At 39.3% G+C, this 57,671-nt stretch carries 40 protein-coding genes and 1 pseudogene (2 of these 41 cut by a window edge); 17 read left to right on the top strand and 24 right to left on the bottom strand.

Going from position 1 to position 57,671, the window contains the following annotated elements:
* Both ABIB30_RS14185 and ABIB30_RS14190 read right to left on the bottom strand, forming a co-directional pair.
* A pseudogene (locus ABIB30_RS14185) lies at positions 1–465 on the bottom strand (DNA gyrase/topoisomerase IV subunit A); its annotated part reaches 2,214 nt to the left of the window's first position; the annotation flags it as partial.
* Between the two features lie 106 nt (positions 466–571).
* Positions 572–1,060, bottom strand: coding sequence for a cytidine deaminase (locus tag ABIB30_RS14190; protein ID WP_354303060.1), 489 nt, complete (start codon positions 1,058–1,060; stop codon positions 572–574).
* A 205-nt stretch (positions 1,061–1,265) separates the two neighbouring features.
* Here ABIB30_RS14190 and ABIB30_RS14195 point away from each other — a divergent pair, with 205 nt between their 5' ends.
* From ABIB30_RS14195 to ABIB30_RS14210, 4 genes are all read left to right on the top strand, one after another.
* Positions 1,266–2,444: a PD-(D/E)XK nuclease family transposase gene (locus ABIB30_RS14195; protein ID WP_354303063.1), complete on the top strand. Its 1,179-nt coding sequence runs from the start codon at positions 1,266–1,268 to the stop codon at positions 2,442–2,444.
* Between the two features lie 168 nt (positions 2,445–2,612).
* A complete protein-coding gene (locus ABIB30_RS14200; protein ID WP_354303065.1) occupies positions 2,613–7,631 on the top strand; it encodes a translocation/assembly module TamB domain-containing protein in 5,019 nt (1,672 codons plus the stop codon).
* Positions 7,632–7,697: 66 nt separating this feature from the next.
* Positions 7,698–9,989, top strand: coding sequence for a translocation and assembly module lipoprotein TamL (tamL, locus tag ABIB30_RS14205; protein WP_354303067.1), 2,292 nt, complete (start codon positions 7,698–7,700; stop codon positions 9,987–9,989).
* A 29-nt stretch (positions 9,990–10,018) separates the two neighbouring features.
* On the top strand, positions 10,019–11,032 hold the full coding sequence (locus ABIB30_RS14210) for a YihY/virulence factor BrkB family protein (RefSeq protein ID WP_354303069.1): 1,014 nt from the start codon (positions 10,019–10,021) through the stop codon (positions 11,030–11,032).
* On the opposite strand, the gene ABIB30_RS14215 is transcribed toward ABIB30_RS14210, so the two are convergent.
* Positions 11,029–12,948 (bottom strand): DNA topoisomerase IV subunit B, encoded by a 1,920-nt coding sequence (locus ABIB30_RS14215; RefSeq protein WP_354303071.1) that lies wholly within the window; start codon positions 12,946–12,948, stop codon positions 11,029–11,031. The genes ABIB30_RS14210 and ABIB30_RS14215 overlap by 4 nt on opposite strands.
* 108 nt (positions 12,949–13,056) lie before the next feature.
* On the opposite strand from ABIB30_RS14215, the gene ABIB30_RS14220 reads away from it, so the two are divergent.
* The 5 genes from ABIB30_RS14220 to ABIB30_RS14240 all read left to right on the top strand — a co-directional run bounded on the left by ABIB30_RS14220 (position 13,057) and on the right by ABIB30_RS14240 (position 20,038).
* The gene (locus tag ABIB30_RS14220) at positions 13,057–14,433 is read left to right on the top strand and encodes an APC family permease (RefSeq protein WP_354303073.1); all 1,377 of its coding nucleotides are present in this window, start codon (positions 13,057–13,059) and stop codon (positions 14,431–14,433) included.
* Positions 14,405–15,742, top strand: coding sequence for an MFS transporter (locus ABIB30_RS14225; RefSeq protein ID WP_354303075.1), 1,338 nt, complete (start codon positions 14,405–14,407; stop codon positions 15,740–15,742). Before ABIB30_RS14220 ends, ABIB30_RS14225 begins: the two co-directional genes overlap by 29 nt.
* A 128-nt stretch (positions 15,743–15,870) precedes the next feature.
* On the top strand, positions 15,871–17,196 hold the full coding sequence (locus ABIB30_RS14230) for a DEAD/DEAH box helicase (RefSeq protein WP_183868643.1): 1,326 nt from the start codon (positions 15,871–15,873) through the stop codon (positions 17,194–17,196).
* 222 nt (positions 17,197–17,418) lie between these two features.
* Positions 17,419–19,017: a phospholipase effector Tle1 domain-containing protein gene (locus ABIB30_RS14235; protein ID WP_354303078.1), complete on the top strand. Its 1,599-nt coding sequence runs from the start codon at positions 17,419–17,421 to the stop codon at positions 19,015–19,017.
* 1 nt (position 19,018) lies between these two features.
* On the top strand, positions 19,019–20,038 hold the full coding sequence (locus tag ABIB30_RS14240) for a DUF2931 family protein (protein ID WP_354303080.1): 1,020 nt from the start codon (positions 19,019–19,021) through the stop codon (positions 20,036–20,038).
* A gap of 3 nt (positions 20,039–20,041) precedes the next feature.
* Here the strand turns inward: ABIB30_RS14240 and ABIB30_RS14245 are convergent, their stop codons facing one another.
* From ABIB30_RS14245 to ABIB30_RS14255, 3 genes are all read right to left on the bottom strand, one after another.
* A complete protein-coding gene (locus ABIB30_RS14245; RefSeq protein ID WP_354303082.1) occupies positions 20,042–22,711 on the bottom strand; it encodes an outer membrane beta-barrel protein in 2,670 nt (889 codons plus the stop codon).
* A gap of 40 nt (positions 22,712–22,751) precedes the next feature.
* A complete protein-coding gene (locus ABIB30_RS14250) occupies positions 22,752–23,480 on the bottom strand; it encodes an acyl-CoA desaturase (protein WP_354303084.1) in 729 nt (242 codons plus the stop codon).
* Between the two features lie 190 nt (positions 23,481–23,670).
* Positions 23,671–24,168: a cupin domain-containing protein gene (locus tag ABIB30_RS14255; RefSeq protein ID WP_183868633.1), complete on the bottom strand. Its 498-nt coding sequence runs from the start codon at positions 24,166–24,168 to the stop codon at positions 23,671–23,673.
* 397 nt (positions 24,169–24,565) lie between these two features.
* On the opposite strand from ABIB30_RS14255, the gene fabF reads away from it, so the two are divergent.
* Positions 24,566–25,810: a beta-ketoacyl-ACP synthase II gene (gene fabF / locus ABIB30_RS14260; protein ID WP_084359458.1), complete on the top strand. Its 1,245-nt coding sequence runs from the start codon at positions 24,566–24,568 to the stop codon at positions 25,808–25,810.
* A gap of 68 nt (positions 25,811–25,878) precedes the next feature.
* Here fabF and ABIB30_RS14265 read toward each other — a convergent pair whose 3' ends face one another.
* A complete protein-coding gene (locus tag ABIB30_RS14265; protein WP_354303086.1) occupies positions 25,879–26,481 on the bottom strand; it encodes a TetR/AcrR family transcriptional regulator in 603 nt (200 codons plus the stop codon).
* A gap of 200 nt (positions 26,482–26,681) precedes the next feature.
* Here ABIB30_RS14265 and ABIB30_RS14270 point away from each other — a divergent pair, with 200 nt between their 5' ends.
* A complete protein-coding gene (locus tag ABIB30_RS14270) occupies positions 26,682–28,370 on the top strand; it encodes a sodium:solute symporter family transporter (protein ID WP_354303088.1) in 1,689 nt (562 codons plus the stop codon).
* Between the two features lie 289 nt (positions 28,371–28,659).
* Here ABIB30_RS14270 and ABIB30_RS14275 read toward each other — a convergent pair whose 3' ends face one another.
* Genes ABIB30_RS14275 through ABIB30_RS14295 form a run of 5 tightly spaced genes read right to left on the bottom strand, consistent with a single transcriptional unit; the run spans position 28,660 to position 34,624 of the window.
* The gene (locus ABIB30_RS14275; RefSeq protein ID WP_354303090.1) at positions 28,660–29,406 is read right to left on the bottom strand and encodes a succinate dehydrogenase/fumarate reductase iron-sulfur subunit; all 747 of its coding nucleotides are present in this window, start codon (positions 29,404–29,406) and stop codon (positions 28,660–28,662) included.
* Between the two features lie 5 nt (positions 29,407–29,411).
* Positions 29,412–31,328, bottom strand: coding sequence for a fumarate reductase/succinate dehydrogenase flavoprotein subunit (locus ABIB30_RS14280; protein WP_354303092.1), 1,917 nt, complete (start codon positions 31,326–31,328; stop codon positions 29,412–29,414).
* Entirely contained in the window at positions 31,319–32,002 is a 684-nt protein-coding gene (locus tag ABIB30_RS14285) for a succinate dehydrogenase cytochrome b subunit (RefSeq protein ID WP_354303094.1), read from the bottom strand. Before ABIB30_RS14285 ends, ABIB30_RS14280 begins: the two co-directional genes overlap by 10 nt.
* 10 nt (positions 32,003–32,012) lie before the next feature.
* Positions 32,013–33,482 carry an anion permease gene (locus tag ABIB30_RS14290; RefSeq protein WP_354303096.1) on the bottom strand — a complete coding sequence of 490 codons (1,470 nt, stop codon included), beginning with the start codon at positions 33,480–33,482 and terminating at the stop codon, positions 32,013–32,015.
* A gap of 14 nt (positions 33,483–33,496) precedes the next feature.
* A complete protein-coding gene (locus tag ABIB30_RS14295) occupies positions 33,497–34,624 on the bottom strand; it encodes a porin (protein ID WP_354303098.1) in 1,128 nt (375 codons plus the stop codon).
* A 583-nt stretch (positions 34,625–35,207) separates the two neighbouring features.
* On the opposite strand from ABIB30_RS14295, the gene ABIB30_RS14300 reads away from it, so the two are divergent.
* Together ABIB30_RS14300 and ABIB30_RS14305 are read left to right on the top strand one after the other, a co-directional pair.
* A complete protein-coding gene (locus ABIB30_RS14300; RefSeq protein WP_354303100.1) occupies positions 35,208–36,440 on the top strand; it encodes a PepSY-associated TM helix domain-containing protein in 1,233 nt (410 codons plus the stop codon).
* 494 nt (positions 36,441–36,934) lie between these two features.
* Positions 36,935–37,126 carry a pinensin family lanthipeptide gene (locus ABIB30_RS14305; RefSeq protein ID WP_041882676.1) on the top strand — a complete coding sequence of 64 codons (192 nt, stop codon included), beginning with the start codon at positions 36,935–36,937 and terminating at the stop codon, positions 37,124–37,126.
* Between the two features lie 57 nt (positions 37,127–37,183).
* Here the strand turns inward: ABIB30_RS14305 and ABIB30_RS14310 are convergent, their stop codons facing one another.
* The 4 genes from ABIB30_RS14310 to ABIB30_RS14325 are packed head-to-tail and all read right to left on the bottom strand — an operon-like array spanning position 37,184 to position 45,027.
* A complete protein-coding gene (locus ABIB30_RS14310; RefSeq protein ID WP_354303102.1) occupies positions 37,184–39,136 on the bottom strand; it encodes a lanthionine synthetase LanC family protein in 1,953 nt (650 codons plus the stop codon).
* An 11-nt stretch (positions 39,137–39,147) separates the two neighbouring features.
* Complete coding sequence (locus tag ABIB30_RS14315; RefSeq protein WP_354303104.1) at positions 39,148–40,083, bottom strand: thiopeptide-type bacteriocin biosynthesis protein; 936 nt, start codon at positions 40,081–40,083, stop codon at positions 39,148–39,150.
* A 2-nt stretch (positions 40,084–40,085) separates the two neighbouring features.
* Positions 40,086–42,806 (bottom strand): lantibiotic dehydratase, encoded by a 2,721-nt coding sequence (locus ABIB30_RS14320; RefSeq protein ID WP_354303106.1) that lies wholly within the window; start codon positions 42,804–42,806, stop codon positions 40,086–40,088.
* Between the two features lie 16 nt (positions 42,807–42,822).
* Positions 42,823–45,027 carry a peptidase domain-containing ABC transporter gene (locus ABIB30_RS14325; RefSeq protein ID WP_354303108.1) on the bottom strand — a complete coding sequence of 735 codons (2,205 nt, stop codon included), beginning with the start codon at positions 45,025–45,027 and terminating at the stop codon, positions 42,823–42,825.
* A gap of 79 nt (positions 45,028–45,106) precedes the next feature.
* On the opposite strand from ABIB30_RS14325, the gene ABIB30_RS14330 reads away from it, so the two are divergent.
* The 4 genes from ABIB30_RS14330 to ABIB30_RS14345 are packed head-to-tail and all read left to right on the top strand — an operon-like array spanning position 45,107 to position 50,904.
* Positions 45,107–46,534 (top strand): ABC transporter permease subunit, encoded by a 1,428-nt coding sequence (locus ABIB30_RS14330; protein WP_354303109.1) that lies wholly within the window; start codon positions 45,107–45,109, stop codon positions 46,532–46,534.
* Positions 46,535–46,536: 2 nt separating this feature from the next.
* Positions 46,537–47,985: a DUF3526 domain-containing protein gene (locus tag ABIB30_RS14335; protein ID WP_354303111.1), complete on the top strand. Its 1,449-nt coding sequence runs from the start codon at positions 46,537–46,539 to the stop codon at positions 47,983–47,985.
* Between the two features lie 24 nt (positions 47,986–48,009).
* Positions 48,010–50,196: a TonB-dependent siderophore receptor gene (locus ABIB30_RS14340; RefSeq protein WP_354303113.1), complete on the top strand. Its 2,187-nt coding sequence runs from the start codon at positions 48,010–48,012 to the stop codon at positions 50,194–50,196.
* A 12-nt stretch (positions 50,197–50,208) separates the two neighbouring features.
* Positions 50,209–50,904, top strand: a complete 696-nt coding sequence (locus ABIB30_RS14345) for an ABC transporter ATP-binding protein (protein ID WP_354303115.1) — start codon at positions 50,209–50,211, stop codon at positions 50,902–50,904.
* 21 nt (positions 50,905–50,925) lie between these two features.
* Here the strand turns inward: ABIB30_RS14345 and ABIB30_RS14350 are convergent, their stop codons facing one another.
* The 8 genes from ABIB30_RS14350 to ABIB30_RS14385 all read right to left on the bottom strand — a co-directional run.
* Complete coding sequence (locus ABIB30_RS14350; RefSeq protein WP_354303117.1) at positions 50,926–52,161, bottom strand: MFS transporter; 1,236 nt, start codon at positions 52,159–52,161, stop codon at positions 50,926–50,928.
* A gap of 1 nt (position 52,162) precedes the next feature.
* Positions 52,163–52,990 carry a glutaminyl-peptide cyclotransferase gene (locus ABIB30_RS14355; RefSeq protein ID WP_354303119.1) on the bottom strand — a complete coding sequence of 276 codons (828 nt, stop codon included), beginning with the start codon at positions 52,988–52,990 and terminating at the stop codon, positions 52,163–52,165.
* Between the two features lie 107 nt (positions 52,991–53,097).
* Entirely contained in the window at positions 53,098–53,322 is a 225-nt protein-coding gene (locus tag ABIB30_RS14360) for a hypothetical protein (RefSeq protein WP_354303120.1), read from the bottom strand.
* Positions 53,323–53,424: 102 nt separating this feature from the next.
* Positions 53,425–54,741 (bottom strand): Na+/H+ antiporter NhaA, encoded by a 1,317-nt coding sequence (gene nhaA / locus ABIB30_RS14365; RefSeq protein WP_354303122.1) that lies wholly within the window; start codon positions 54,739–54,741, stop codon positions 53,425–53,427.
* Between the two features lie 36 nt (positions 54,742–54,777).
* On the bottom strand, positions 54,778–55,530 hold the full coding sequence (locus ABIB30_RS14370; protein WP_354303124.1) for a class I SAM-dependent methyltransferase: 753 nt from the start codon (positions 55,528–55,530) through the stop codon (positions 54,778–54,780).
* Positions 55,520–55,996 (bottom strand): VOC family protein, encoded by a 477-nt coding sequence (locus ABIB30_RS14375; protein WP_354303126.1) that lies wholly within the window; start codon positions 55,994–55,996, stop codon positions 55,520–55,522. The genes ABIB30_RS14370 and ABIB30_RS14375 overlap by 11 nt, the downstream gene beginning before the upstream one ends.
* A gap of 272 nt (positions 55,997–56,268) precedes the next feature.
* A complete protein-coding gene (locus ABIB30_RS14380) occupies positions 56,269–56,856 on the bottom strand; it encodes a hypothetical protein (protein WP_354303127.1) in 588 nt (195 codons plus the stop codon).
* Positions 56,857–56,949: 93 nt separating this feature from the next.
* Positions 56,950–57,671: the end of a PAS domain-containing sensor histidine kinase gene (locus ABIB30_RS14385; RefSeq protein ID WP_354303129.1), read on the bottom strand. Its footprint extends 1,090 nt past the window's final position; only the last 722 of its 1,812 coding nucleotides appear in the window; its start codon lies beyond the right edge, outside the window — the gene reads right to left on this strand; the stop codon is at positions 56,950–56,952.

Below are 57,671 nucleotides of genomic sequence, written 5' to 3' on the forward strand. Positions count from 1 at the left end.
AAGTGGTTCATTGTTCCGCCCGTCATAACTTAATTGCCAGATGGTTGTGTCTGCATTAAAAACAACCTCTGTGGCGAATTTTGACAGACGTGCTTCAATATAACGCGGCGCAGCTGCACTATCTCCGGTAATCGGATCTCCCCAGTTACCCTGACAGTCAATCAGCAGGTCCTTCTGACCAATCTGCACCATAGCATCTCCAATTGAAGCGTCTCCATGCGGGTGATACTTCATCGTATTTCCAATCACATTGGCTGCCTTATTGAAACGTCCGTCGTCCATCTCTTTCAACGAATGCATAATTCTACGCTGAACGGGCTTCAGTCCATCATTAATATGGGGTACTGCCCGGTCTAAAATTACATAAGAGGCATAATCGAGGAACCAGTTCTCGTAAAGGCCATTAATAGGTATTACGGTATGTTTTGTCTCTTCGTTTACGTTATTATCTAATTCGTCGCTCATCAAGAAAGGGGTTTGGATGCCGTAAAGATAAGGCATCCGCTCAAATTTTGAGAACACAATTTCCCAACAGTTTTAAAAAAACTGATGTAGTGCTTAGATTTCGAAATTATTCAGCCAGACGATCTTCTACAAATACAAAAGGCAGCAAACTTTTGATCCCCTTTACTTTGAGAACCTTACCATCAAGACAGTAGAAAAGTACTTCTATTTCTTTATTTTGTTTTCTTTCAAATTCAGCCATAACTTGTAAACAGGCACCACAGCAAGTAATAGGCTGTTCAATTTTAAAGTTATCGGTATGGGCGGTAATCGCCATCGTTTCTATAATTGCATCAGGATAAGTAGCACCAATTGTAAAAAGGGCCACACGTTCTGCACAAAGTCCTGACGGGTAGGCCAGATTCTCCTGGTTACTGCCGGAAACAATCACACCATCATTTAACCTTACCGCAGTAGCCACTTTAAAATTGGAGTACGGAGAGTAAGAGGTCTTTAATGCTTCCTTTGCTTGCATACATAAGGATTGATCGGCTGCATTCAGTTCTTCTAACTGATCGTAGGATTCATAAGCAATGGAAATATTTAGTTTATTCATATAAGTTTAAAAATTAAAATACAGCAGACATCATTATTGATGGTTCATGCCTGGTAAAAATAGGGCTTACAATATACGTTGTTAATTTGAACAGATCCTAAATAACATAAATGAATGTAATAATAAAACATATTGTTTCCAATATAGATAAATATTACCAACTATAGAGAAATTCAGGGTAAGTTGGGCACAAATCAATCGAATTATGTCAGAAAAAATGAACAAGTATATTGATCCTTTGTCAGATTTCGGTTTTAAGCATCTTTTCGGCGGTGAGCCAAATAAGGATATTATGATCGGATTTTTGAATGCAGTATTTGAGGGGCAGAAATACATTACCGATATTACCTATAGTCCAACGGAATATGGAGGTGATGAGCAAGATTACAGAAAAGTTTCTTTTGATTTATTATGTACGGGAACGCAGGGTGAGCAGTTTATTGTGGAAATGCAACGGCTTGCACATTCAAATTTTGGCGACCGGTGTATTTTTTACTTAAGCCGGCTGATTCACCAGCAAAAATTACTGGGTAAAGGAAACTGGAACTTCAAACTGAAAGAGGTCTTTCTGATCGCTATACTGGATTTTAAAATGAAAAGCAGCACAAACGATCATTATCTGCAAAGTATTTCACTGGTTAACACCGGTACCGGTGAAATATTCCACAATGGACTGGGATTTAAGTTTTTGGAACTACCTAAATTTGATAAAAAAGAAGATGAACTGGAGAGTGAACTGGACAAATGGGTTTATGTGCTTAAACACATGCAAAGTCTGGGCAAAATCCCGGAGTATCTTGACAAACGTATTTTTCAAAAAATATTTAATGTATCTGAAATGAGCAGACTAACACCCGAACAACGGTTTATACACGATTTAGATCAACAGAAAAAATGGGAATATCAATGTGTTCTTGATGAGATCCTCAAAATAGGACTGGAAAGAGGTCTCGCAAAAGGACTGAATGATGAAATGCTGCATGGAATTGAGGAAGGTATTGAACAAGAGTTCAGGAAAGGCGTATTGGAGGGGCTTGAAAAAGGCATTAAAAAAGGAAAACTCCAGGGAATCGAACAGGGCCTTGAAAAAGGAATACAAGAAGGTATTGAGAAAGGACTTGAACAAGGCCTTGAAAAAGGAATACAGCAAGGAATTGAAAAAGGACTTGAACAGGGCCTTGAAAAAGGAATACAGCAAGGAATTGAAAAAGGACTTGAACAGGGCCTTGAAAAAGGAATACAGCAAGGAATTGAAAAAGGATTTGAACAGGGAAAACTTGAGATTTCTCTCGAACTCGCAAGAAAAATGAAAAATGAAAATTTTGATACACTTAAAATCATCCAGTTCACGAAGCTCCCTATTGAAGTCATTGATAATTTATAGCTATTCTTTTATATACATAAAGACCCGGATCCAAGGTCTTTATGTATAAATTGTCATATTTATTTAAACAAAGTTTTGGTTTATTTGTAGTATACTGTAGGTTAAAACGGTCTAATGGCATAGTTTTTATACCTTGGTTAGTCATAAATCTCTCAAAATCTACTTGAATTGAATAAATACGTACGTAAAAGTTTAAAGGTTGTTCTATGGATTATTGCCACAATCATTTTATTAGTGGTTGCAGTGGCTATATCTTTAAATATCCCCGCCGTTCAGAACTTCGTTAAAGGCAAAGCTATTGCCTACCTTAAAAATAAAACCCACACAGAAGTAAGTCTGGAAAGTATTAAAATCGCCTTGCCCAAAGATATTGTGCTCAACAAATTCTACATGGAAGATAAAAAAGGCGACACTTTATTGTATGCACAGAAATTAGCAGTCGATATCAGTCTTTTCAAACTATTAAATAATAAAATAGAAATTAACAATATTGAACTGGAGAAAATCCGGGCAAATGTGACCCGTATTAATCCGGATACAACATTTAATTTTTCTTTCCTTCTGGATGCTTTTATGTCCGAACAGAAAAAACCAGAAGACCAGGTGAAAAAGGATACCACGTCTACCATGAAATTTTCCATCAGTAAAATAAGCTTAAAAGATATAGGTATTGTTTATCGTGATGATGTTGCAGGTAATGATGTGAGTGTAAATCTGGGAGAATTTAAGACAAATATTAAAGACTTTGATCTGGATAATCAACACTATGTGATCAAAGACCTGGTTCTGAAAAACACTTACCTGAAATATTTGCAGCAAAAACCACTTACCCAGCTGGCAGCCCACCTGGAAAAGAGTATCGATACTGCTAAAACAGCTTCCGGAAAACTTCCTTTAGTAGAAATACAGGATGTTGCTTTTAATAATGTTAAGATCAACTTTAATGATATGCTTTCAGACATGCGTGCTGATTTAAATATCAATGAACTTAATCTGAAAAAACTCTTTGCTGACCTGACTAAAAGTGATTTTAAATTGGATGAGGCCACACTGAACAAATCTAATATACTCTTTGCTTTTAAACCACTTTCTGTTGCTTCAGGAACGAAACCGGCGGATAGTACTGCTGCAAAACCTTCTACATTAGCTGTACTGGTAAGCAAATTAAACCTTGCAGAAAACAATATACAGTATGATAATCTGGCTGTAAAACCTACTCCAAAAGGATTGGATTATAACCACTTAAAGATCAACGGACTTGGTTTGGCAGCAGAAGAACTTTCTTACAGCCAGGCCGGGATCAAAGTGAATGTTAAAAGTGGTGTATTCAAAGAAAGAAGTGGTTTTGAACTTTCAAAATTACAAGGTGATGTAGTCTATAGTGACAAAATGGTTAAACTCACCAACCTTATCTTTAAAACGCCCAACACTAACATTGAGAATAATACCACGCTGAACTATACTTCACTGGATGATTTAACCAAACATCCCGAGAAAGTAAAAATAAATCTGACCTTAAAAAACTCGGTACTTGGCTTGAAAGATGCAACCTATTTTAGTGATGCAATTCCAGCAGACTACCGCAATGAAAAGATTAAAATAACTGCGCGTGCCAATGGATATATGAGTAATCTTTCAATCCCTCAATTGCAGATTAGCGGATTGAAAAGCACAAATATAGAGGTGAATGGTACTGTCAAAGGTTTACCAGATATCAACAAAACATTCCTGGATCTTAACATTAAGCGCTTCTCTTTAACAAAGAGAGATCTTTTGGTCATTATTCCTAAAAAATCTCTGCCTGCTAATATTGAATTGCCTAACACGATTGTAGCGAACGGAAAATTTAAAGGGTCTATGACCAATTTCAATACGGACTTCAATATCAATACAGATATGGGGGCAGCCAAATTGCTGGCTGGCATGAAAGGGCCTAAAGGAAAAGAGAGTTATACTGCAAATATCAACTTGAATAACTTTAATGTTGGCCGTTTGTTAAAAATGCAGCCCCAGTTAGGTAAAATCAGCGTTAAAGCGACCGTAAATGGAACAGGTTTAGATGCAAAAACAGCTAATGCAAAGATCAATGCGCAATTATTAAGTGCTTATTATAATAAATACACCTATAAAAATTTATTGCTGAGTGGTACTTATTCAGGTCAGAAAATGAATATCAAAAGTGAAATGGCAGATACCAATGCTAATTTCAATTTAACTGCTTTTGTAAATATGGCTGGTAAATACCCTGCAGTTAAAGCAGACCTTAACTTAAAACAAGTTGATCTGCAAAAATTAAATTTCAGTGCGACTGAATTAAGGATGGCAGGTATTGTTAAAGCAGACATTAAAACTGCCGATCCGAATTACCTGAACGGTGATGTGAGCATCAGGGGTTTACAACTTGTTAAAGATGGACAAAGGTTTAATGTAGACACTATTGATGCACATGCTGAAGCAACAGCCAATCATACCTTATTGACTTTAAAATCAGAGTTGCTAAGTGCACGCGTTGATGGACAATATCAACTCACCAACCTGGCTGCTGCCATGATCAACCAGATTAATAAATATTATGCATTTGGTGAGGTGACAAAGATACCGGATCAGCGTTTCAGGTTTAATATGAACATTTATAACCCGAAGTTCATTAAAAACTTTGTTCCTGAACTGACCACCTTCTCTCCTTCCAGAATCAATGGTTTACTGGATACGAAAAAAGACAGTTTAATAATGAATGCCTGGATTCCACAAGTTGTTTATGGAGATTATCAGGTAGACAGTACGCGTCTTACTGTAGACAATGCCAATCAAAAACTGAACTATAAGTTATTGGTGAAGCATGTACAAAGCAAATCAATAGCTTTGTACAATACAGAACTAAGTGGTGAAGCTGCTAATAATATATTGGGCGTTAACATCTTCCTTAGAGATAGTAAACTGAAAGATAAATATGTACTTGGAGGTACATTTAAATCAATTAATAAAAACTTCCAATTCAGTTTCGATCCGCAGAAGTTACTTCTGAATTATGATAAGTGGGCAGTTTCCCCAGAAAACTTCATCCAGTTTGGAGCTTCAGGTATCCTGGCCAATCAGTTTAACCTGAGCAAAGGCGGACAGTTATTGAGTATAAATAGTTTGAATTCAACACCGGGTTCACCACTAAAAGTAGAATTCAAGAATTTTCAGATAGAAACACTGACTAAGTTTGCAGAACAGGACAGTTCTTTAGTAGGCGGAGCAATTAACGGGACGGTGGATGTAAAAGAATTAACGGGCAGCCCAAAATTCGAAGCTAACCTGACCATAGAACGTCTTCGTTATCAAAAAGATCAGCTGGGAACACTGCGTGTCGCTGTAAATAACAATACGGAAAACGCATTTGAAACGAATATCGCTTTAACAGGTGTACATGAATTAAGGGTAAACGGATTCTATTATACGAAAGCAGAGAATGCTTTGGATCTCACCTTAAATATTGATAAGATAGACCTTAAAGCCTTAGAAAGTGTTTCGATGGGGCAAATCAAACAAGGGTCTGGAACGATAACAGGGCAGCTTTCAATTAAAGGGGCGATTGCTTCACCGAAAGTATTGGGAGACCTTAAATTTAACCAGGCGGCATTCAATGCCACTTATGTAAATTCGTATTTCAGAATGCCGAACGAAACAATCAGCTTTACTGAAGAAGGAGTTAAATTCAATAATTTCACCATCATTGATTCTCTGAATAAACAAGCGACAATAAATGGTGGAATCCTGACGAAAGACTACAGGAACTTCAAGTTTAATATGGATATCAAAACTGATAATTTCAGAGCGCTGCATTCTACAGCGGCAGACAATGAAATGATCTACGGAACGGTTTTCTTAACGAGTCTGATCAAGGTAAGAGGCGATTTAAACCAGCCGGATGTCAATATGAACGTTCAGGTAGAGAAAGGAACCAAGTTCTTTTTCGCATTACCTCCTGATGATCCATCAGTGATCAGCCAGGAAGGAATTGTACAGTTTATTGATGCAGACGCAGCGCCATTTAATGGCCAGAAAGCGCTGAAAGCAGACAGTATCAGCAAATCGCCAATTAAAGGAATCAATCTGAGTGCCAATATTAAAATTGACCCGGATGCAGAATTAAATGTGGTAGTTGACCCGGCAAATGGTGATGCATTGAAAGTAAAAGGAACCGCTAATCTGATTGCTACGATGGATCCTAGTGGTAAAACTAGTTTAACAGGCCGTTATGACCTGACTGAAGGTTCTTATAACCTATCTATCGGTGGCTTAGCTAAAAGATCCTTTAAACTGGTTAAAGGAAGCAGTATCGTTTGGACGGGAGAACCTACAGAAGCGAATGTAGACCTGACTGCATTGTACGAAGTTAGTGCAGCGCCAATTGACCTGCTGAATCAACCTGATCTTGTTCAGGCTAAAACAAAACTACCTTTCCAGGTATATCTGTACATGAAAGATCAGCTGATGAAACCAACCATATCCTTTAAGCTGGATATGCCTGTAAACGAACAAGGTGCTTTGGGTGGACAGGTTTATACTAAAATACAAAATGTAAACAGAGACGAAGGACAGTTGAATAAACAGGTATTTGCTCTATTAGCGTTAGGACGTTTCATTGCGGACAATCCATTTGAGAGCCTTGTTGGCGGCGGTGGTGGTGTTTCCTCGATGGCCCGTTCAAGTGTGAGTAACTTGCTGACAGATCAGTTAAACAATCTGGCTTCTGATTTGGTTAAAGGCGTAGATATAAACTTTGGGGTAAATTCATCTGAAGATTATTCTACTGGTTCATTACAGCAAAAAACAGATCTGGAAGTAGGTTTATCTAAAAAGCTACTGAATGATAGATTAACAGTAACAGTAGGAAGCTCATTCGGTCTGGAAGGTCCGCAAGCACCTGGACAGAACTCAACGAATATTGCTGGTAATGTAAACGTGGAGTATGCGCTTTCTGCCGATGGCCGATACCGTTTAAGAGCTTACAGACGGAACCAGAATGAAGGTGTAATTGAGGGACAGATTATCGAGACAGGTGTTGGATTTGCTTTAGTTGTTGATTATAATAAATTTAAAGAGATCTTCCAGAAAAGAAGAAAGCGGAATCAGATCACCACTGAGCAGAAACCAAAAGAGAAAGCGGTGAATACTACACCAGCGAAAAGCGAGAAATAAAATTAAAGTCAAAAATAAAACTTCTGCAGGTTTTGGCCTGCAGAAGCTTACAAATATAAATAGTGAATGAAAAAAATAGTTCTACCCTCTTTATTAATCATTTCATGTTTAGTGTGGGCTGCTTGCAGTAACACCAAATATCTGAAACCCGGACAGACCTTATATACAGGTGCTGAGGTAAAGATCAATCCCGATTCTTCTTCAAAAATTGCAGATGAAAAGAATGTAAAGAGTGATTTGGAAAGTAAAACCAGACCTGCACCTAATAAAACTATCCTTGGCTTAAGACCAAAACTATACATCTATAACCTTGCTGGTGAACCAAAAAAACCGAAAGGTATCCGCCATTGGCTAAGAACCAAAGTTGGTGAACCACCTGTATTGCTAAGTGATGTCAAATTAAAAAGCAATAATGCCATATTAACTAGTTATCTGATTAGCCAGGGATACCTGCAATCTGTAGTAACAGGGGATACAATTGTTAAAAACCGTTCTGCTAAAGCTATATATACAGCAGAAACAGGTACCCGTTATAAAATCAATAACATCACTTTTCCTAAAGACACTGGGAATCTGGCCAATATTGTGAACCAGAATAAAGGAAACACCTTGCTTAAAAAAGGAGATTTCTATAATCTTGAAGTCTTTAAAAATGAACGGATCCGTATAGATAATGACCTGAAAGAAAATGGTTATTTCTATTTCAGCCCGGACTATCTGATTCTGCAAGTTGACAGTACCATTGGAAAGAGCCAGGTTAATATTACGGTGAAAGTAAAAGATATAGCTCCTGATGCAGGTTTGAAGCCCTACACAATCAAAGAGATTAATATATATCCGAACTACTCCTTAAGAAGGGATTCTGTACTGAGGAAGCTACAACCAGTCGAGTATAATGATTTCGAGATTTACGATGATAAAAAAACATTTAAACCTCGTTTGTTTGATAGACTGGTCTTCTTTAAAAAAGGTGAAACTTATAACAGAAAAGATCATAACCAATCTTTAAACCGAATGGTTAATATCAATGCATTTCAAGCTGTTAAAGCAGAGTTTTTGCCAGTTGACAGTTTTAAAAATAATCAGCTGGATTTAAATATTTATCTGACCCCTTTAAAGAAAAACTCCTTATCATTTTCAGTAACGGGAACAAGCAAATCAAACAACTTTGTGGGTTCTGAGGTAAAGGTAACTCAGACTACAAGAAACTTATTTAGAGGCGCAGAACAATTAGATGTGAGTGTAAGCGGTGGTTTTGAAACACAGGTAAGCGGACAAGCGAAGAACCTGAACTCTTATTCATTTACTGCTCAGGGTAAATTAACCTTCCCTAGATTTATTGTACCTTTTTACAAGCCTAGTAGTACAACTGCATTTATTCCAAAAACTATTGCATCATTGTCTTATGAATTGTTAAGCAGGGGTTCTTTATATGATTTAAGTTCATTTAAAGCTGAATATGGCTACGTATGGAAGGAAAATCTTCATAAAGAACATACTTTTAATCCTATTTCAATTACCTATGTAAAACCAAGTATTGATTCCGCAAAAAAAGATAGTATTTTCAGAATTACGCCAGGTTTAAAAAATATTCTTGATAAACAATTTATAATTGGAAGTAGCTATAACTTCAACTACACCAATCAAATGGAAGAGTCCAGAAGAAACAATATTTACTTTAATGGGAACATACAAACTGGTGGTAATCTCTGGGGTTTATTTGTCTCAAAAGATGGCAAGGGTGAAAAATCAATTTTCAATGTGCCATTAACTCAGTTTGTAAGATTAGAGACAGACTTAAGAAATTATTACAAGATCAATAGAAATGTGATCTGGGCGAATCGTCTTAACCTTGGTTATGGCTATACTTATGGGAATAGTTCTTCTATGCCATTTGTTAAACAGTTTTTCGCAGGGGGAACAAATGATATTCGAGGTTTTGCGTCAAGATCATTAGGCCCTGGTACTTATAAAGTGCCGGATTCAGTACAATTCGCCGATCAAAGTGGTGATGTAAAAATCATGCTGAATACAGAATTACGTTTTAAACTGGTCAGCGTATTATACGGCGCCTTATTTGCTGATGCAGGAAATATCTGGTTAAGAAAAGAAGACCCATCCAGACCGGGTTCAGGTTTTAAGGTAAAAAATGCTTTGAGTGAAATGGCAGTCTCTACCGGAGCGGGTTTACGTGTAGATGCCAAGATCTTTGTTGTCCGTTTGGACGTAGCCTTCCCGATCAGAAAACCATACTTGCCAGAAGGACAAAGATGGGTAATTGATCAGGTTGCATTCGGTGACAAGGCCTGGAGAAAAGAGAACTTAGTTTATAACATAGGAATTGGCTATCCATTTTAATCATCCCCTATATAAAGACACCTATCTAAATGAAAGTACTACATAAAATCAAACATTTCTTTATCGCGCTGTACCATTTGTTTGTGGCTGCGGGGGCAGGCTTTATCGAGGATCGTGTGATGAAATTAAGCGCAGCACTTGCTTATTATACCATCTTCTCTTTAACACCACTGATCATTATCGTTATTTCAGCAGCGAGTATATTTTTTAGTGATAAACTAAATCCCGGAACAGAATTATTTGCCCAGATCAACGAAATGGTCGGGCCTGAAGCTGCCAAACAAATACAAGGGTTTGTTGCGAATGCCAATCTTACCGGTAAAAGTACAATAGGATTGATTATAGGAATAGGAACATTGGTAGTTGGTTCAACGGCCATTTTCATTGAAATTCAGGACAGTATTAATATCATCTGGAAAGTAAAAGCTGTCCCTAAAAAAGGCTGGCTAAAAATGCTGACCAACAGATTACTTTCTTTCTCACTAATTATATCAATGGGTTTCCTGTTACTGGTTTCGCTGGTCATTAACAGTATTGTGGTAGGGCTGGGCTCTAAATTAGGAGAGTTAGTGAGCAGAAGCAAAATAGGTGAAGTTATTCCTGTAGCCGATACCACCACTACCCTATTGATCTATATCCTGAACAATGCTTTCACTTTAGCAGCTGTAACCGCAGTATTTACTATTATTTTCAAAGTATTGCCTGATGTAATTCTAAGATGGAAATCGGCTATCATAGGTGCCTTATTTACGGCACTGCTATTCAGTTTAGGTAAATACCTGATTGGTGTTTACATCGAAAAAGGAAATCCGGCATCAGCATTTGGCGCAGCAAGTTCAATTATTGTCATCCTGCTATGGATTTACTATACCTCCATTATTTTGTACTTCGGAGCTGAGTTTACGCAAGCCTACGCAGAGAAATATGATAAAGGAATAAGACCAAGTAAGTATGCAGTCCATACACAGATTACTGTGGTCGAAGAGAAAGTGGACGTTTTACCGCCACAACATCCTAAAGAAACAAAAACAGAATCGGCCTAAGCCGATTCTGCAATTTCATCTTCAATAATATCTTCAGAAACTGCCGCTGTCGCTGCATCTAAATCAGCAGAGATTAACGCTTCTACCGTATCCTTCTCTATTCTTAAGTTTCTGATAATGTGCTGTTGTCTGTCCGGTGTATTTTTACCCATATAATATTCCAGCAAACTCTTAATTGTCTGATCTTTCAAAATCACCGGGTCCAAACGGATGTCTTTACCAATAAATAAGCCGAACTCATCAGGAGAAATCTCGCCCAAACCTTTAAACCGTGTAATCTCTGGTTTATTCCCTAATTTCTCAATCGCTTTCTTACGCTCATCATCACTATAGCAATAAATCGTTTCTTTCTTATTCCGTACCCTGAATAAAGGAGTTTGCAGAATATAAACATGTCCGGCTCTGACCAGATCAGGGAAGAACTGCAGGAAGAAAGTCATCATCAATAACCTGATGTGCATTCCATCCACATCGGCATCAGTTGCGATTACAATGTTGTTATAATGTAAGCCATCCAGCCCGTCTTCAATATTCAGCGCATGCTGCAATAAATTGAATTCCTCATTTTCATAAACCACCTTTTTGGTCAGCTCATAACAATTCAGAGGTTTACCTTTTAAACTGAATACAGCCTGGCAATCTACATCTCTTGATTTCGTAATAGATCCAGATGCAGAATCTCCCTCAGTAATAAACAAGGTAGTTTCATAACGTTTTTCATGCGTACTGCTGAAATGGACTTTACAATCTCTGAGTTTCTTATTGTGAAGCGATGCCTTTTTAGCCCTGTCATTCGCTAATTTCTTGATTCCGGCGATATCCTTACGCTCACGTTCCGATTGCAGGATACGCTTTAATAAAGCATCTGCAACATCCGTATGCTTATGCAGGTAATCATCCAGTTCTTTCTTTACGAAATCATTGATGAAAGTACGTACAGACGGTCCTTCGGGTCCCATATTCTGAGAACCCAATTTAGTTTTCGTCTGCGACTCAAATACCGGCTCCTGCACACGAACAGAAATCGCAGCAATAATGGAAGAACGGATATCAGAAGCCTCGTATTCCTTTTTATAGAACTCACGGATAGTTTTCACCACCGCTTCTCTGAAAGCAGCCTGGTGTGTACCACCCTGAGTAGTATGTTGTCCATTCACAAAAGAATGATAATCCTCTCCGTATTGCTGACCATGGGTCATTGCAATTTCGATATCACTCCCTTTGAGGTGAATAATCGGGTAACGGATATTCTCTACATCTGCTACTTTATGCAGTAAATCATACAGCCCACGTTCCGATAAGTATTTTTGATTGTTAAAATTAACCGTTAAACCTGTATTCAGAAACACGTAGTTCCAGATCATACTTTCTACAAAATCAGGGATATAATGGTAATTTCTGAAAATGGTCTCATCAGGATAGAAAGTGATAGCAGTACCATTTCTCTGTGTGGTATCAATAATCGGATGATCCATTGTGATCTCCCCTCTTGAAAACTCCACCTTTTTCGTTTTTCCATCACGGTAAGACTGTACCACGAAATTAGTTGATAAAGCATTTACAGCTTTCGTACCCACCCCGTTAAGCCCGACAGATTTCTGGAAAGCATTACTGTCATATTTACCACCAGTATTGATTTTTGACACACAATCAACTACCTTACCCAATGGAATACCACGGCCATAATCGCGTACATTTACCTTAGAATCAGAAACAGTAATATCAATTATACGACCAGATCCCATTACAAACTCATCAATAGAGTTATCCATGATTTCCTTTAGCAAGACATAAATACCATCATCCTGAGCGGAGCCATCACCCAACTTCCCGATATACATACCAGGGCGTAATCTGATGTGTTCTTTCCAGTCCAGTGACCGTATACTGTCATCGTTATATATAGGTTCAGCCATAATCTTTGTGTAGAACTGCAAATTTAATGAATAGCTACCTCAATTAAACATCAAAGTTTCAACAAATACACATTTTGCCTTACCTTCGTGCATTTACTCCACCTATACATGCAGCCTAAAAAACAGCTTTCCCTTTTCGATTTGTCTATGATCGTTGTCAGTCTGGTCATTGGAATGGGCATCTTCCGTACACCAGTCAACGTAGCTGCCAAGGCACAGATTCCCGAATTATTCTTTCTGGCCTGGATTATAGGTGGTTTAGTGGCTTATTGCGGGGCGCTGATCTACGCAGAAATCGGTTCACGTTTTCCGGTAACTGGTGGTTATTATAAGATCTTTTCCACTTGCTATCATCCATCGGTAGCCTTTGCTATCAATGGAATAGTCGTGTTAACAAGTGCCGCTTCTATGGCTGGAGTAACCTTAATTGGTTCAGAATACCTGAGCAGCGTTATCTTTCCACCAGCAATGCAGACCGACTTTTACCGGCTTGTTATTGCTGCTATCACTATATTCATATTTTACAGTATCAACCTGATGGGTTTAAAGGCAAGCTCCAAAGTCCAGAACATCCTGACTGTAATCAAAATCACACTCGTGCTTACGCTGATTTGCGCCATATTTTTTGGTGGACAAACGGAAAATATCACGCCTATATTTAAAACAGTTTCGGGCAGTTCACCTGTTTGGTCAGATTATGGAAAAGCATTGGGAATTTGTCTGATCGCAGTAACTTTTTCCTTCGCTGGTTATACACAAACTATCAACCTGGGCGGTGAAGTTAAGGATGCGAAAAAAATCATCCCCAAAGGAATTAAAATGGGACTGTTCATTATCATCTCCCTATACCTGTCAATCAACTATGCTTATGTTAAAGTTATAGGATTTGAACAGTTGAAAACTGCCCATAGCATTGCTGCGATTTTAGCAGGAAAGATTTTCGGTCCCGCAGGATTCACTATACTTTCTGCAGTTATCTTTTTATCTGTTCTGGGATATGTTAATGTGAATCTACTGAGTAATCCAAGAGCGATGTTTGCCATGGGCGAAGAAAAAGCACTGCCTTCAATTTTTGCACAAAAAAATAAGAAAACAGAAGTAATGGTGGTCAGTCTGACTACTTTTACTGCACTGGTGATGACCACGCTCTTTTTTGCCCAGACTTTTGATAAAATTGTCAACTACTCTATTATCCTGGAATGTATTGGAACAGCAAGCTCGGCAGCTACTTTATTTATTCTGCGCAAAACTACTGCTCATTTAGATAAAAGCAATATTTACAGGATGAAATGGTATCCCGTGCTCCCTATCTTATTTATTTCTTTTTATTTATTTGTGGGAATCAGTATTTATCAGGACGATCCATCCGCTGCCAGCAATGGATTGTATATATTTATAGGATTCGTAGCCATTTATTTTATTTCAAAAATATTTAACAAAAAGAAGAAAATAACCGATGCAGCAGAAGGAACTGCCCTTAAGTAAAGAAATCACGTATGCAGCCGGAATGATGGGCTGGAGCATTATGACCAATATTATTATTGTGATGCTACCCTATTTCTACCTGCCACCTACCAATTCCGGCTTAACGCCTTTAGTTCCTCAGCTGATTGTATTCGGGATATTTAACATCCTGTCGCTGATCGCAGCATCAGGCAGATTATTCGATGCTTTTTATGATCCTTTTATTGCCTCTGTGAGCGATGGAAGTACAAATCCCAAAGGCAGGCGTATCCCGATTATGCGTTATGCCATTATCCCCGCAGTTATTTTCTGCAGTTTGATCTTTCATCCCCTGGTTAAAGCAGAGTCCACCGCAAATGCCTGGTGGCTTACCCTGATGCTCATCGGTTTTTTCATGTCAGTTACCACTTATATCATACCTTACAACACCTTACTGGCAGAACTTGCACATACAGCCGAGCAAAAAGTCAAACTATCTACCTTTCAGCAGGTTGGTTTTGTGATGGGGATGATCCTCTCTGCAATGATCAATAACTTTGCCGATCTGACTCAGTTTGTCTTTCATATCCAGGAAAGAATGGAAGCGCTTCAATACACCATTATCGGGCTCAGTATTTTTTCCGGACTGGTGATGATCCTTCCCGTAGTAACCATCAACGAAAAAGAATATAGTAATGGTAAGCCTACACATATCCCATTGCTGCCGGCGATTAAAAATACTTTCCGCAATGCGAATTTCAAATATTACCTGATTTCGGATTTCGCGTATTACACAGCGCTAAGTATTATTTCAAGCGGTTTACTTTATTTCGTCAGCGTTTTATTGAAATTACCTGAATCGGATGGTGGAAAATATATGGGGACGATGGTTTTTCTTTCTCTTTTATTTTATCCTTTCGTAAATTCCGGAGCAAAACGCTATGGCAGAAAAGCACTGGTTATTGCTGCCTTTGCTATCCTTAGTCTTATTTTTGTCACTATTTACTTTCTTGGCCATTTGCCTTTCCCGCCAGCTATGCAAATGTATATCCTGGTGGTCTGTGCTTCTTTTCCCCTGGCTGCTCTTGGTATTCTGCCCAATGCCATCCTTGCTGATATCGCACAAAAAGACACCAGGGAGACTGGTGAAAACCATGAAGGCATGTTTTTCGCGGTTAAATATCTATTTGTTAAACTTGGCCAAACCCTTGGAATTGCACTTTTTGCGATGCTCACTATCTATGGAAAGGACCCTGGACACGATTTTGGTCTGCGTTTAAATGGTGTTGCAGGCTTTGTTTTATGTGTCCTTGCCTTATTGTTTTTCACCCGCTTTAAAGAAGACAAATAAGTTACGGAACTTATATGTATATTTGCGCCAGCGAAACGTAACTCTTTAAACAGCAAGGAATTCATTAATTAAACACCTGCTGATTGTTAACGTCTCCTCATTATTATACACATTAAAATTCAAACACATTGTTATTCGAAGAATTAAACCTGATTGAGCCTATTTTAAAAGCGCTGCAAGCAGAGGGTTATACTAACCCAACCCCTATACAAGAACAATCTATCCCTACTATATTAACAAGCAGAGACTTACTAGGCTGTGCGCAAACCGGAACTGGTAAAACAGCGGCTTTTGCGATTCCTATGTTGCAACTGCTGAATAAAGAACATCAGAATACTAAAGGCCCGAGAGCAATCCGTGCGCTGGTATTAACGCCAACGCGTGAGCTTGCCATTCAGATTGAAGAAAGCTTCAAAGCTTATGGTAAAAATCTTTCTTTACGTCACCTGGTTATTTTTGGTGGTGTTGGACAAAAAGCACAAACTGATGCTTTACATCGCGGCGTAGATATCCTGATCGCTACACCAGGCAGATTGCTTGATTTAATGAACCAGGGTTTTGTGAACCTTAAAGATGTTGAAATATTTGTACTGGATGAAGCAGACAGAATGCTGGACATGGGTTTTATTCACGATGTGAAGAAAACTATTGCAAAGCTGCCTGCTAAAAGACAGACTTTGTTTTTCTCAGCAACTATGCCTGCTGAAATTCAAAAACTGGCGAATACTATTTTAACTGATCCGTTAAAAGTAGAAGTAACACCTGTCTCTTCAACTGCAGAAAAAATTGAGCAGTCTATCTATTACGTAGATAAGAACGATAAGAAAAATCTATTAATCCATATCCTTAAGGATAAAACGATTACTACAGCACTTGTTTTTACCCGTACAAAACATGGTGCAGACCGTATCGTTAAAGACCTGATTAAAGTTGGCGTAAAAGCTGAAGCTATTCACGGTAATAAATCACAGAATGCGAGACAAAGAGCTTTAACTAACTTTAAAGACAAAACTACCCGTATTCTTGTGGCAACTGATATTGCGGCGCGTGGTATAGATGTAGATGAATTAACACATGTGATTAACTATGAATTGCCAAACGTTCCTGAAACTTATGTTCACAGAATTGGCCGTACCGGTCGTGCTGGTAACAGTGGGGTTTCCTTCTCATTCTGTGATGGAGAAGAAAAAGAATACCTGGATGATATCGAGAAATTAATTGCCCTTAAAATCCCTGTACAGGAAGATCATCCTTATGCAATGAGCTGGCAGAGCCTGATGTCTGGCGCCGCAGCGGCAAAAGTAAAAGGAAAGAGCAAGCCTTCAAGAGGTGGCCGTCAGGAAAGAACTGAATATAAGCCAAACCTCAGCGGAGCAAAAAGAACTCCGGGTGGTGGTAATGGTGGTGGTAACCGCAGATTCAGCGGTTCAAGACCTAAAGCTAAAACAGATTAATTTTAAACATTAAGATCTGAAAACCGTTTCCTGTTATGGGAAACGGTTTTTTTGGTTTCAGGAGTATTGACAGTCAGATTAAGAGTTGATTTATATTCGATAAAATAAATCAATAAAAAGTTTAAAGAATTTACAGACAACTTTAAAGAATTATACCTAATTATCATGAAAACAAGTATATTAGAACAATAAAATCCCCGTATAATTATTTAGATCCCAGTTATGGAGAAAGGCAATATCATAAAGATCTCCCGGGGGCATCTTACGGAAATATCTAAAGGCGATTATGTAGCGAGTGCGAAAAGTATCAGTTCAAACGCGGCAAATAAAATTACCGAGAATAGCAAAGAAGGAATCTTTTTTGGGGAACCGAAAAAGATGAACGGAATTAAGGATGACAGTGTTGATGTGGTAGTCGCGGTATTCTTTGATGGAACAAGGAATAACAAAACGAACAACGAGCTTAGAGTGAGACATGAGCTTAATAGCAGAATCCCAACAAAAGGTCTTGAAGAACAAGACAGTTATCAGAATGCGCCGTCCAATGTACAAATTCTTTCAAAAGTTGCAATAATAAATACCCTTCATCGCTCTATTTATATTGAAGGCGTAGCCACAAATAACAATGCAAAAGATAAAAGTGTTGCTGCTGGTTTAGGTTATTTTGAAACTGGGATCAGAGATAAAGTTAAAAGTGGATGTCAGAGCCTGGCTACCTTAATTGCTGCAATTATTAATACTGAGGGGTTGAAAGTCAACAAAATCACGATTGATGTATTTGGTTTTAGCAGGGGAGCAACCTGTGCACGTAATTTTATATATGAAATCACGAAACCAGAACAAGAAACACCTCTTTTCAGAGATGGAAAAAATAAAAACGGGACTTACTATTCCGCTGATGGCACTCAGAGAGCTAATACAAAAATTGTTGCGGCTGAAGCAGTAAAAACAATGCAGCCCGCAAGAGGAATGTTAGGTCAGTACTTATTAGACAAACGGGTTAAGTTTAATTCATTTAGCTTAAGATTCGGAGGATTATTTGATAGCGTGTCTTCTTACGGCATCATGCACCGGAATGATGTTTGGGAGTTAGATCTGAATGCAATCAATAAAATGGCTCATATAGTACATTTAACGGCTGCCGATGAACGCCGGGATAATTTTGAGCTTACTGCTGTGACAAAAGGTATTACTAAAAACTTACCGGGAGTACATTCTGATATTGGCGGAGGATATAGAGATCATATAGCCGATAAATTTCTTATTGATGCCAAAAAGAAAGAAAGAGTACTGGTCGCTTCAGATCCGAAGATCGAATCTGAAAGAAAAAGATTAATAGAACAAGCCTGGTACACCAGAGAACAGTTCACTCTTGAAGGGAGTGAATATGAACCAAAGCGACTTTTTGGTACCCGGAAAATTAGAAATAACTACTCTTATATTCCGCTCCATTTAATGGCAGAATTCGCAATGTCAATTGGAGGCGTGAAATTTGATATCAATATATTGAACAAAGATTTTAAAATAGCTGAAGACGATCCAAAGTTAAATCTCAGAAAAGTATATGAAAGGCTTTATAAATATGCATTTAAAAATGCACCACCCATGCTCTATTTTACAGAACATGAAATCGAGCTTCTAAGGAAAAAAGTTTATGAAGGATTACTTTCCAAAGAGAAATTTGCAATGCTAGCAAATGATCATAATATGCTTAGACAACTCAGAAGTCGTTATCTTCACAACTCCGCAGATTTTGGAGACTTTGGGATGCAGCCAACATGGGATAATGAGAGAGTAATTTATAATCAAAAGAAACCGTAAAATGTCTAAAATAACCAGTCTTGTCCTACTAAGTATCGGCCTTTGTTTTAACTTTTCCTGCCAGAATAAATCTGAATCTCTTATGAAAAAATATGCATGGATACCAACTGAATGTGCACCTAAAGACTATCCGATGCGTGTTTACAGCGGCTACTTATATTATGGAAAAGAAGGAAACGCATATGTTCCTGGTGATAAAACAATAAACTACGGTTGGGGAGCTTTAGGTTCTATAGAAATTTCGGGGGATGACTTAAAAGAAGCTCCTGACACCTTGGATCTGACCTGGATTTCATTTACTGAAAATAAAAATTATACAGGAAAATTCCCTTTAAATGTAAAATTAATAGATTCGTTGCTCAGTGCTGGATATCCTGCCGAGGACATCCCCGCAGGACATGAGGACTTTTGTTACTTCCAGGTAGGAATGGCTCCGGGTGGAGTAGTCGTCCTTTGGCTTAGTGGTCCTGGTAAACAGATAGAAGTTGGCCGTTACCAGGGAAAAGAAACAAATGATGTAGACTGGAAAAGTAAAATACCAGGCTATGATGGTACGATGAAAGAATATGGTAAAGATATTATAGCCGGTTTACCAAAAGATGTTCAGCAGCAAATCGTTGATAATAAAATTCCTTATGGGAAATGGGATCACTGGAGAAGGCGATTCAACTGGAAGCCAGTAATAACTGGTGACGTGAACATTCTTAGATTAACCATGTTCATGTTCAACAAAGAAATGGACTTTTTAATAGGAAAAAGATTAAATCCGGTTGAATATATCCAAAGAGGAGCAATTGAAAAATTATACATCTTCTGGGTCGATCATAAGAAGCGCGAAATGAGATCTCAGATAGATTTCGATGAGGCAGAAACAGATCAGCTATTTTCTGCACTAAAACCTGGAGAAAACTGCGACTTGCTACTGCACGTAACCAACGATGGCGAAGTCACTGTAAACTTAAAAACAGCAGCCGGAATAATCCCATTTAAAAAGGCTAAAATTAATACCTATCTGCGTTAAACCTTAATTCTGTCCCCCGAAACTCTGCAGATTCCAGGTAAAACTCAACAGAAAATACCTGGTAATCTGATTAGTTCTGCTCTCTGTAGTCGTATTGTCTGTGATCAATCTGGTCAGGTTATTGCCCTGATTTAAAAAGTCATTTCCTTCCAGTTTCACACTGGCCTGCTTATTCTTGAAGAATGTTTTCTCAATTGAACCATTGATAATAAACGGATTTGTAGCACCAACCGAGAATCCCTGATTGATAGTTTTGCTCGCATTCATACCCAATATCAGGCTCTTTAGAATAAATATCCGACTATCCATATTAAATGTCCAGATCTGTAACGTATTCGAATTAAAACTTCTGATCGAGTACATATTACTATTATAAGTATAATTCGCACTGGAATGCAGCATTATCCATTTCCGGTTCATTCTTAATCCTAACCTTTGATTGATATTAACACCTTTTCCAATATTTTTCACTTCTTCCGCAAATGAAACACGGTGATTATAATTAATACCACCTACCATTTCGAACGTATATTTCTTCTTTCCAAATGGTAAAGACCAGTAATAATTAGCACCGAAATTATAATTGCCATTGGTATTCAGATAATGCGTTTCCTGGTTGAAGTTCTTCAACGAATCCGGGACTAGCTTATCCGGGATCAATAAAGTATTCGAGACCACTTGATTTTGTGTGAGCGATCCTCTTAACCCTACCTGTAAATTACTTCCGTTCTGTGGATTACTATGGTTATAATTCAGGTTGATCATATGATTAAACGCTGCCTTTAAATCTGGGTTCCCAATCACTATATTGTTTAGATTACGCGTATCCCTTACCGGCTGTAATTGGTTAAAATTAGGCTCCACACTATTTCCAGCGTAAAATACATTAAACTGATTTTTAGTAGAAATCATATAATTTAAGCGTGCAATTGGCGAAAAGTTAAACCCCGCACGATAAACCTTGTCTGCGCGTCCATCATAAGACCCGGTTAATAAACTTGGCTGTCCTGTTATCCCAAGAACATAATTTATTTTTTTTGTTTCATACCGGTAATTGACTCCAATGATATGTTTACTAAAAGAAGAAGTATAGGAATTACTTAAAGAATCTATCTCTCTGATATTTCCCGATTGATCCCTGTCTCTGGTATCCAGGCTATTTCTTGTATGACTCAATGAAAAGAGATAGCTAAAATCAAGGCTTTTTTTAACCAGTGAATCTTTCCCCTTATTCAATGGCTCTGTGAAAGTCAGGTTCGCATTCACACTAGTCGTCCGGTTACGGTCATCTACCAATTGATTTAATAAGGAATCTTTAACCGCCTCGCCCGTCTTAGGGTCATAATACTTAATCTGATTATCCAGATCACTGTTATTAGCAGTAAGACCTGAACTCCCATAAATCCCAACAGAAAAAATCCTTCCCGGTTTTTTCAACTTACGGGCCATAGAAAAATCAGCATTAAAATTAGGATTCTGCTGTCTGTTGATTCGTTGTGTATTCAAATCACGGCGGACAACACCGGTTTGTAACGACTCATTTATTGAAGTACTGTTTGTATTTTGCAAAGCACCCCTGAATCCTCCCCTGAGATAATTTCCCTCATCTGTAGATTCCAGGCTCAGGTCGAGGTTATGCCCGTTATTTTTAGAAGAATTTGTATTTGCAGATTTATCATAAATAATTCCCTGGGGATTTACCGTTTCAATTAAACTTTGTTGTATGCTTTCATTTTTATTGTAAGCATAATTATAGTTGCTGCCAAAAATCAGCTTCTCAGCCACTTTATCTCTATAACTGAACCCTAAATTAGAATTCGTATTGATCCCTGCACCTGTGTTCGTATTGCCTGCATTCGCATTGATGCCAATTTGCCGGAGATCCCTCCACAAGTAATCATTCAGATTTAAAGCATAACGCTTGTCCGTTCCTGCGCTTGCTGTAGCACTGCCAAAATTCCCGTTATTCCGGTCTGACTTCAGGACAACGTTTAAAATCTTTTGTGGTTCTCCTGTTTTTATCCCTGTGAAATTTGCTTTATCACCATAATCATCAATAAACTGGATTCTGGAAACTGTGCCTGCCGGCAACTTTGAAATAAACTCCTTCACGTTCCCTGTAAAAAAGTCCTTCCCATTCACCCTTATTTTTGTCAGTTGTTTACCCACCGAAGAAACGTTTCCTTCCTTATCAATCTCTACACCTGGCAATTGTCTCAGTAAATCTTCGACCTTGTCATTTTCATGAACAGCATAAGCATCGGCATTAAACTCTACCGTGTCTTTCATCACCCGCATGGGTACGACCTTCCCTTTGATCACAACCTCATTTAACTGAAGCGCAGAAGACTTTAAAAACACAGTTGGTAAAGATTGTTCCATGACTCCATCTTTCAAAGTAAAGACTTTGCTATAAGGAGCATAACCGATACCGCGTATCAGCAGCATCACGCTTCCACTCTTTAAATTCGAAAAGCCAAAGCCCCCCCCGGTATCAGTATTACTGCTTAAAGTATCTTTATCAGCAATCAAACGCACATTTGCGCCCGGGACACCCACATTAGTCGTATCCTGAACAACACCACGAAGGTGAATACCGCTTTGCGCATTTACTGAAAGAAGCAGCACTGTATTTAAAAATATAAATAGAAGAAAGGCTGTATATATCTTCAAAATCGTGGTTGGCAGTTATAAAAAAGATGGCTATTGACTATTAAGTCTTTCGGATTCTGATGATATGTAACCAATGCATCACTTTCATCAGGGGATAAGTAGGATCAAACTCGAACCACTTAGAAGCAAAATTCGGGTTGTTAGGCTTTTTATGGTGGTTATTTTGAAATAACTCCCCCATCATCAGGAAATCCAGTGGCAGGGAATTTTTACTGTGATCATTGTTATCATGATTTGAATATCCATATTTATGACCGCACCAGTTCACAATTGCTCCATGTAAAGGTCCCATCAGGAAATGAATTGGTAACAATAAGAACATCCACCATGCCGTAGCAAAAGTCACATAAAACCAGATATAGAAACTAATGAAAATCATTCTTGTGATCCAGGAATCACCGATTTTATCAATCAATGGCCATGAAGGATAATTATCACGGAACTGTTCTTCCGGCTCCTCATTATATTTTGCATAGTTCAGATAGATATTTTTAGTCTGTATCATCATTCCCCATACATCCTTTACAAAATGCGGAGAGTGCGGATCTTTTTCAGTATCGCTGAAAGCATGGTGCATCCGGTGAAGAATCGCATACGCCCTTGGATTTAAGAAAGAAGAACCCTGGGATAGAAAAGTAATGGTATAGAAAAACTTCTCCCAAAACGGATTCATTTTAAACATTTTATGCGAAGCATACCGGTGTAAAAAGAAGGTTTGAGAAAAAAGTGACAAGAACCAGTGCAGTAGAAAAAATATTAATATGATCATATTGAATTGGGTATACTTTAGAACGGAACATCCTTTGGGATGTTCTGATTACAAAAGTAAGGAAAAGAAAAGGGATTTGGCGCGGAATGTTTTGATTATTAATTTCTTGTTGAATACCGACACGCGCAAAACAGAGAAAAGAAAAAAGCATGTGTCCGATTACTAAATCAAACACATGCTGGAATATGATTTATCTTCCGAAATCGTCCGATACACGTACAATATCAGATTCATCAGATGGATTGGAAGGATCAGTATGCTGCCAGATCTCAGAAACAATACCCCAGTCATCCAAACCTACCAGGCGATGTCTCTCCCCTTGTTTCAATTTAATAGTTTGTTCAGGAATCAATTGTTGTACATCTCCCTGCTCATCAGTTTCGCTTGTAATTACACCAACTGTACCGCTTACCACTCTCCATATTTCAGCACGGCGGTGGTGATATTGCCATGATAAACGTGTATTAGGTGCAACGATTAAAATCTTAGGACTTAATTTTCCTGAAATTTTCAGCTCTTCTACATTTAGTCCGTCAAAGTAAACATTGGCAAACTGTTGTGCTTGTGCTTCATCAATCACGAAAAAACCACCCCATGGACGAGTCTCATCACGATTTACTACGTTAAAACCTTCAATTTTTAGTCGCTGTGCAACACTGTCGAATATTTCTTTTTTCTGATCTGACATTATATATAAATATTTTAATGCTCAAATATAAGAAACAGTTTAAAATTCATCTGATTATTTGTTCGGGCTGAATACTGCTTTAAAGCCTCCCAGCCTTTCGCTATCCTAAATGCATTGCAAAATATCAGTTACACAAATAAACATCCCCGCAATCCATTAAAGAACCCGTTTATATTTAAACACGCACAAGCAACATAAATTTAAACACGCTAATATTTGACTTTAATATTTGTATTTTCGCGTCATAATGGGGGAAACGGTAAATACAGATCGGAATTATACCATTAGGTATTAAATATAATCTTACTTTTGTAGGAGTTTGTATAAAGTTTAAACAGACTCAAAGAGTTAATCAGCGCTGTTAAGGCGATGATGAATCATTAATTTATATATGCATATGTTAAAAAGAGTTGTTATCACAGGGATTGGGGCATTAACCCCTCTAGGAAATGATGTAAATACTTTCTGGAGCAATACCATAGCTGGAAAAAGCGGAGCTGCAAAGATTACCCGCTTTGATGCCTCCCTCTTCCGCACGCAATTTGCTTGTGAACTCAAGGATTATGACGTTACAAAATATTTAGACAGGTCAGACATTAAAAGAACAGACCGTTTTACACAATACGCTTTAGTGGCGTCTGATGAGGCAATCAAAGACTCTGGCTTTGAATTTGACAAAATGGACCCATTTGATGTGGGTGTGATCTGGGGGTCCGGACAAGGTGGAATGGATACTTTCGAGCAACAGTCTGCTGAGTTTGCACTGGGAAATGGTACACCACGTTATAGCCCTTTCTTTGTTCCAAAACTGATCGCTAACATGGCTTCAGGAATGATTTCTATCCGTAATGGCTACATGGGAATCAATTACACAACCGTTTCTGCTTGTGCAACCTCTAACACAGCAATTATGGATGCTTTTACTTATATCCGTTTGGGTAAAGCAAAAATCATTGTAACAGGTGGTTCAGAAGCGCCGATTTCTGCTTCTTCAGTTGGTGGATTTTGTGCAATGAAGGCGATGTCAGCACAAAACGACACGCCAGAAACAGCTTCAAAACCATTTGACATTAAACGTGATGGTTTTGTGATGGGTGAAGGTGCAGGCGCACTGGTTCTGGAAGAATATGAGCACGCAGTAAAACGTGGTGCAACTATTTATGGAGAAATTGGTGGCGCTGCGATGACTGCTGACGCTTACCATATGACTGCAACCCATCCTGAAGGTTTAGGTGCTTCTCATGCGATGAAATTAGCCCTTACAGAAGCTGGTTTAACGATCCATGATATTAACTACTTAAACACCCACGCTACTTCAACCCCGGTTGGTGACCTTTCTGAAACTAAGGCTGTAAGTAATCTATTGGGCACAGGTAAAAATGACTTGTTCATTAGTGCAACAAAATCTATGACCGGACACTTATTAGGTGCAGCCGGAGCTATTGAAGCAATTATCTGTTTATTATCGATGCGCGACAGCATTATTCCACCAACGATCAATACAGACGAACTTGATCCTGCAATTCCATCAAACCTGAATATCGTTATTAAAGAAGCGATCTCTGCTAAAGTTACCTCAGCAATGAGTAATACTTTTGGTTTTGGTGGTCACAACGGAATCGTTGTGTTCAAATCGTTGTAAATAAAAATCATTTCAAGCCGGCATGTCATTAAAGCATGCCGGTTTTTTTATGTTTAAAAATGAAGGTTTTATACTTTTAGCTGAAGGATAACCTGCTCTACAGTAACCAGGATTTTATCCAGATTTGAAGAATGACCAGTAATTTTTGCGATCATAATTCCACCTTCAATTAATGCAATGATAGAATAAGCAATCCTGTCAACATCAGTACCTGCTTTAAATTCCCCAGCTTCCATTCCAGCAACAATCAGGTTACCGATATCTTTTTTCCAATCCGTTACTGCTTTGGCAGCTTTTGCTTTTAATAACGTATTCGTATCATCAGCCTCTACCGCTGTATTCAGGATCGGACATCCCCCTGTTGGAAAAGATGTTCCGCTGAAACTATGATAAACCTGTGCATAAACCATCAGTTTTTCCTGATAACTAACTGCCTTTTGCATCCGCTGCGTTATAGTTTTTCTGATCTTGGATAAATTATAGTCAAAAACCGAAAGGGCAACATCTTCCTTATTCTCAAAATTGCCATAAATACTTCCTTTGGTCAGGTGAGTGGCCTCCGTCAAATCTGACAATGAGGTCCCCGCATATCCTTTCGTATTAAATATACCCGCTGTGGTTTCAATAATAAACTGACGGGTACGCTCTGCTTTTGACAATACATTATCCATAAAACAAAAGTCCTGAAAATTTCTATCCCAAACCATAGCTTACGTAACAAATTATCAGAAGAATACTAAACAGCCTGTTATAATAATTGCATAGTAAAATTATTATACTAAATTTATTTTCGATAACCAATTATAAACCAACCTCCTGATAAAGGAAATGGATTACAGGCCATAGCCCTTTAATTCGAACCACTTAAACTATGAACTCATTAGGCATTTACGACTACGTCGTTTTCCTCGTTTACTTCCTCATCGTCGCCCTCTACGGCTGGACAGTTTACCGCAAAAAACAAGCACAAAAGGAAAATTCAAAAGATTTCTTCCTTGCAAAAGATTCCTTAACCTGGTGGGCCATTGGTGCCTCCCTTATTGCCTCCAACATTTCAGCAGAACAATTTATTGGAATGAGCGGATCTGGCTTTACTATGGGTCTGGCCATTGCCAGCTATGAATGGCTTGCTGCTGCTACGCTGATTATTGTTGCAATATTTTTTATTCCTGTCTATATCAAGAATAAAATTTATACCATGCCACAATTTCTGGGACAGCGGTACAATAGTACTGTAGCTATGATCATGGCTATTTTCTGGCTATTATTATATGTGGTCGTCAACCTGACTTCTATCCTTTACCTCGGCGCATTAGCCATTAACAGTATTTCGGGAATTAATATTACCGCCTGTATGTACGTACTCTCTGTTTTTGCTGTAATTATTACCCTCGGCGGGATGAAAGTAATCGGTTATACAGATGTTATCCAGGTATTCTTCCTGATTCTTGGTGGTCTGGCCACAACCTACCTTGCGCTTGAATTAGTCTCTACACATTTTGGAACCACTGGCGTATTTAATGGGCTGTCACTCATCAAAGAAAAAGCTGTCGATCACTTCCAGATGATCTTCCACAAAGAAGATGCACACTATATGGACTTGCCAGGTTTATCTGTATTGATAGGTGGAATGTGGATTGTTAACCTCAACTATTGGGGCTGTAACCAATATATTACACAAAGAGCATTAGGTGCTGATTTAAAAACCGCCCGCAGTGGATTATTATTTGCTGCATTCCTGAAATTACTGATGCCGGTCATCGTTGTTTTACCAGGTATTGCTGCTTATGTTTTGTATAAAGAAGGCTATGGAGATTTCCATAAAGCCATGTTAAAAGATGGCTCGTTAAATGCAGATTCAGCTTATCCTGTACTGCTTAACCTTTTACCGCAAGGACTAAAAGGATTATCTTTCGCAGCTTTAACAGCCGCCATTGTAGCTTCTCTTGCAGGAAAAGCAAACAGTATTGCGACCATATTTACCCTTGATGTTTACAAGAAAGTAATCAATAAAGACGCGGACGAGAATAAACAGGTTATCGTTGGCCGGATTACAGTTATTGTAGCCATGATCCTTGCGATCATTATTGCACCACAACTCGGAATTGATAAAAAAGGAGGATTCCAGTTTATACAAGAATATACTGGTTTTGTTTCCCCGGGTATTTTCGCCATGTTCTTATTGGGGTTCTTCTGGAAAAGAACAACGTCAAATGCAGCATTATTTGCGACTATCGGTGGTTTCATCCTGTCCGTTGTATTTAAAGTCCTGCCATTATTTGCGAACCTGGAATGGTTAAGCCCTTATGGTTTCTCCAAATTAGTAGAACAGAAAAATGGTGCAATGCTATATGAAATCCCATTCATTGACCGCATGGGCTTTGTATTTGCAATTTGTGTAATTACCATGTTCATTATCAGTAAAATGGAAAACAGGAGCGGTATTAACCCTAAAGGGCTTGAGGTTGACAGATCTATGTTTAAAACCAATCAGAGTTTCGCTGTCGGATCATTGATCATAGGTGGAATTATTGTGGCCTTATACAGCATTTTCTGGTAAAACATTCCCTTTAAAATACCCACTGGTAAAATATCCCCCACAAAAAACAAAGCCCCTCAATCCTTTAAATAAATAAAAGGCTGAGGGGCTATTGCATCCATTTGTGTGTGTGGAATTTCATCTACCCAAAATTTCAAATTCCGTTTATTATCTACATTGGCAAGCAACAAAACACACCGATGAAGATCCCTTTGGCAACTACCATTACCCGATTCCGGAGTTCGAATCTAACCTATTAACTGTAAAACGTAAGCAAATCAGCAAACGCTACAGCACTTAAAAATTTATTTTAATCTTTTAGCAAATTCGCTTTAGTATACTCCCAATTCATCCTTGCGATATTCAATACAGAGATGCCCTGTGGACATTCCACCTCACAAGCTTCCGTATTACTGCAATGCCCAAAACCTTCTTCATCCATACGGGAAACCATTTTTAACACCCTTTTAGCGGCTTCTTTTTCTCCCTGCGGAATTTTAGCCAGATGAGAGATCTTTGCCGAAGTAAAAAGTGCAGCACTTGAATTTTTACAAGTCGCTACACAAGCACCACAACCTATACAAGCCGCAGAATCAAAAGCAGACTCCGCAGTTTCGTGCGTAATCAATAAAGTATTGGCCTCTGCTGGCTGACCAGTGTTAGCTGTGATAAACCCACCCGCCTGTATAATACGGTCAAAAGCAGAACGGTCAACTTTAAGATCCCGTTTTACCGGAAAAGCAGTTGCCCTGAAAGGTTCCACGTAAATTGTAGCACCATCTTCAAATTCCCGCATATGCAACTGACAAGCTGTTAAACCAGGAACCGGCCCATGTGCCTGCCCATTAATCATCATCCCGCAAGTTCCGCAGATTCCTTCCCGGCAATCATGATCAAATTCTACAGGCATTTCTCCCTTAAGGATCAACTGCTCGTTTAAAGTATCCATCATTTCCAGAAAAGACATGTGGTGATCCACCTGATCCAGCATATAATCTACCAGTTCTCCTTTAGTTTTTGCATCTTTCTGACGCCATATTTTAAGATGTATCTTCATGATTCCTAACTATAACTTCTTACTGATAATTTAATAAACTCGAATTTTAAGTGTTCAGGATGTAATAAGGGAAGATTATCTTTTCCCTTCCACTCCCAAGCAGACACATAACAATAATTTTCATCATCTCTTAATGCTTCTCCATCTGCAGTTTGATATTCTTCCCTGAAATGTGCCCCGCATGATTCTTCTCTGCTTAATGCATCATGGCACATCAGCGCTGCGATCTCCAGATAATCAGCCACCCGGCCTGCTTTTTCCAGTTCACTGTTAATTTCACCGGCAGTTCCCGGAACAATCAGATCGTTATAAAACTCTGTTCTCAGCACTTTAATCCCTTCAATTGCCGCATTCAACCCTTCCGCAGAGCGAGACAAACCACATTTATCGTATAATAACTTTCCTAATTTCTTATGGAAATAATCTGAAGTCTTTGTACCCTTAATCTCACAAAGCGCAGTCAGCTGAGCAACCACTTCTTTTTCAACCTGATCAAATTCAGGATGGCTGGTTGTTATCTTTTCTTTCTTCAATTCTCCTGATAAATAATTAGCCAGCGTATATGGAAGAATGAAATAACCATCTACACAAGCCTGTAACAAAGAATTTGCCCCCAATCTGTTTGCGCCATGATCAGCAAAATTAGCTTCTCCAATTGCAAATAAACCCGGAATAGTAGTCATCAGTTCATAGTCCACCCATAACCCGCCCATAGAAAAATGTGCAGCAGGAGAAATCTTCATTGGTGCGGCATAGGCATCATCGGCAGTTATCTTTTTATACATAGAAAACAGGTTTCCATACTTCTCTTTGATCTTATCTTTGCCCTGCTCCCTGATTGCTTTTGAAAAATCGAGATACACCGCATTCCGCTGTGCACCGACCCCAAACCCAGCATCAATTCTTTCTTTGGCTGCCCTGGAAGAAATATCTCTTGGCGCCAGATTACCAAATGAAGGATAACGTCTTTCCAGATAATAATCTCTTTCCTGTTCAGGAATATCATTGGCAGCCCGCTGTTCATCGGGTAATTTAGGCACCCAGATTCTTCCGTCATTCCGCAATGATTCTGACATCAGCGTTAACTTTGACTGGTAATCGCCCGATTGAGGTAAACTCGTCGGATGAATCTGTGTCCAGCTTGGGCAAGCCATCAATGCTCCTCTTTTGTGTGCCCGCCAGATAGCCGAACCATTACAGCCCATAGCCAGGGTAGACAAATAATAAATTTTACCAAACCCACCTGTCGCAATCACTACCGCCTCAGCAGCAAAGCGCTCTATTAGTCCGCTATCCAGATTACGTGCAATAATTCCTTTGGCTTTTCCTTCTACCACTACCAGATCCAGCATTTCGTGCCTGCTGTATAAAGTAACCTTTCCGAGAGAAACCTGTCTCATTAAGGCCTGATAAGCACCTAACAACAACTGCTGACCAGTTTGTCCACGTGCATAAAAAGTACGGCTCACCTGTACCCCGCCAAAAGAACGGTTACTCAAATAACCACCATATTCTCTCGCAAATGGTACACCCTGTGCTACCGCCTGATCAATCAGGTTTAAAGAGCATTCTGCTAAACGGTATACATTAGCTTCACGTGCCCTGAAATCTCCGCCTTTCAGCGTATCATAAAACATTCTGTAAACAGAATCTCCGTCATTCTGATAATTTTTAGCGGCATTGACACCACCCTGAGCAGCAACCGAATGCGCTCTTCTGGCAGAATCCTGGAAACAAAAAGAAGTGACAGGGTAGCCTTGTTCGGCTAAAGAAGCAGCGGCCGATGCCCCCGCAAGCCCAGTTCCAACTACAATAACAGGCAATTTTTTACGGTTTGCAGGATTGACCAGTTTCGCCTGCGCTTTATACTGACTCCATTTAGTTTCTAATGGCCCAGCTGGTATTTTAGCATCTAATTCCATAATCCGAATTGAGTAAGGTGAACATAAACCGGGATAACCGCAAAACCTATGGTAATTGCATAACTGTAGACCGTACCAAATATTTGTACCATTGCAGCATATCCAGGATGGTATAAGCCCAGTGTTCTGACTGCACTTTTAAAACCATGTAAAAGATGAAAACCTAAGGCAAACATCGACAACACATAAAGTAACACGTACCACCAGGATTTAAATGCGTGCACAACCACTACATATAAATCCTTATTTCCATTTTTATCAAAAGGTACTGTCCCGAATTTATAGACATACCAGAAATCTTTAAAATGGATCACCAGGAAAATCAAGAGTATAGTACCTAATATCCCCATATTTCTGGAATACCACTTACTCACTTTCTTCCGGTTATCATAAGCATATTTAGCCGCCGTTTGTTTATTTCTTACCGTGATGATTAATGCATCCACTGCATGTGCAATCAGTGAAAAATACAATATATATGAAATCACTTTGATAAATATATTGCCCGATAAAAGGTTCGAATAGTAATTAAAACTCTCCCCAGCACGGTCTGCCGGCAATAATAACTGCAAATTTCCCAATAAATGGATCACCAGGAAAAAACAAAGGAACAGTCCGGTCAGGGCCATCAGGTTTTTTTGTGACAAAGTGCTTTTAAGAAAGGTTATCTTCATGTCTTTTTATTTAATAAACTCCGGTGACTTTCCACCATAAACCACCTAATCCCATCCAGATTGCCAATAATGCAATTCCGACGATCAATCCCATAATCCACCATTGTTTAACATCCACGTACCCACTTCCAAAATATACCGGAGCAGGGCCATGTGCATAATGTGTAATCGTACCAAACAATGAGCCTGTAAAACCTAGCATCAGTGCCAGTAACAATGGAGGGACCCCCATAGCAATACCTACTGCTAATAAGGCGGCGTACATTGCGGCTACATGTGCAGTCGCGCTGGCAAACAGGTAATGGCTTAGAAAATAAACGACTATTATAATTGGGAAAGCCAATGTCCAGGACATTCCTAAAAGTAAAGTCTGTATTAAATGTCCAAACCATGGAATAAAACCAAGTTCGTTGAGTGATCCCGCCATCATCACCAGCGTGGCAAACCAAACAATAGTATCCCAGGCACCTTTTTCAGCTTTAACATCTTCCCAGGTCAATACCTGAGTAAGTAATAAGATAGAAAGTCCGATAAATGCAGTCGTTGTCGCATCAATTTTAAACAGATCTCCGGTTACCCAGAGTACCAGTAAGATTACGAATGCCAACAGCATCAGCCATTCATTTTTTGTGATCTTACCCATCTCTTTCAACTTTGCTACAGCCATTGCTGGTGCTTCTGTTGTTTTTTTCAACTCAGGAGGAAAAATCTTATACAATAAAAAAGGTATGATAATTACGGAAGCCAGTCCAGGAACAATTGCCGCCCAGAACCACGACATCCAGCTAATATGGATGCCCATATCTGCTGCAAATTTCTGACACATCGGGTTACTCGCAGTTCCGGTCAGGAACATAGCAGAAGCAATCAGATTCATATAATAACTATTCAAAGTAAGATATGCACCTACTTTACGGTGTGTTTCTGCTTTATCGGGCATAGAACCCAGGCTCATCGCCATAGATTTCATAATCGGATAGATAATCCCTCCTCCTCTGGCTGTATTACTTGGAATAGCCGGAGCAAGTATTAAATCGGCAGCCCCCAGACTATAAGCTAAACCCAAAGAACTTTTACCAAATAATTTGATAAAAATATAAGCTATCCTGCTTCCTAAACCTGTTTTGATAAAGCCACGAGCGATAAAAAAACTAATCCCGATCAGCCAGATTACTTTATCACCGAAACTTCTTAAGGCCAGTGTAATGGATTTCCCAGGATTGCCCGGTGCAAGGACACCAGTCATTGCAACCATCGCGATAGCCATCATACAAAGCGTACCCATACTTGCTGCTTTGAGGATAATCCCCACAATTGTAGCCAGAAAGATCGCCAGTAAATGCCACGCTTCAGGTTTAACACCTTCTGGCGCTGGAATAAACCAGATTGCAAGTCCGAATACAACGGTAATCAGCAAGGGGATAGGTTGAATTTCTTTTTTTGGAGGCGCTGCCGCCGCTGTGGTAGATGTAGATTTCATGATCGTATTTTAACTTATAGTCTTGATTGGACTTGTACAATAAACATTTCATTATTGTATTGTGTGGTTCCGGGAACATTCCTTTTATACCGGTCAATATTAACTCCAAACTGGATACGCGCACTGTAAGCCTTTAAGAACTCCGCACTAACCATAGGCGTCCAGGTTTGTCTTGGATTATTAGCAGCATGTTTAAAATCGTTGTCAAAATTCTCATACCGGCAAGAGAATTCCAGAGAACTTAAACGGTGATAATTGATCGCATACCTTAGATTGGGTAGAACATACAGACCTCGCATCTGGTAATTGCTCACTCCACCAACACGTTTAGCAGAATCCAGTCCATAATAATAGGTGTGGTTATTTCCCTGCTTAAATTCTGTTTCTATCTCTAATGACCACTTTTTACCCAAGGGAACAACACCAGATAAATCTACGCCCGAAGCGTATACGTTACTTCCTAAAACGGTTGCCAGCCCACCATTCAATCCTAATTTAATTTTCAGGCTTTTTTGCAAGCCTAATTCTACACGGGTAGAAAAGTGTTTTCCATTGTCATTATCCATGAGTTGATTCCTGTTATTTCCATTGACTACAGAAACTTCATATTTGACAGGAATTTCTCCATGGGTTGCACCGTAAATACTGGCTCCAATTTGGAAACTTTGCCAGCCATTATTCCCGAAAGCGGTATATTGATTAGAATAATCCATTGATTTAATCACATCAACAGGATACATATCCTCCAGACCGAAAGCAGGCCTGAATTGCCCCATCTTCAGATTTATAAAATTATCAAGCCTGTAGGTGATATAAGCATTCTCTAATACTTTATTTTTGGGGTCAGTTTTAAAATCTGCCAGGTTAAGCAATAACACCACATCTGTACGATCAGATATTTTCGAAGTGAACTGCAGCCTTGCCCGCTTAATATCAAAATCATTATAAACTGCTTTACCATCAGGGTGATGCAGACCATTTAAATCGATATTTTTATTGCCGCTGAAAAGATACCGGGCCTGAAATAGCCCGCGCATGGTAATTTTTCCTTTAGCTGTGGAATCTTGTTTCACAGGCTCCTGTGCCCGGATTTGTAAAACGCCAGTAAAGGAGAGTACCAGTATTAGTAAGAATTTATTCATATCAATTTAATTATCAGCTAAAAAAACCTGTGGTGATTTATTAAGCATATATAAAGATCCGGGTAAATGATGCGCTAGTGCATGTCTGTTATCATCACAAAATATGATCTTCATCAACAAAATTTAGTTCTTATAGTAATTATTAAATAAGACGTAAAATAGTTTAAAATAAATAACTGAGTAGAATTAGCGAATTTAGGTTTCTAATATTTATTACTATGAATATAATAAATTCATTCTTTAAAATAAGGCTTCTATGAACATTCTAGCCATTCACACTGCCTAAACGCCTAATTTTGAACGATTAAAAATAAATGAGGCGAATGACAAAACAGAGTTTACTTATACTATTCTTATTTTCCTGAAAATTATCATCATCAAAGCTGCTGTGTTCACTACAACTTAACAAGATTAAAAAGCTGGATTAAAGCATGACTAAATCGCTAAATTTATTTAGAATCATTACAAGCATCACTAGGAATCTTAAATTAATATCATTTACTTTGTGATCTTTATCTTAATTCATTCTAAATAAATGGCATGAAGGTTTTTGACCTTCCCGATTTACAATTAGGCTTCGGTTATGACTTTAAAAAAGATCAATGCATGGTTACATTTATGGCTGGGACTTGCTTCAGGCCTGATTGTATTTATTGTAAGTATTACAGGATGTATTTATGTTTTTGAAAAAGAAATAAGAAGCTTCTATCAGCCATGGCAGTTTGTACAGCCTCAGGAAAAGTCTTTCCTGTTACCTACTCAGTTAATCGATTATGCAAAACCAGAATTAGGGAAGTTAAAACCTACTTCTATCAATTACGGACAGAAAAATGAAGCAGCTACTGTTAATTCTCTAAACCGTAAAAAAGGAACAAGCCTGGTTATTTATATGAACCCTTACACTGCTGAGATCATTCACATTGACCGCAAGAGCAAAAGAAGCAATGCCGATTTTTTCAGGTTTATTCTGAACGGCCACCGTACGCTCTGGATGGGAAAAACAGGTTCCAAGATAATCGGAGTTGGTGTATTGATCTTTGTATTTTTACTAATTTCCGGGATTGTTTTGTGGTGGCCTAAAAAGTGGATTAAATCAATCCGCGATCAAAGCTTTAAAATTAAATGGAGTGGCAGCTTTAAACGCGTTAACTATGACCTGCATAAAGTTGCAGGATTTTACGTCTTTCTTGTCTTACTGCTGATTTCATTAACAGGTCTTGTTTACAGTTATAAATGGTATAGCAAATCTTTATACTGGGTAACTTCAGGAGGAAAGTCTTTAGAAGCTAAGCCAAGACCTTTATCAGATACGACTACAAATGCTGTCTTTCAGGCAAAAAATATTGATAAAATTTACAGTAAACTAGCTACGACAAGTCAGGCAGCAGGGATGTTTATCACACTCCCTGCAAAAGCATCTGATGCCATCGGCTTCATTGTTTATTTAAAAGCAGGAACACTTTATAAAGCAGACAGGTATGCTTTCGATCAATATACGATGAAACAATTTGCAGGCAACTCTCCCCTGCTGGGAAAATACGAGGATGCGAGTATTCCCGATAAAATCAGGAGAATGAACTATGACCTGCACGTAGGCTCGGTAATGGGCCTTCCAACAAAGATCATAGCCTTTTTAGCCAGTCTGATCTCTGCAAGTCTGCCAATTACCGGATTTTTAGTTTGGTACGGCAGGAAATTCAAAAAGAAAAAAGGGAAGAAACCATTGGTTCAGGAAAAAATGGTCCTGAAGAAGAAAACTGCTCCATGGGAGCTTAAAAAGGTACGTACTGCAGCTATGCAGGAACCTGTCATTTAGTTTAACTAAATCATTAAATATTTCTAAGATTACTTAAGATACTCCTGCTGTTCCGGCTGGGTACTGGTGTAGTACTGGTATAGGTTGAAGTAGGGTTGAACTAGCCTTGAAGTACCATTGAAGTAGCTCAGGCTACTTCAATCCTTCTTCAACCCTACTTCAATACTAGTTTAATGTATACCACAACCCCTGCAGTACCCAGCCAGAACCCCTGCAAAACCTCTGTTATATCTGCTATCAAAACGAGACCAGAATCACCTGCTTATCATGGCCTCCACCCTCTTTTCCATGAGCATTCAATTTACTTATTATTTATTTTAATTTTCCTTCAAATATACTTTGCAACTATGTTGCAAATAACTATCTTAGCATTGTTGCAACCGGGGATAAGCCAAAAACCCGTTATCACAGTAGGCATTATACTTAATGAATTTTGATGAACCATTGTGGCTCGTCCAGGATGTTTCATGAACATTAAAACAAATTATAATCTTATGAAAAATCAATCAGAAAAAATCAAGTTAAATCTTGAAGATCTTCAATTGGAAAGTTTTGTAACAAGTATTGACAGTGAAGTTGCAATGCGTTTATCAGGCGGTTTGGGTAATGTATCAGAACCAACGCATACTGAGCCAACAGATGACCACCATACACCTGCCATTAAGTGTACTACAGTTATTTGCTAGTTTAGCTTACTTTATTACCAATAGTTTAAAAAAGAGGGCCGGCTTCCGGTCCTCTTTTTATACTTCTTCTTTTAAGCCGATCATTCCACTAATGATCAGTGATCTCATTTGTAATAAAATTCTCTCCTGCAATACGGTAGTTTCCAGCTTGAGCTTCGCATTTCCCGAAAAGTTTTTTAAGATTAAGCTGATCAGCTCTCGTCCGCTTAAAGCCCTTTCAGCAAGACCACTCAGCATCAACGTACTCAACTGACCTATGTAGACAGTTTTTACTCCATATTCTTCAGACATAAATAATGCGGCCTGATAAGTTTGCAGTAATCCCATCACTTCTTTAAGTTTGGCACTCAGCGGATAAAAACCGACATGGTCATTTAATTTGAAAGATAAGTTGCACAATTCTTCAGCAGTCGCTAAAGACAATTGCTTCGCCTGAGCCTGCATAAATTCATTTTTCTTTTTATAACATAAATAACCCTTATGTAACTTCCACCTGATTGCCAGCTGATGTTCAAAATCAAACACTGCTGTAATTCCTGACTCTTCAAGTGCTGGTAAACCACTTATTTTTTGATAAAGCCATTCCTCAAACCCATTAAAATCTTCAGCTGGCATTTTAAGCATAAAACCCGGCGAAAGCTGTTCCAAAAGATAAATTGTTTTGGCATAATAGGCAGAGAAAATCCGCTGCTTAACCGCAGACTGACTATAGCTGGCTACAACTGGCGGCAGTTTTTTGTTCGGAGGCAAAACGGGGTAGACAACGTTATCCATTTCTTTATTCAACAATTGCAACAAGATATAACCGATCCCCGATTTGCCAGATAGCAACCCATAATCAAACTGATTGGCAGAGACATAAGTATTATAACTCCGCTTGCGTGCATATTGAACACCAGCCTGATCGACTACTGATAAAATTAATTCGGTATAACTCTTCTGCAACAGGCCGGCAAACCTGGATAAAAAGGGTAGCATTCCCATATACCCGCTGCAAAGCGTAAAATCTGTGCGGTGCATCTTTTCAAGATCCTTCAAACACCTTTTCATCACCAACTGACACTGCTGGAAGTAAATTTCCTTGCCCGTCAGCTCATAAGCCATTAATCTGGCAAGCCCAATTCCACCAGCACCATGTGCCCAGGAATTTACCTTATTCATTTCTGGCCTAAACACATTCAGATCCCAACGGTGTGCATCCGGCAAACTCAGCCTGAATTTACCCAACCTCAGGTCCAGCCAATTTCCAGAACCAGGATCAAAATATTGCATTTCATAAGCCAGTGCCTGTTCAGCAAGATAAATTAAGCCATCATGCTTAAAATAATTACCCACCTGCATTAAAACACAGGCAATCCCTGATGCTCCATGAGAGAATCCAGCCAGACTATCAAAAGAAGACTTCGATTGGTTATAATCCCATTTCAGCCCCGTTTCGGAAATCCTTGCCTCGTTGATAATCCGATCAATCAGCTGATGAATAATTACCAGCAGATTTTTAGCCGGTAAATGATGATAAAGTAAAGTAATCACTAGTAAACTACCACAATACCCGCTTAACAAGTCAGCTTTAGCTGTATTATTGACAATATTTTCCTGATTATCCAGCAATAAACGTGAGGCACGACGCAGATATTTCTCGTCATTATTATGCGCGTAAAGTTTAATACAAACATAAATCACTCCTGTTATCCCGGTATAAAAACCAAAAGAACGTGGCTTTAACACCGCTTCCTCCTTGAGCACTTTACGCATAATATCTTCCGCCATTTTTAGTTCTTCCAACTGACCAGAAAGCTCAAAAAGGCCGATATAAAATAAAGCAATACCACTATTTCCATTAAAAAGATCAACCGTTGTCTGAAAAGAAAACTTATCAATAGTCTCATAAAAAGGACTCAGCCAGTATACCCCAGTTTCATCTTTTCTGGAGGAAGCCAGTAAATCACTTTTGAGCTGTGCTAATTGCTTTTGAATTCTTTGAGTTTGCAGTTGGGTAAATAGAGGCATGTATTTTTGAATTAAGAATTGGCTATAAAATCAAGACATTGGAGCGTACAATACATTCCATAGGCTTCTTCATGATTACTTATCCCCAGGCGATTGTTATTCATATGCATCAGACTTGTCATGATTTCAGTGAATTTGGTTTCCTTAAAATCTGCCTGCTGATAATTTCGCAGGATCAGGATATTTGTTTTTAGCAAATCCTGGACTTTTTGATTTGCCGTCCCGGCAGTCAGTTCTTCCCAAAAGACTTTTGAGGCAGGTAAAATAACCGCTTTTGTCCGGTTAAACGAAGTTTCAAATTCTTTTAACCAAAATATTTTCTGAGCTGCCATATCCGCTCCCGAAATATACAAACGAGGTAGCCATCCATCGATAAAAAAGTCGCAAACTGTAATTAGCCTGGAAATTTCCCAACCAGTGGCCAGCAATAAAATCAGGTGTAACCGCAAAGCTTGTATTAAAGCAGAAGTTCCAGGTTTTTTGGTGCAGATCCAGTCCAGAATAAAAGTTGATGACTTAAAAAAATGCTGTTCGGCCCATGCCAAACTCTGCTGATTTCCATAACGTATTATTTCAGGTTCATAAATGGAAAACTGTATAACGTGGTCAGCAATTAAATTCTGACCAACTGACTGATTAATATCCTTATTAACAGAATCTTTTAATTTCCTGACAGCCGGGTACTGACTAAAAAAAACCTTCGCTCTTTGTTCCAATACTTTAGCCAAAACCTTGTGCAAAGAGTGCTCAACATTGATCCTAAGCCTGATATGATTTCCATTTTCCCAGTAACGAATAAAGAAGTATTGCGCATCCGTCTGCTCATCAGGGAAGAATTCCCGGATAAATGGCGCCACTAATTCCCGCAACACCAAATCCAGCGCCCCGGGATAAAACAAGTAAACGGCAAACCATTTATCCTGAACAGCTTCATTTTCACTTTCCATCGCTAATATTTATACCATTGCAGCAAATATTCCTTAACAGGCTCAACATGGCCTGCTTGATCTGAAGCATTAGCCAAAGGAAGCATTTCTTCCAGGATCACATGAGTCCCTGCCCTGGCCATTAAACGCTTAAACATTTCAACCAATAAAGGCTGTTCAAAAGAAATAAACTGAGGTTTATAATCATCACCAAGCCCTTCCTTTTTGCCATTCGGCTGAGTAGTTGGTTTAATGACAAAAGACCTTTTTCTCAGAAATAGAAAGAACGTTACAGGGATTCCATGCTGACCCCTCCAGGTATTGATCCGGATAAAATAAGCATAAGCAGTTTCTGCGGGCTGCTGCACAGGTATCGATTCTGTTTTTACACGCCAGGTCCTTCTTCTGAGAATAACTGAATTTTCGTAGGTAATTCTTGGTAAAGACTCTATTTCCTGTTGCTGCTCCTCAATATCCAGATAACAAGCATCCACAAGATTAATGAATGGCTGTAAAGAAAGCTTGGTGTCCCGGTTAAAATGAGCCAGGAGCTGGTACAAGTTGGAACGGTTATAAAAGGATTCCAGACATAAATCATAGGTAAAAACCTGCTCCTGCTTATAGTTTAGTTTTAAAGCATTTGTCTGCTGTTCAAAACTTACCGTTAACTCATCTACCTGGAGTTGTTGTTTTTCCGGATAACTTTTATTTCCACCGGGCAGCGCAAGTTCGCGGGTAAGTAAAGAAGGATGAATATTCGCATTAAAACTTGAAGCATCATTGAGCTCTACTTTAAGCACTTCAGGATGAAGCTGTGCATTATATTTGATAAAATCTGTAGTTATATCAGGCGTAAACAAAGGCAAAAACCGGCCACTTACCTTTCCCATTCCCGGCAGCACAGTATTGATTACCCCAAAAACACAGTCCTGATTTTCGGCCTCCCGCCGTAATTTCCCTTTATAAAACTGAACGAAAAGCCCCCTTGAATACTGAGCTGCAGCAACAGGAGACACTTTTAATAAGGGTTCAGGAAAAAAATCATTCCCCAAATTCAGGATATTTGGTTTATGCTGGGTAATCAAGGTTAATTTCTCACTGATCGTTTTCTCCCAGTCACCAGGATCTGGTATAACCGTCCCTGGTTTTGATGCTTTCTCCTTTTCAGGTTTTTTAACATAAAAATAATAAGCCTGATAAAAATCAATTACTTTGACCTGCGCCTGAGCAGGATAATGTTCCAGAAAGAAACTGTTCATTTTTTCACGCTCAGTTTTCAGTAAATCAAGTGGAAGCAAGTGATTTAAAAGCTGATCGGCCTTTGCCGTAAAATCCTTCAGACAGCGATCTTCCAAAATTTCCGCCTCAGGCGTATAACAATCTTCATAAAATAACTGCCTGCCAGAGAAATGATGTGGTATAAAATTCTGAGTTTCAAAAAAACCGTTGACTGGGTTGGTTTTAGCCTGATCATCTACTTTTTTTGTCGTATCCCTGCTCAACGGCAAACCTGCCTCGGTCTGTAATTTCTGAAAGACAGCTGCTACAGTTTTTTCTGCATAAGCCAGAATCAATTTGCGTTTTGCAGTATCTCCCTTCGCATAAGCCAGTTGGTATTGCTGTAACTGCTTAAACAAATAAATGATTTGAAAAACAGCTGGTTCACTACTCTCCAGTTTGGTAAAGAATTTCATTAATTTATGGTTCCATTGCGGATCAATCCCCGAAGTTTCCATGCTGACTTCCAGTAACCCCGCAGCAACCAGTTTAAGAAGATAGTTTTTAATTGACGTATAATTGGCTTCCTCTACAGCAAAAGCCATATGATTTGCCAATTCTTTAATATTTACTGACTCTTGAGCTTCTTTAAAATAGTTAAAAACCAGGAATTGTAAACCTGAAGCCGGTAATAGCTGAAAAGATTCAATATTATTAAAATTAACCAGAAATTGGATTTTATCGGCCTTGATAGTAGCCGTTTTATTAAGTTTTACAGTCAGCAATTCATTCACCCCAGGATGATGAATCAGAATAGATTTCAGGTATTCAAATAATGCATTGTTAAGCCGGAGACTATTTTTAACAGTTTTTGCCAGGGGCGAAGGAATTGCAATCTCCTCATTGGCTAACTGCATAATTCCAGTATAGGTAAAAGTACTGAATGGCGAAGTCTTAAAACACATCCTGGTTAAGTAGCGCAGCAGACTGAACTCTATTCGCAATTCTTTTTGCCGGAAGGAAGCCGGCTCTTTTTGTAAATAGCCGGGTAGCTGCTCCAATAAAACAGGACTTGATAAAAGTAGTCCGTTTTGCAAATTAGTATCCATAGCCAGTTCCTGAAGTTTCCTGCTCTGGTCAATCATCAACTGCTGATAATTCAAAGTATTGGTTTGATGGAAAGTCTCCATATTCTGGCTCACCTGCATATAGTTTTGAAAATCCAGCGTCAAGTCTGCTGGAAATATTTCCAGCAATTCTTCCAGCTTTTGAGGATTTACTTTTTTGTCATTAAAAACCTGCCTTTTAAGGTTTATCAACTGCTGTCTGAGTACATCATCGGTTTGAAGCGTAATCAGCTCAAATAGTCCATCACAGATCAATGCTTTAAGCCTTGTTTTTGCAGCTTTCATCTGGTGATCTTTTTGCAGTATTCCCTTTGATCCTTTCAGTTTAAACGAATCAAAAACCTGATAATTCATTCCTGCATATCTTACTAAAGAGTGTGGAAATATCTCAATGCTCATGTATTAGTTGTTTAGATTATTTACTTAGCTCCAGTTGATTTTTGATGAGTTGGTAATAATTCCCCTTCCTGGCAATCAACTCCTGATGTGTTCCTTTTTCAACCAGTTTCCCCTGATGCAATACAACGATCTGATCCGCATTTTTTACTGTACTCAACCGATGCGCAACAATCAGCACTGTTTTCCCGGTAAAGAAATGATTCAGGTTGTTGACGATGGACAACTCATTATGCGCATCCAGCGAATTGGTCGCTTCATCCAGGAATATATAGGCTGGATTTCTATAGATCAGCCTGGCGATCAAGAGTCTTTGTTTTTGTCCTTCACTCAGGCCATACCCGTCCTTTCCAACTACGGTATCATAGCCAAATGGCATGGCCATAAAGAAATCATGCATATTGGCCAGTTTGGAAACTTCATAAAGACGTTCTTTGTCTTTGACTACTGAGCCGGCAAAAATATTATTTGCGATGGTGTCCATGAAAACATAGCCATCCTGCATCACTACCCCGCAAGCGGCTCTCCACTGTTTAGCATGTACCTGATCTACTGAACGGTTACCAATCGTAACCGACCCTTTGCTTACCTGGTAAAACTTCAATAACAATTTGATCAATGTGGTTTTGCCACTTCCACTCATCCCTACGATAGCCGTAACTTTACCGGCAGGAATCAACAGATCCAGATTTTTCAAGACGAATGGCGCCTGGCTGTTTCCATACTGAAAGCCCACCTGTTTTAGTTCAATATCTTCTGGAGCGCTGGTCATTTCCTGGTACCCGACTTCAAAGTCTTCTTCCGCTTCCTGATGCACTTCTGCCATTCGCTGTAAACTGAACTTTGTATTCTGAGAAACCCTTGCAAACTCAACGAGTTGTGTAATGGGGGTATTGAGTTGACCACAGATGTAAGTAATGGCCAGCATACCGCCCAAGGTAACCTGATCATTGATCACCAGCATCGCTGCCGCATAAGTAATCAGCACATTTTTGACTTCATTAATGAAATACCCAATCCCCTGCATCAACTGGTCTAGTTGCAGTGCTTCCAGTTTAAGTCCATAAGACTGATCTTGTAAGCCTTCCCATAATTCCTGCTTTTCCTGCTCACTGCCAGTCAGTTTAATTTCCTGCATTGCATAAAAAATCTCCAGTAGTAACTGCTGGTTAGCAGAAAGGACTTTAAATTTCTTCTGGTCAATCACCTTCCTTTTTTGCTGGAAAGAATTAGACCAGGCCACACTGATCACCGCACCAATCAGGAAGATCAAAAAGATTTGCCAATTGTAATAACACAATACCCCGCCCAGTACGACCAGCGTAATTGCAGAAAGAATAAAACTAATCAGTGAATTCGTCAGAAATTCTTCGACCCGCTGGTTATCATTTACCCGCTGCATATTATCACCCGCCTGCCGGTTATCAAAAAAAGAAAAAGGCAATTGCATCAGCTTCGCCAGAAACTCTTTCAATAAAACGATACTCGTTCTGGCTCCTAACCTGAAAAGCAACCTTGCCCGGAGAAAGTCCATCAGCATCCTCCCAGAGAACAACATCAGCTGTCCGATACAGATCAGAAAAAGCAAATTTGTGTTTTTTCCCTGGATACCTTTATCCACAATCAGCTGGGTCAAAAATGGAATAATCAGAGAGAAACCACAGGCCAGCAAAAGGCTGATACCAACGGGGATTAAACTTTTCCGGTGTAATTTGAGGTAAGGCAATAAAGACCATAAGGAAGCAGAATGATCAGCGATACTTTGTTTTTCGTGAAAAGCCGGGGTGGTCTCCAGTAATAAAGCCCTGCCAATAGTGCTTCCCTCTTTAATTTGCCAGGAACGGATGAAATCTTCCTTCCGCACTTTAACTTTTCCACTGAGTGCGGGATCAGCCAGGTAAGCATATTTGCTGGTCATGCGGTATAAAACTACATAATGTTCCTTTTCCCAATGAAGGATACAGGGGAACCGGACTTTATTCAGCAATTGTTCGTAAGGGAGTTCTGCCGCGAGTGTTTTGAAACCCAGCAAACCTGCTGCCTCCAGCATACTTGCCATCGTAGTTCCTTGCTTGCCCATACTGCAAAGCTTTCTGAAATAAGCAATTGGAAAAATTTTCCCGTAATACGCCGAGATTATTTTAAGACAAACCGGTCCGCAATCCATTGCATCTGGTTGTTTATAAAATGGAAATTTCCTGCCAGAAGAGAAAAGTTGAAACATAGCTAAACAATTCTTAAATACAACACTGTTGCAAATATTATAAATATAATGCAACTTTGATGCAATTAATAATTAATAAATGTCTCCACTCCAATACACTCCTTTACGTACTTTAATCTGGAAAGAATTCAGGTTAGCTTTCCGCGATAAAATAATGAGCACATTGGCTATCATTATTTATACTTTGTTCATTGCAAGTGGGCTATTAACCATTTTTCAATATCAAAACGATCAGCAAAGTCGTGAACTATCCAACAAAAAATTCCGTCAGCAGTGGGAAGCCCAACATAACAATCCACATGAGGCCGCACATTTCGGTACCTATCTTTTTAAACCTTTAAATCTTTTAAGTGCCTTTGATCCCGGACTTAATGATTATTTTGGAACTACTTATCGGGTAGAAGCCCATGTACAACATGAGGTAGATTATAGCAATGCTGAACGTAATGACGCCTTGATGCGGTTCGGCCAGTTCACCCTCGCTTTGATTATGCAAATGCTGATTCCCTTGCTGCTGCTATTCATCAGTTCCTCTGCACTGACTTATGAAAAAGAATCCGGCACTTTTAAAATGCTGATGGCCCAGGGGATAAAGCCTTCACAATTGGTTTGGGGAAAGGTTTGGTCAAATTATTTATTAGTGGTTTTCCTGGTCGTCCCAATTTTTATAGTCCTGTTTTTTGTGGTCATCTTCTCCCCTTCTGGCATTGCTTTATTGGGCCGGTTCTTAATACTGCTTTGTGGTTACCTGCTTTTTTATTTGCTGGTCACTTTAACTGGAGTTATTGTATCTGCACTCAGCGGTACTTCAAGAACGGCAACACTCGCTGTTTTAACATTATGGTTATTTACCAGTATCCTCTTTCCTAAAATAGCAGCTGGTCATGCAGCCAATCAATATCCTTTAACCTCTCGTGCGGCTTTCAATAATAACGTTAAACAAGGGTTTTTAAAGGGGATTAACGGAGATGCACCTTATCAGGAAAGGGCAGAAAAACACTATGCAGCTTTGTTAAAAAAATACGGGGCAGACAGCGCAGCACAGCTTCCGGTTAATGCTGACGGTTTAATGTTGCAATACAATGAAGATTATCAGAACAAGGTATTTGATCATTACTATGCGGCGCTGGCGAGCACATTTAATCAGCAGCAATCTTCTCTGAATTATGCGGGGCTGGCAGATCCTTTTATTAGTTTAAAGCGCCTGTCCATGGCCATGTCGGGTACTGATTTCTACCACCATCAAAGCTTCTTCCTGCAGGCGAAAAAATACCGCAATAGCCTGATCCGCAAATTGAATCTTCAATTAGCCAGTCATCCTGTAAAACCGAATGAAAGTTATCAGGCAGACCCGCGGTTTTTTATGCAACTCAAAGATTTCAGTTATCAGGCCCCCACCTTATTGGAAACCTTGTATTTACAGCGATTGGCATTAGGCTCACTTTGCTGCTGGATAGCGCTGCTTTCCATGGCCTTATATTTCATCACCAAACCTTCATTGCGCTAAATATGCAGTTATTCCTTTTAATTTCCCGTTTCGAGTGGCGGCAATTCTTACGTCAGCCTGTTCAATTACTCTTACTGCTATTTTTCCTGCTGATGAGCTTATACAGCCTTTATAACGGCCAGAGTTTTGTACAAAGGCAATTAACCGGGCTGGATACGCTGGCAAACAATCAGCAAGTGCATCTCCAGGAACTGATCAGCAGGTTTCACACAGATACCACTACTGCAAAAGGAAAAATGCTGGCTCAGCAGGCAGGTTTGCCACAAGTCGTGGAATTCAAAGCTCCACCCATCGCAACTAATCCGCCGCAAGCACTGGCTGCGCTAGCTATTGGTCAGCGCGATTTACTTCCGTATTTTGATGTCATCAGCAGTAAACGTGATGTTTTAACTCCACCCAACGCAGAAATTGCCAATCCGGAGAAACTGGCTTCGGGTAATTTTGATTTCTCTTTTGTGCTGATCTATTTATTTCCACTATTGATCATCATCCTGAGTTACGATCTTTTTTCCAGAGAAGCCGAGCAGCAAACTGACCGTCTGCTCGCTGTTCAAAGTGGTGCAATCAACCGGATTCTATGGCATAAAATTCTTTTCCGGCTGCTGTTAATCAGCTTGCTAACCAATATACTCAGTTTAATTGGTTTCTTTACTCACCCAGCCTCTACTGCCCTGCATATGCCAGATGTTCTTTTATGGATCCTGGTGACCAATACGTACCTGGTATTCTGGTTCGCAGTCTGCTGGCTGATAATCACTCTTCGCAAATCTTCACAGCTCAATGTTTTAATTTTAATTGGCATCTGGTTGCTGCTCACCCTGATCTTACCAGCGACCATCAACAAATTTGCAGGAATCAAACATCCTATGCCGCTGCGTACTGAACTCGTATCCAACCAGCGGGAAACGATGACTCATACCTGGGAAATGCCGATTCCGCAGTTATTAAAGGAGTTTTATCAAAACAACCCGCAATACCTTAGCCTGAAAACCAATGGAGATACCGCTCTGTACGGCAATAAAAGATTCGTGGCTTATTATGACCTGCTAGGCAGGCGGATGAACAAAAATGTGATGGAATACAATACTGCTGCTGCAAAGCACAATGCCTGGTTAAGTCAAATGGCCTGGCTTAATCCAGTAGCTCAAATGCAGACGCTACTAAATGCAACTGCACAAACCGGACTCAGTGACTATCTGTATTATCAAAATCAAACCAACCTGTTTCAAAACCAGTGGGTAAAACTCATGAACGGCTATTTGTTGTCCAACAAGAAACTCAGCCTGGCCGAAGTCCAGAACCTGCCTGTGTTTCACCCTGCAAAAAATCAAAGCAGAACCTCCCGTATCCTGGTCAGTACCCTATCTATCTGGCTGGCCATCTTACTGACCTTGCTGGCTGCCCGCCAGATTGCCTTTCAAAAGAAAAAAAAAAGTCAGCATACTAATTAACAACTCCACTAATTGCCACACCAAATGAAAAAAATCTTTTACTTATTTATCCTCAGTTTGAGCGCTCTGCCAAATTTCCTCCACGCTCAACAACCAAAAAAGTTAACCGATACCACGAGTCATATCAATAAACTCAACCAGATTAACGTAACCAGCAAAAAAAAGGTCAGGATTAAAACCGATACGCTTTCCAACGGTTTAAAGCTTCAACAGCCATTAATTCAGCTCCCACAGAACATCATCAGCGTATCGACGGGTTTATTACAACAACAGGGCGCATTGGAACTCAAAGATGCTGCGCGTAATGCCAGCGGTGTTTATTTCGGCTACAACAGTACCCCATTTGATAATTCTGCTGTCGCACAAATCCGTGGTTTCGCAGCTTATACTACACTGAATGGAATGTCACGCCGTTTTAGTTATGGCGCTTCTATTGACGATGATGCACTGATAGAGAATGTTGAATTTGTTAAAGGCCCTGCCGGCTTCCTGAATTCTGTGGGTGAACCGGGTGGGTCAATTAATATCCTGACCAAAACTCCGGGGCATAAACTCTTCAATATCGTACAAACAGCAGGGAGTTTCAATCTATACCGTATAGCTGCAGATATTGGTTCTGAGGTTCAGAAAAAAGGATTCTCTTACCGCTTCAATACGGCTTATCAGCATAAAGATTCTTACCTGAATGATATCAAAACTAATAAGTATGTGGTCGCTCCGGTTATACAGTACAATTTCAGTCCAGATACGTATGTGCTGGCAGAGTATGATTTTATCAGAGGCGAAGTTCAGAATGGTTCTGCAATTGTCAAAGTCCGCAGCGAACAAGACATTTTAAAAGGTCCGATCAGTGCAAACTATAGCTCAGAACGTAGTTTGCCCACAAGTTATACCCAGAATGAGACTGCAAGAATCTATGCAGTACATAAATTCAATGATAACTGGCAGGTTACTTCACAATCTTCTTACTTATCATCACCTTATAAAAACTGGAATATGACCTCCAAAGGGAGTATGGTGAATTTTGATGCAAATGGAAATACGAAACGCAGAGCCAGCTTATCAATGGGTGCAGGAAAAACCTTCTCTACTCAGCTATTTGCAAACGGTAAGCTTAAGACCGGAAGTATTCAACATCAATTGTTATTTGGGGCCGATTATACCAACAGCAGGGATTCCTTATCCTTGAATAACGGAAAGATAGAATCAGACTATAACAAATCCGGGACAATAAATACGGCAAGATCAGAGACAGTCAATCAGATTACCCGGATCAACAGAACAAATAACAATACTTTTATAAAATCGGCTTTTGTTTATGACAATATTCAGTTGCAGCAAAAGCTATTATTAACTCTTGGTGCAAGATATACCTGGTATAAGAATGAAAAAGAAACGACGAATGCCAGAGGCGTCGTTAAAACCAATAATTATGATCAAAAAGCACTCTCTCCACGTGCTGCATTAACTTATCTGGTTAATCCGGCTACGTCAATCTTCTTCCTGTATGATCAATCTTTTGTACCTCAAAGCTATCAAAGAGCGATTGTTGATCCCACGACAAAAGAAGTAACCGGAACAGAAGCTATCGATCCTCAAAAAGGTAAGGATATGGAACTGGGCATTAAAAGAAACTGGTTCAACTCCCGCTTATATACAACTTTAAATGGGTTTCATACTTTAAAATCAAATGTTCCGGTAACAGATCTGATCAATGCTGGGTTTGTAAACCCTGCAGGTCAGGTAACAAGTAACGGAATTGAGGTTGATGTGATTGGAAATATCACTGATCAGCTTTCTATCTCCACGAACTATACTTATGTGAAGTCTACCATCACTAAAGATGAAGATCCGGAATTAGTGGGCAAAGAGCTTCCGCAAACCCCGCAGCAGATCTTTAATACCTGGATACAGTATAGTTTTCCATTGAAAAACAAAGCAAGTCTGAACCTGAGTTTAGGGCAGACCACTATGATCAAACGCAGTACTTCAGAGAAAAATCAATACATCCCTGATTTCACTAAATATGATGCAGGTTTAAGTTATGTTCAGGATAAATATTTCTTTCGCTTAATCGCAGATAACCTGACTGGTAAACGTTACATGTCATCTGGTGATTTGATTACGGGTTATCCCTATGATGGCCGTAATTTCTACTATATCGACGGTGATCCGTTTAATGTAAAAGTTTCTATAGGAATCAAGTTTTAAATTATAAACAGCATGTTACAAGCAATAGAACTCACTAAAAAATATGGAGATCAGGTGGCACTTAATGGCTTAAATCTGAACGTTGAACCCGGAGAAGTGTTTTGTTTATTAGGGCAGAACGGCGCAGGTAAAACCACAACCATTAATTTATTTTTAGGTTTTACAGGAGCTTCATCCGGAAAGGCACTGGTTAATGGGGTATTGGTGAGCCCTGACCAGCCTGAGACTAAAAAATTCCTGGCTTATATTCCGGAGATTGTCATGCTGTATGCAAACCTGACCAGTTTAGAGAACCTTGATTTTTTTAGCCGGATTGCCGGATTCAACTATAAGAAAGAAGAGCTGGAAAAGTATTTATTACAAGCAGATTTACAGCCGGAAGCCTTCCATAAGCGGGTTGGGAATTACAGCAAGGGCATGCGTCAGAAAGTCGGGATCGCTATTGCCGTTGCTAAAAATGCAGAAGTAATTCTAATGGATGAGCCAACCAGCGGCCTTGATCCAAAAGCGACACATGAATTCAGTGAAATTGTCAAACAGCTTTCTGAGGATGGAAGAACTGTTTTTATGGCTACCCACGATATTTTTAATGCTGTAAATGTAGGGACGAGAATCGGAATTATGCGCCAGGGATCGCTTATCCACACGTTGAATGCAAAGGATATTTCTGCAAATGATTTACAAAAGTTATACCTGGAAACGATCTGAAAAGGAAGCCGGGCGGGAGGATTAAACCTCCTGCTCAGCTTTTAGTTTTTTAGCTTCATCAATCCGTAAAAAACGGAAAAGGGAAAACCCGATGATCAAAGTAATAATTCCCTGAGCCATGACCGTATCTGGTGTTCCGATCCATTGAGACAAAGTTCCGATCAACAGGCCGCCCAAAGGCTGCATCCCGAAAAAAGCCATTGCATAAAAGCTAATGACTCTTCCGCGCATTGCCGGATCTACCGTTGTTTGAATTAAAGTATTGCTGATGGTAATTTGTGACATCATTCCGAAACCGGCTATAGTTGCAAAAACAAGCGCAATGGGATAATACGTAGTATGTGAAAATAAGACCAGTCCAGCTCCGAATATGAGCGTATTGGTAGCCAGAATTTTTCTCAGGTTCCTGCCAGGTTTTAAAGAGGCGAGGAAAATAGCACCGCAAAACGCACCCAGACCAATTACACTGTCAATCACACCAAAGGTTGAGGCTGTTCCTTTGAAAATATCCTTCGCATATACAGGGATCAATGTACTGAAAGGTAAAACCAGCAAGCTGATTAAGGCCAGCATTATTAAAACAAATGCAATAGAAGGTGTTTGCCTGATATATTGGAAACCTTCTTTAAGTTCTCCAAACACATTTTTAGTTCTCGGCTTCTCCAAATATTCAGGAAGTTTCATCAGCAGCAGAGAACCGATTACTGCAATAAAACTCACCGCATTCAGCCCAAAACAGATATCTTCTCCAAATTTCTCCAGCGCTATCCCGGCAATACCAGGTCCGATGAGCCTGGACAGGTTTACCATAGAAGAATTCAAAGCGAGTGCATTTGGCAAATCAGCTTTATCATCTACCATTTCATAAACTAAGGATTGTCTTGCAGGTACATCAAAAGCATTGATCAGACCGAGTAAAGCACTTAATGCGATAATCTCCCAAACAGAATAGTGTCTGAAGAAAATTAGTAAAGTCATCAAAATAGCCTGCCCCATAGAAGCAAACTGGGTAATCAGGAGTAATTTATACCGGTTGTACCGGTCGGATGCAATTCCGCCCAGAAAAGAAAAAACAAAAGACGGGAACATGCTCGCGAACAAGGTAAGCCCCAGCATGAATTTAGAATGCGTTTCTGAATACACCACCCAGCTTACCGCAGTTTTCTGCATCCAGGTGCCAATCAGTGAAATAGACTGACCACTGAAATACAGCCTGTAATTACGGCTTTTAAAAGCATTGAATGTACTGATCTGCATTTTAGTCTAACTTCAGCTTGAAAATTAGCGGCCAGTTTTTACCTGTTACGTACAATAATTGATGTGTTTTGTCCCAGGCAATACCATTCAGCACACTGTCTTCAGATTTCGGGGTATAATCAGGCGCATAATTTGACAACAGACCGAAGCAATCGATAGTTCCAACCACCTTTCCGCTGGACACATCCACCTTTAATATTTTTGTAGTTTGCCATTGATTGATGTAAAGAAATCCATCTACATATTCCAGTTCATTCAGCTGATCTACTGTTCCTAAATTATCAGTGACTTGTATTTGCCCTACAACAGCAAAGCTTTTTGGGTCAAGTTTATAGACAATAGAACTCCCTACGCTCACGTAAAGATTTTTACCATCATTAGTCATTCCCCAACCTTCCTGAGGCCACTTGAAAGTTCCTGTTGGTTTGGTCAGATCTTTCAGGTCATAGACATACGCGATATGATTTTGATAAGTCAGCTGAAAAAGCTGATTGCCAAGTATAGAAATCCCTTCACCATAAATGCTCTTGTCTTTCAGCGGAAACTTTTTCTCCAGCTGACCAGAACTCGTATCTGATACAGCAACATATGAATTCTCATAGGTTCCGGTTCCCTCGTAAATTTTTCCGTCATGAAGTTCAAATCCTTCAGTATAAGCAGCGGTATCATGCGGTAATGTACCAGCAACTTTATAGGTCAGATTTTTAGGAGCCTGAGTTGAAATAGAATCTGCAGCCGTAGCGGTTGTTTTTGTTTCCTTATTATTATTTTGACAGGAAGCAAGGGTAATGGCCAGCCCGAATGCCAGCACTTTATATTTGTTATACATGAAATTGTTGTTTCTGCGATTTGAAATCTGCAGGAAATATATAAATATTCTTAACAATAAAAGGCCGCCTGTTTAGAGGCAGCCTTATTTTATGAAGGTAAAAAACCTTATTCTTCTTCTTTTTTAGGCGCAAATCCGCGATCCGCATCTAAAGTGTAGGAGGCTTCTGAAGATTTATCCGCTTGTTTTAAATTGTCTATTTCGGCAGCTAATGTATCTGCTTCAGAAGCAGGAATAGCGTCTATTCCGTCTGATTGCACATCTTGCTGACTCAATTGGTCATCTTCCTCTTCTTCGTTGTTAAACGATGTATTATTTTCTGTGATAATCATATGTTCTGGTTTTAGTGATAAAACAAAATAATAATCAGCTTGTTTCAGTTCAGCAAATTTAACAGGTAAAATTATTGTGATCTGACAGAAGCTATCGATTGCTTAAGCTTTTTTAAAACTTTTCAGCAGCGTTATCCCTAATATACCCGCAATGAGCGAAGCAATCAGGATACCATATTTAGCCTGTTCAATAAATTCTGGTTGTTCAAATGCCAGATTACTGATAAACAGTGACATGGTGAAACCTACACCGGCCAGTAGCGCGACACCTGTAATATGTTTCCAGTTTGCCTGATCCGGTAATTGTGCCAATCCTGTTTTCACCATTAACCAGGTGAATAAAAGTACCCCCACAAACTTACCTATGATCAAGCCCGATATCACCCCGATACTCACCGGGTTCACCAAAGCGGAGAAGAAGTCTGCCCCTATAATTATACCTGCATTAGCGAGCGCGAAAAGCGGCATAATGATGAAAGCTACCCATGGATGCAAGGCGTACTCTATTTTCTGCAAAGGGGTTTCTGCTGCCAGTGTCAGGCTTTTCACTTGTTCAATGGTTCTATGTTGTTCGGAAGTGGTCAGCAAACCACTATTCGGGATCTCCTTTTCAAAATCATTTGATAACTTTCTCAGGTTTTCTGAGAAGCTATTTTCATTAATCTTAGTGACCGCAGGGATAGTAAATGCAACCAATACGCCCGCTATTGTGGCGTGGACTCCTGAAAGTAAAAATCCTATCCAAACTGCGATTCCTATTAAGAGATAAAAGGCCGTACTTCTGATTCCTAATTTATTACCCGCTATCAAGACCAGCAGAAAAACTGCTGCTATACCCAGCGGAACGAAATTTAAATCGCTGGTATAAAAAAATGCAATCACTAAAACAGCGCCCAGATCGTCTGCCACTGCCAGCGCAGATAGAAATACTTTCACTGAACCTGGAATATGTTTTCCAGCCATAGAAAGCAGTGCCAGTGCAAAAGCAATATCTGTAGCCATTGGAATACCCCAGCCATGTTCAGAAGCCAGTCCTTTGTTGATTATAAAGAAAATTGCTGCAGGAACCAGCATTCCGCCCAAAGCTGCCATCATCGGTAAAGAAGCCTTCTTTAAAGTAGACAGTTCGCCTTCCATGAACTCCCTTTTCAACTCTAATCCAATCACAAAAAAGAACAAGGCCATCAGCCCATCGTTAATCCAGATATGAAGTGGCTTGTTCAATACATAGTCATTAAAGCCAATAGAGAATTTAATATCCCACAAGTGATGATACGATTCATTAAACGGTGAATTGGCCCATATAATGGCAACAATCACACTTAAAAACAAGACTATTCCGCCAGTATATTCAAGGTGAATGAATCTGCTTACCGGGGCAATAATTTTTTCAAAGGGTGATTTAGGTATTAATTCCATAGTTGTCTGATAAACTCAAAAATAAGACTAATAATCCTATTTTACACCACCAAAAGCGGCAAAACATGAGTTTTTATGCAGTATTTCGATATTTTTGAACCCCACTCTCCGGAGTAAATCCACTTGATAATTGACCGAACGCGGCGTATCTTCATAGGCGATATAATTAAATACTTTTTCACGATATTCTATTCCACCCAATGTTTCCAGATAAGCGCCGTACTGGTCTTTAAAAAGTTGAGTCACTGCTGGCAAATCATGTGCAACCAGATCAGAGATCCAAATGCTTCCGCCAGGTTTCAAACTCTTATATAATTTGCTAAAAACCAATTCCCAATCTGCATCCCCGCGAAGATGATGTAAAACTGCCGCAGCCAGGATGATATCAAAATGTGAATCCGGCAATTCAAGCTCACGCATATCCGATTGTATAGTCGTTACTGTCCCCGTGGTCTGAGCAGTTACTCTTTCTTTCGCCCTTTCCAGCATAGGTAAACTCAAATCATTGAGCGTACAATTTAAATTGGCTGTTTTACTCAACATCTTTAAAGTGTAATTACCCGCACCACAGCCCACGTCAAGCAGCTCTGTTGCTGCAGGGTTTATATACTTTGCCGCCGCAGTACATAACTCCATCGTTAATGGTGCGTCTATTGTAGTCAGCTGCCCAGTATCCAGGTTAGCAAACCTTTCTACATCCTGGTCAAATCTAGTTCTGATTTCTTCTGTTGTTGCACTTTTCGAATAATCTGTTTTCATCTTATTTGTTACGCCATTTTTACTTTCCATGTTTCACGTCATCATTTACTTCAAGCCAGTGTCCGTCAGGATCCTGGAAATAGATCTGCTTTACGCCATCTACCCTGATGGTCGGTTCCTTAGCTGTACCCGGCCAATTGGCATAGTCAATTTTCTGCTGGTCCAGCAATTGGATAAAATCAGGAATTGAACTTACGCTAAAACACAAGTGCTCATTTTTATCATGAACAGTGGTTTGTTTTGCACCCAATATCAAATGCATTTGTCCGGCCGCTCCCAGCGTAAACCAGATATGCTTACCGTCCTTAAAGGGTTCCTGAATTTGTTGGAGGTTCAATAGTTTTTCATAAAATGCAGTACTTTTTGTAAGATCTGTCACATAAATAGCAATGTGATTGAGTACTGCAGGTTCTTTTCTGGCAGATGTTTGCGCAAACGATTGACTTAAAGCGCCCGCAAATAAGCAAAGCGCAAGCAAAAAAGCATGAGGTTTCATGTGAAGTGGTTAAGTTAAAAGGGGGTTGAAATAAGAAAGGCCGGGCATTGTTCAGTCTACCCGGCCCCGTGTCATCAATTCATATGAACTGGTGGTGTCATAAGGACAATACAAATATAAAATATCTTTAGAATTAAACAACAAATAAAAACGTTAATTACTTAAATTTCAGTTAACTATATTTAATAAAAAAGATATAAAGGTGTTTTATTCTCCTTTAGTAAAATGTTTTTGCAACATCATTTACTAGTTATTTAACTTAAAGTTTTGCATTATCCCTCTCTTTTTACATAGGTTTTATTCCCATTTTTATTGATATAATATTTTCCACCACGAGGGCCAGTAAGTATTTCTTCACCATTTGGTCCTGAAATACTTCTGTCAACTGTCGGTTTATAATCTTTTGCAGCTGGTGCAACAGCAGCTTTAGGAGCTCTGGTTGCTTTAGTTACTGTAGTTTTTGTCTCTTGCACAGGAGCGGCCGCTGGTGCAGCTGAATTGGTATAGCGTTTATCTGGCGTACCGTCTTTTTTAAGTCTGACAGTTCCAGGTGCAGCTGTAGCAGGTGTTGCTGTAACTGGTTTTGTAGTGGTGGTCACCTTAGTTACTTTACTTGCTTTTTCTTTTTGAACTGTTTTATCAGGGGGAGATACTTTGGTAGTTGTGGTTGTCGTATAACGCTTATCAGGCGTACCATCTTTCTTTAATTTTGTAGTTGTTGTAGTTGATTTTGCGGGTGTATAGCGCTTATCGGGTGTACCGTCTTTTTTAACCTTAACTGTTGCAGGTGCAGTGGTTTGTGCCATTGTCAAGCTTACCCAGAAACTTAATATAGCCACTAACGAAAGTAATTTTTTCATAAGATTCTCATTTAATAAATTGATTTATATACAATGTAAGAAATTGCCAATGTATTACACAAATAAATGTTAAGAACTGAAATTTACTGATACTCAGGACAAAGAGTCAAGCCAGCTTATCGCAGCTGTCTTTTCTTTAAAAAACTGGATGTTGATTGTACTCTTTAAGGGAGCAGCACTTTTATCAGCCGCAAGCTGGCTAAAGCTGCTTGGCGAATAGATCCAGGCCAGATATTGAACTCCGGCCTCAGCCAGTGCCGGTAAACATTCCGTAGAGACCCAATCGGATGCCTCTGACCAGTTTCCCCTCACCTCAGTATTGTCATTTAATATAACAGCAACCTGGTTCTTTTTGACCAGATCGAGCATAATCAGGCAGCCATCCTGTACACTTTTAAAATTTTGATAACCCGTCCAGTTTACGTCCAGCCTGTTTTCTGCGGCATTAACTGCTACATTGATAGTTTCATCCTGATAATAACTAAACTCATCTGTATAGACTTCTGCATGCAGGTGCTGCTCGGTAAGCGGAAGGATGAAGTAAAAAGTAGCCCCCTCCCCTAATTCACTCTCTATCCAGAAACTGCCATTGTGCCGTTTAATAATTTCCGAAGAGATGAACAGTCCTAATCCCAATCCATCAAATTTCATGATCGTGTTATCCACTCTATAATACCGGTCAAAAATATTGGCCAGGTTCTCGCGTTTTATTCCGATTCCAAAATCTTGTACAGAAACAATGATATTTCCGTTGTTGACCTCCAGATTTATAATGATATCTTTCCCTTCAGATGAATACTTGACTGCATTGGATA

The organism is Pedobacter sp. UYP1 (assembly GCF_040547305.1).
Lineage (GTDB): Bacteria > Bacteroidota > Bacteroidia > Sphingobacteriales > Sphingobacteriaceae > Pedobacter.

Bases quoted from the DNA above. Each gene is read 5' to 3' on its own strand.
- ABIB30_RS14190 (WP_354303060.1), bottom strand. From the start codon at position 1,060: ATGAATAAACTAAATATTTCCATTGCTTATGAATCCTACGATCAGTTA.
- ABIB30_RS14195 (WP_354303063.1), top strand. From the start codon at position 1,266: ATGTCAGAAAAAATGAACAAGTATATTGATCCTTTGTCAGATTTCGGT.
- tamL (WP_354303067.1), top strand. From the start codon at position 7,698: ATGAAAAAAATAGTTCTACCCTCTTTATTAATCATTTCATGTTTAGTG.
- ABIB30_RS14210 (WP_354303069.1), top strand. From the start codon at position 10,019: ATGAAAGTACTACATAAAATCAAACATTTCTTTATCGCGCTGTACCAT.
- ABIB30_RS14215 (WP_354303071.1), bottom strand. From the start codon at position 12,948: ATGGCTGAACCTATATATAACGATGACAGTATACGGTCACTGGACTGG.
- ABIB30_RS14220 (WP_354303073.1), top strand. From the start codon at position 13,057: ATGCAGCCTAAAAAACAGCTTTCCCTTTTCGATTTGTCTATGATCGTT.
- ABIB30_RS14225 (WP_354303075.1), top strand. From the start codon at position 14,405: ATGCAGCAGAAGGAACTGCCCTTAAGTAAAGAAATCACGTATGCAGCC.
- ABIB30_RS14235 (WP_354303078.1), top strand. From the start codon at position 17,419: ATGGAGAAAGGCAATATCATAAAGATCTCCCGGGGGCATCTTACGGAA.
- ABIB30_RS14240 (WP_354303080.1), top strand. From the start codon at position 19,019: ATGTCTAAAATAACCAGTCTTGTCCTACTAAGTATCGGCCTTTGTTTT.
- ABIB30_RS14250 (WP_354303084.1), bottom strand. From the start codon at position 23,480: ATGATCATATTAATATTTTTTCTACTGCACTGGTTCTTGTCACTTTTT.
- ABIB30_RS14255 (WP_183868633.1), bottom strand. From the start codon at position 24,168: ATGTCAGATCAGAAAAAAGAAATATTCGACAGTGTTGCACAGCGACTA.
- fabF (WP_084359458.1), top strand. From the start codon at position 24,566: ATGTTAAAAAGAGTTGTTATCACAGGGATTGGGGCATTAACCCCTCTA.
- ABIB30_RS14265 (WP_354303086.1), bottom strand. From the start codon at position 26,481: ATGGATAATGTATTGTCAAAAGCAGAGCGTACCCGTCAGTTTATTATT.
- ABIB30_RS14270 (WP_354303088.1), top strand. From the start codon at position 26,682: ATGAACTCATTAGGCATTTACGACTACGTCGTTTTCCTCGTTTACTTC.
- ABIB30_RS14275 (WP_354303090.1), bottom strand. From the start codon at position 29,406: ATGAAGATACATCTTAAAATATGGCGTCAGAAAGATGCAAAAACTAAA.
- ABIB30_RS14280 (WP_354303092.1), bottom strand. From the start codon at position 31,328: ATGGAATTAGATGCTAAAATACCAGCTGGGCCATTAGAAACTAAATGG.
- ABIB30_RS14285 (WP_354303094.1), bottom strand. From the start codon at position 32,002: ATGAAGATAACCTTTCTTAAAAGCACTTTGTCACAAAAAAACCTGATG.
- ABIB30_RS14290 (WP_354303096.1), bottom strand. From the start codon at position 33,482: ATGAAATCTACATCTACCACAGCGGCGGCAGCGCCTCCAAAAAAAGAA.
- ABIB30_RS14295 (WP_354303098.1), bottom strand. From the start codon at position 34,624: ATGAATAAATTCTTACTAATACTGGTACTCTCCTTTACTGGCGTTTTA.
- ABIB30_RS14300 (WP_354303100.1), top strand. From the start codon at position 35,208: ATGACTTTAAAAAAGATCAATGCATGGTTACATTTATGGCTGGGACTT.
- ABIB30_RS14305 (WP_041882676.1), top strand. From the start codon at position 36,935: ATGAAAAATCAATCAGAAAAAATCAAGTTAAATCTTGAAGATCTTCAA.
- ABIB30_RS14310 (WP_354303102.1), bottom strand. From the start codon at position 39,136: ATGCCTCTATTTACCCAACTGCAAACTCAAAGAATTCAAAAGCAATTA.
- ABIB30_RS14315 (WP_354303104.1), bottom strand. From the start codon at position 40,083: ATGGAAAGTGAAAATGAAGCTGTTCAGGATAAATGGTTTGCCGTTTAC.
- ABIB30_RS14320 (WP_354303106.1), bottom strand. From the start codon at position 42,806: ATGAGCATTGAGATATTTCCACACTCTTTAGTAAGATATGCAGGAATG.
- ABIB30_RS14325 (WP_354303108.1), bottom strand. From the start codon at position 45,027: ATGTTTCAACTTTTCTCTTCTGGCAGGAAATTTCCATTTTATAAACAA.
- ABIB30_RS14330 (WP_354303109.1), top strand. From the start codon at position 45,107: ATGTCTCCACTCCAATACACTCCTTTACGTACTTTAATCTGGAAAGAA.
- ABIB30_RS14335 (WP_354303111.1), top strand. From the start codon at position 46,537: ATGCAGTTATTCCTTTTAATTTCCCGTTTCGAGTGGCGGCAATTCTTA.
- ABIB30_RS14340 (WP_354303113.1), top strand. From the start codon at position 48,010: ATGAAAAAAATCTTTTACTTATTTATCCTCAGTTTGAGCGCTCTGCCA.
- ABIB30_RS14345 (WP_354303115.1), top strand. From the start codon at position 50,209: ATGTTACAAGCAATAGAACTCACTAAAAAATATGGAGATCAGGTGGCA.
- ABIB30_RS14350 (WP_354303117.1), bottom strand. From the start codon at position 52,161: ATGCAGATCAGTACATTCAATGCTTTTAAAAGCCGTAATTACAGGCTG.
- ABIB30_RS14355 (WP_354303119.1), bottom strand. From the start codon at position 52,990: ATGTATAACAAATATAAAGTGCTGGCATTCGGGCTGGCCATTACCCTT.
- ABIB30_RS14360 (WP_354303120.1), bottom strand. From the start codon at position 53,322: ATGATTATCACAGAAAATAATACATCGTTTAACAACGAAGAAGAGGAA.
- nhaA (WP_354303122.1), bottom strand. From the start codon at position 54,741: ATGGAATTAATACCTAAATCACCCTTTGAAAAAATTATTGCCCCGGTA.
- ABIB30_RS14370 (WP_354303124.1), bottom strand. From the start codon at position 55,530: ATGGAAAGTAAAAATGGCGTAACAAATAAGATGAAAACAGATTATTCG.
- ABIB30_RS14375 (WP_354303126.1), bottom strand. From the start codon at position 55,996: ATGAAACCTCATGCTTTTTTGCTTGCGCTTTGCTTATTTGCGGGCGCT.
- ABIB30_RS14380 (WP_354303127.1), bottom strand. From the start codon at position 56,856: ATGAAAAAATTACTTTCGTTAGTGGCTATATTAAGTTTCTGGGTAAGC.